Source organism: Embleya scabrispora, from assembly GCF_002024165.1.
GTDB lineage: Bacteria > Actinomycetota > Actinomycetes > Streptomycetales > Streptomycetaceae > Embleya > Embleya scabrispora_A.
Genome location: NZ_MWQN01000001.1, coordinates 5558358 through 5616028 on the forward strand (window position 1 = coordinate 5558358; position 57671 = coordinate 5616028).

At 71.8% G+C, this 57671-nt stretch carries 51 protein-coding genes and 1 tRNA gene (1 of these 52 only partly in view); 26 read left to right on the top strand and 26 right to left on the bottom strand.

Annotated features, from left to right (window positions below):
- The first annotated feature begins 108 nt into the window (after positions 1–108).
- The 8 genes from B4N89_RS24530 to B4N89_RS24560 all read left to right on the top strand — a co-directional run bounded on the left by B4N89_RS24530 (position 109) and on the right by B4N89_RS24560 (position 7998).
- Complete coding sequence (locus tag B4N89_RS24530; protein ID WP_235618762.1) at positions 109–1098, top strand: helix-turn-helix domain-containing protein; 990 nt, start codon at positions 109–111, stop codon at positions 1096–1098.
- 11 nt (positions 1099–1109) lie between these two features.
- Positions 1110–1298, top strand: a complete 189-nt coding sequence (locus B4N89_RS24535; protein WP_235618763.1) for a DUF397 domain-containing protein — start codon at positions 1110–1112, stop codon at positions 1296–1298.
- A gap of 200 nt (positions 1299–1498) precedes the next feature.
- Entirely contained in the window at positions 1499–4033 is a 2535-nt protein-coding gene (valS, locus tag B4N89_RS24540; RefSeq protein ID WP_201260891.1) for a valine--tRNA ligase, read from the top strand.
- Between the two features lie 82 nt (positions 4034–4115).
- Positions 4116–4649, top strand: a complete 534-nt coding sequence (locus B4N89_RS24545; RefSeq protein WP_201260892.1) for a DUF7065 domain-containing protein — start codon at positions 4116–4118, stop codon at positions 4647–4649.
- Positions 4607–4855, top strand: coding sequence for a hypothetical protein (locus B4N89_RS50790; protein WP_201260893.1), 249 nt, complete (start codon positions 4607–4609; stop codon positions 4853–4855). The genes B4N89_RS24545 and B4N89_RS50790 overlap by 43 nt, the downstream gene beginning before the upstream one ends.
- A gap of 102 nt (positions 4856–4957) precedes the next feature.
- Positions 4958–5917 (top strand): heme/hemin ABC transporter substrate-binding protein, encoded by a 960-nt coding sequence (locus tag B4N89_RS24550; RefSeq protein WP_201260894.1) that lies wholly within the window; start codon positions 4958–4960, stop codon positions 5915–5917.
- Positions 5918–6055: 138 nt separating this feature from the next.
- Positions 6056–7174 carry a FecCD family ABC transporter permease gene (locus B4N89_RS24555; protein ID WP_414646387.1) on the top strand — a complete coding sequence of 373 codons (1119 nt, stop codon included), beginning with the start codon at positions 6056–6058 and terminating at the stop codon, positions 7172–7174.
- Positions 7174–7998, top strand: a complete 825-nt coding sequence (locus B4N89_RS24560) for a heme ABC transporter ATP-binding protein (RefSeq protein WP_201260895.1) — start codon at positions 7174–7176, stop codon at positions 7996–7998. The genes B4N89_RS24555 and B4N89_RS24560 overlap by 1 nt, the downstream gene beginning before the upstream one ends.
- Before the next feature lie 19 nt (positions 7999–8017).
- Here B4N89_RS24560 and B4N89_RS24565 read toward each other — a convergent pair whose 3' ends face one another.
- Together B4N89_RS24565 and B4N89_RS24570 are read right to left on the bottom strand one after the other, a co-directional pair.
- On the bottom strand, positions 8018–8938 hold the full coding sequence (locus B4N89_RS24565) for an alpha/beta hydrolase (protein ID WP_161500807.1): 921 nt from the start codon (positions 8936–8938) through the stop codon (positions 8018–8020).
- A gap of 122 nt (positions 8939–9060) precedes the next feature.
- A complete protein-coding gene (locus B4N89_RS24570; RefSeq protein WP_078977978.1) occupies positions 9061–10266 on the bottom strand; it encodes an FAD-dependent monooxygenase in 1206 nt (401 codons plus the stop codon).
- Positions 10267–10401: 135 nt separating this feature from the next.
- On the opposite strand from B4N89_RS24570, the gene B4N89_RS24575 reads away from it, so the two are divergent.
- A complete protein-coding gene (locus tag B4N89_RS24575) occupies positions 10402–11052 on the top strand; it encodes a TetR/AcrR family transcriptional regulator (protein WP_078977979.1) in 651 nt (216 codons plus the stop codon).
- A gap of 89 nt (positions 11053–11141) precedes the next feature.
- A complete protein-coding gene (locus tag B4N89_RS24580; RefSeq protein WP_078979599.1) occupies positions 11142–12707 on the top strand; it encodes an APC family permease in 1566 nt (521 codons plus the stop codon).
- 80 nt (positions 12708–12787) lie between these two features.
- Here B4N89_RS24580 and B4N89_RS24585 read toward each other — a convergent pair whose 3' ends face one another.
- The 8 genes from B4N89_RS24585 to B4N89_RS24620 form a co-directional block, all read right to left on the bottom strand.
- Positions 12788–13387, bottom strand: coding sequence for a hypothetical protein (locus B4N89_RS24585; RefSeq protein ID WP_078977981.1), 600 nt, complete (start codon positions 13385–13387; stop codon positions 12788–12790).
- A 79-nt stretch (positions 13388–13466) separates the two neighbouring features.
- Positions 13467–15014 (bottom strand): AMP-binding protein, encoded by a 1548-nt coding sequence (locus tag B4N89_RS24590; RefSeq protein WP_078977983.1) that lies wholly within the window; start codon positions 15012–15014, stop codon positions 13467–13469.
- Between the two features lie 219 nt (positions 15015–15233).
- Positions 15234–16505 carry an alpha/beta hydrolase gene (locus tag B4N89_RS24595; protein ID WP_143658075.1) on the bottom strand — a complete coding sequence of 424 codons (1272 nt, stop codon included), beginning with the start codon at positions 16503–16505 and terminating at the stop codon, positions 15234–15236.
- 198 nt (positions 16506–16703) lie between these two features.
- Complete coding sequence (locus B4N89_RS24600) at positions 16704–17906, bottom strand: acyl-CoA dehydrogenase family protein (protein ID WP_078977985.1); 1203 nt, start codon at positions 17904–17906, stop codon at positions 16704–16706.
- A gap of 3 nt (positions 17907–17909) precedes the next feature.
- A complete protein-coding gene (locus B4N89_RS24605) occupies positions 17910–19688 on the bottom strand; it encodes an acyclic terpene utilization AtuA family protein (protein WP_078977987.1) in 1779 nt (592 codons plus the stop codon).
- Complete coding sequence (locus B4N89_RS24610) at positions 19685–21721, bottom strand: biotin carboxylase N-terminal domain-containing protein (protein ID WP_078977988.1); 2037 nt, start codon at positions 21719–21721, stop codon at positions 19685–19687. Before B4N89_RS24610 ends, B4N89_RS24605 begins: the two co-directional genes overlap by 4 nt.
- A gap of 82 nt (positions 21722–21803) precedes the next feature.
- Entirely contained in the window at positions 21804–23402 is a 1599-nt protein-coding gene (locus B4N89_RS24615; protein WP_078977989.1) for an acyl-CoA carboxylase subunit beta, read from the bottom strand.
- Between the two features lie 177 nt (positions 23403–23579).
- The gene (locus tag B4N89_RS24620) at positions 23580–24386 is read right to left on the bottom strand and encodes a hypothetical protein (RefSeq protein ID WP_078977990.1); all 807 of its coding nucleotides are present in this window, start codon (positions 24384–24386) and stop codon (positions 23580–23582) included.
- A 258-nt stretch (positions 24387–24644) separates the two neighbouring features.
- Between B4N89_RS24620 and B4N89_RS24625 the strand changes: the two genes are divergently transcribed.
- Both B4N89_RS24625 and B4N89_RS24630 read left to right on the top strand, forming a co-directional pair.
- The gene (locus B4N89_RS24625; RefSeq protein ID WP_078977992.1) at positions 24645–25337 is read left to right on the top strand and encodes a nucleotidyltransferase domain-containing protein; all 693 of its coding nucleotides are present in this window, start codon (positions 24645–24647) and stop codon (positions 25335–25337) included.
- Positions 25338–25714: 377 nt separating this feature from the next.
- Positions 25715–26674, top strand: a complete 960-nt coding sequence (locus tag B4N89_RS24630) for a DUF1152 domain-containing protein (protein ID WP_078977994.1) — start codon at positions 25715–25717, stop codon at positions 26672–26674.
- Between the two features lie 13 nt (positions 26675–26687).
- Here the strand turns inward: B4N89_RS24630 and B4N89_RS24635 are convergent, their stop codons facing one another.
- From B4N89_RS24635 to B4N89_RS24650, 4 genes are all read right to left on the bottom strand, one after another.
- On the bottom strand, positions 26688–27731 hold the full coding sequence (locus B4N89_RS24635; protein ID WP_414646428.1) for a DUF6745 domain-containing protein: 1044 nt from the start codon (positions 27729–27731) through the stop codon (positions 26688–26690).
- Between the two features lie 793 nt (positions 27732–28524).
- Entirely contained in the window at positions 28525–29193 is a 669-nt protein-coding gene (locus tag B4N89_RS24640; RefSeq protein ID WP_078979601.1) for a response regulator, read from the bottom strand.
- Between the two features lie 13 nt (positions 29194–29206).
- Entirely contained in the window at positions 29207–30490 is a 1284-nt protein-coding gene (locus B4N89_RS24645; RefSeq protein ID WP_235618765.1) for a sensor histidine kinase, read from the bottom strand.
- Positions 30491–30665: 175 nt separating this feature from the next.
- Entirely contained in the window at positions 30666–32834 is a 2169-nt protein-coding gene (locus B4N89_RS24650; RefSeq protein WP_201260896.1) for a putative bifunctional diguanylate cyclase/phosphodiesterase, read from the bottom strand.
- Between the two features lie 539 nt (positions 32835–33373).
- Between B4N89_RS24650 and B4N89_RS24655 the strand changes: the two genes are divergently transcribed.
- Positions 33374–34228 (top strand): ADP-ribosylglycohydrolase family protein, encoded by an 855-nt coding sequence (locus B4N89_RS24655; RefSeq protein ID WP_078979603.1) that lies wholly within the window; start codon positions 33374–33376, stop codon positions 34226–34228.
- Between the two features lie 108 nt (positions 34229–34336).
- On the opposite strand, the gene B4N89_RS24660 is transcribed toward B4N89_RS24655, so the two are convergent.
- Positions 34337–34412: transfer RNA gene (locus B4N89_RS24660), tRNA-Thr, on the bottom strand.
- A 118-nt stretch (positions 34413–34530) separates the two neighbouring features.
- Complete coding sequence (locus B4N89_RS24665; protein ID WP_201261002.1) at positions 34531–35328, bottom strand: STM4013/SEN3800 family hydrolase; 798 nt, start codon at positions 35326–35328, stop codon at positions 34531–34533.
- Between the two features lie 288 nt (positions 35329–35616).
- Here B4N89_RS24665 and B4N89_RS24670 point away from each other — a divergent pair, with 288 nt between their 5' ends.
- The 6 genes from B4N89_RS24670 to B4N89_RS24695 all read left to right on the top strand — a co-directional run bounded on the left by B4N89_RS24670 (position 35617) and on the right by B4N89_RS24695 (position 42205).
- Positions 35617–36543 (top strand): NUDIX hydrolase, encoded by a 927-nt coding sequence (locus tag B4N89_RS24670; RefSeq protein WP_078977997.1) that lies wholly within the window; start codon positions 35617–35619, stop codon positions 36541–36543.
- Entirely contained in the window at positions 36540–37694 is a 1155-nt protein-coding gene (locus B4N89_RS24675; protein WP_078977998.1) for a lipopolysaccharide kinase InaA family protein, read from the top strand. The genes B4N89_RS24670 and B4N89_RS24675 overlap by 4 nt, the downstream gene beginning before the upstream one ends.
- Positions 37695–37814: 120 nt before the next feature.
- Positions 37815–38810: a hypothetical protein gene (locus B4N89_RS24680; protein WP_078977999.1), complete on the top strand. Its 996-nt coding sequence runs from the start codon at positions 37815–37817 to the stop codon at positions 38808–38810.
- Positions 38807–40093, top strand: coding sequence for an adenylosuccinate synthetase (locus B4N89_RS24685; protein ID WP_078978000.1), 1287 nt, complete (start codon positions 38807–38809; stop codon positions 40091–40093). The genes B4N89_RS24680 and B4N89_RS24685 overlap by 4 nt, the downstream gene beginning before the upstream one ends.
- Positions 40094–40334: 241 nt before the next feature.
- Positions 40335–41129 carry an electron transfer flavoprotein subunit beta/FixA family protein gene (locus tag B4N89_RS24690; RefSeq protein ID WP_078978001.1) on the top strand — a complete coding sequence of 265 codons (795 nt, stop codon included), beginning with the start codon at positions 40335–40337 and terminating at the stop codon, positions 41127–41129.
- A 116-nt stretch (positions 41130–41245) separates the two neighbouring features.
- The gene (locus tag B4N89_RS24695; protein WP_078978002.1) at positions 41246–42205 is read left to right on the top strand and encodes an electron transfer flavoprotein subunit alpha/FixB family protein; all 960 of its coding nucleotides are present in this window, start codon (positions 41246–41248) and stop codon (positions 42203–42205) included.
- A gap of 115 nt (positions 42206–42320) precedes the next feature.
- Here the strand turns inward: B4N89_RS24695 and B4N89_RS24700 are convergent, their stop codons facing one another.
- From B4N89_RS24700 to B4N89_RS24710, 3 genes are all read right to left on the bottom strand, one after another.
- On the bottom strand, positions 42321–42743 hold the full coding sequence (locus B4N89_RS24700; protein ID WP_078978003.1) for a PIN domain nuclease: 423 nt from the start codon (positions 42741–42743) through the stop codon (positions 42321–42323).
- The gene (locus B4N89_RS24705) at positions 42740–42955 is read right to left on the bottom strand and encodes a type II toxin-antitoxin system VapB family antitoxin (RefSeq protein ID WP_078978004.1); all 216 of its coding nucleotides are present in this window, start codon (positions 42953–42955) and stop codon (positions 42740–42742) included. The genes B4N89_RS24700 and B4N89_RS24705 overlap by 4 nt, the downstream gene beginning before the upstream one ends.
- Before the next feature lie 183 nt (positions 42956–43138).
- Positions 43139–44062, bottom strand: a complete 924-nt coding sequence (locus tag B4N89_RS24710) for an EamA family transporter (RefSeq protein WP_078978005.1) — start codon at positions 44060–44062, stop codon at positions 43139–43141.
- A 74-nt stretch (positions 44063–44136) separates the two neighbouring features.
- Here B4N89_RS24710 and B4N89_RS24715 point away from each other — a divergent pair, with 74 nt between their 5' ends.
- Positions 44137–45048, top strand: coding sequence for a LysR family transcriptional regulator (locus B4N89_RS24715; RefSeq protein ID WP_078978006.1), 912 nt, complete (start codon positions 44137–44139; stop codon positions 45046–45048).
- Between the two features lie 49 nt (positions 45049–45097).
- Here B4N89_RS24715 and B4N89_RS24720 read toward each other — a convergent pair whose 3' ends face one another.
- Positions 45098–46039, bottom strand: coding sequence for a hypothetical protein (locus B4N89_RS24720; RefSeq protein WP_078978007.1), 942 nt, complete (start codon positions 46037–46039; stop codon positions 45098–45100).
- A 322-nt stretch (positions 46040–46361) separates the two neighbouring features.
- Here B4N89_RS24720 and B4N89_RS24725 point away from each other — a divergent pair, with 322 nt between their 5' ends.
- Positions 46362–48143, top strand: a complete 1782-nt coding sequence (locus B4N89_RS24725; protein ID WP_078978008.1) for a choice-of-anchor A family protein — start codon at positions 46362–46364, stop codon at positions 48141–48143.
- A gap of 73 nt (positions 48144–48216) precedes the next feature.
- On the opposite strand, the gene B4N89_RS24730 is transcribed toward B4N89_RS24725, so the two are convergent.
- Positions 48217–49431: an amidohydrolase family protein gene (locus B4N89_RS24730; protein ID WP_078978009.1), complete on the bottom strand. Its 1215-nt coding sequence runs from the start codon at positions 49429–49431 to the stop codon at positions 48217–48219.
- 179 nt (positions 49432–49610) lie between these two features.
- On the opposite strand from B4N89_RS24730, the gene B4N89_RS24735 reads away from it, so the two are divergent.
- Complete coding sequence (locus B4N89_RS24735) at positions 49611–50519, top strand: LysR family transcriptional regulator (protein WP_161500808.1); 909 nt, start codon at positions 49611–49613, stop codon at positions 50517–50519.
- Positions 50520–50617: 98 nt separating this feature from the next.
- Here B4N89_RS24735 and B4N89_RS24740 read toward each other — a convergent pair whose 3' ends face one another.
- From B4N89_RS24740 to B4N89_RS24755, 4 genes are read right to left on the bottom strand one after another with little or no spacing between them, the layout of a single operon-like run.
- The gene (locus B4N89_RS24740; protein ID WP_078978011.1) at positions 50618–51379 is read right to left on the bottom strand and encodes an AIM24 family protein; all 762 of its coding nucleotides are present in this window, start codon (positions 51377–51379) and stop codon (positions 50618–50620) included.
- Positions 51376–52023: an AIM24 family protein gene (locus B4N89_RS24745; RefSeq protein ID WP_078978012.1), complete on the bottom strand. Its 648-nt coding sequence runs from the start codon at positions 52021–52023 to the stop codon at positions 51376–51378. The genes B4N89_RS24740 and B4N89_RS24745 overlap by 4 nt, the downstream gene beginning before the upstream one ends.
- The gene (locus tag B4N89_RS24750; protein WP_078978013.1) at positions 52020–52643 is read right to left on the bottom strand and encodes an AIM24 family protein; all 624 of its coding nucleotides are present in this window, start codon (positions 52641–52643) and stop codon (positions 52020–52022) included. Before B4N89_RS24750 ends, B4N89_RS24745 begins: the two co-directional genes overlap by 4 nt.
- A gap of 36 nt (positions 52644–52679) precedes the next feature.
- A complete protein-coding gene (locus B4N89_RS24755; protein ID WP_078978014.1) occupies positions 52680–53774 on the bottom strand; it encodes a slipin family protein in 1095 nt (364 codons plus the stop codon).
- 237 nt (positions 53775–54011) lie between these two features.
- Here B4N89_RS24755 and B4N89_RS24760 point away from each other — a divergent pair, with 237 nt between their 5' ends.
- From B4N89_RS24760 to B4N89_RS24770, 3 genes are read left to right on the top strand one after another with little or no spacing between them, the layout of a single operon-like run.
- Positions 54012–54872, top strand: a complete 861-nt coding sequence (locus B4N89_RS24760; protein ID WP_201261004.1) for an AAA family ATPase — start codon at positions 54012–54014, stop codon at positions 54870–54872.
- A gap of 6 nt (positions 54873–54878) precedes the next feature.
- Positions 54879–56267 (top strand): vWA domain-containing protein, encoded by a 1389-nt coding sequence (locus tag B4N89_RS24765; RefSeq protein WP_078978015.1) that lies wholly within the window; start codon positions 54879–54881, stop codon positions 56265–56267.
- Between the two features lie 4 nt (positions 56268–56271).
- Complete coding sequence (locus B4N89_RS24770) at positions 56272–56934, top strand: class I SAM-dependent methyltransferase (RefSeq protein ID WP_078978016.1); 663 nt, start codon at positions 56272–56274, stop codon at positions 56932–56934.
- On the opposite strand, the gene B4N89_RS24775 is transcribed toward B4N89_RS24770, so the two are convergent.
- Positions 56935–57402: a YbaK/EbsC family protein gene (locus B4N89_RS24775; RefSeq protein WP_078978017.1), complete on the bottom strand. Its 468-nt coding sequence runs from the start codon at positions 57400–57402 to the stop codon at positions 56935–56937.
- A 98-nt stretch (positions 57403–57500) separates the two neighbouring features.
- Here B4N89_RS24775 and B4N89_RS24780 point away from each other — a divergent pair, with 98 nt between their 5' ends.
- A protein-coding gene (locus B4N89_RS24780; protein ID WP_235618766.1) for an NADPH-dependent FMN reductase crosses the window boundary here: on the top strand, positions 57501–57671 show its 5' portion. 384 nt of this gene lie beyond the right edge of the window; 171 of the gene's 555 nt are visible here — the first part of the coding sequence; its start codon is at positions 57501–57503; the stop codon falls past the right edge of the window.

The following is a 57671-nucleotide window of genomic DNA, read 5'->3' on the forward strand; positions in this document are numbered from 1 at the left end:
TTGCATCGTGTCGGATATGAGTACCATGACGCCCACTTCTCGGGGTGAACTCCCGAAATCTGGCGGAAAAGCCATGAGTATTGCGAAAAGCCGCGACGGGAGGAAGCAATGGGCGCCGAGCAGTACCCGACCGTGCGCAGGCGCGTCCTGGGCTCCAACCTGCGTCGGCTGCGCGAGGATCGCGCGTTGCTCCTGGAGGACGTGGCCGACGCGCTCTCCTGCCATCCCGCCAAGGTGAGCCGGATCGAGTCCGGCCGCAGCGGCATCCGGGCGCTCGACCTCAAGGCGCTGCTCGACCTGTACGACGTGACCGATCCGGCCACGCGCGAGGGCTGGTTGGCGCTGGCGCGCGAGGGCCGGCGACAGCGCTGGTGGCGCGACCTCGCCGACCGACTCCCGCAGGACTTCCTCGACCTGATCGGTCTGGAAGCCGAGGTCGCCTCCTGCCTGGGCTTCCAACCCAGCATCATTCCGGGGCTGTTCCAGACCGAGGAGTACGCGACCGCCGTCATCCGCGGTGGCACTGTGGGACCGCTCGACGAACAGTGCCGGACCAGGGTCCGGGTGCGACTGGATCGGCAGCGGGTGCTGACCCGCGAGGAGCCCGCCCCGATGCGGGTGTTGATGGTCATCGGCGAAGCCGCGCTGCGCCAGGAGATAGGCGGCCGGCGGGTGTTGCGCGAGCAGCTCGTGCGCTTGATCGAAATTGCCCAACTTTCGAACGTGACCGTGCAGGTACTACCCTTTTCGGCAGGCGCCTATCCGGGCGGCCCCACGCCGTTCTCGATCTACGGGTTCCCTCCCCCCTCGGGGATGGAAGTGGTTTCGCTGGAGAGCTTCACCAGCCACGCCTACCTGGAAAGAGCCCAGGACACCGCTCACTACGGCAAGGTTTTCGCGGACTTGCGGGGAATCGCGCTGAGTCCCATCGAGTCCGAGGCCTTCATCGCGTCCAGTGCCAAGGAACTCGCAGGCCGATCGTCCTGCGCACCGACCACCTCGCAGCCCCCTCGCGGCCTCACCGACTCGCGGACCGAAGAGCCGAGTGGCCCGGTAACCGCGCAGCCGAGTAAACGAGCAGCCGAGCAGCCGAGTTAGGAAGAATGCCGATGCCTGAGAACTCACCCCTTTGGGTCAAGAGCAGCTACAGCATGCAGAACGGCGACTGCACCGAGATCCGCCCCCACCCCGACGGCCGCACCGACGTACGCGACAGCAAGGACCCCGCGATCGGGCAGTTGACCGTCGCCCGGGCGCCCTGGGCCGCGTTCGTCGCCACGCTGCGCGCCGACGCCTGACCGGATCCGCCCGCCCGACCGGCCCCGGCGAACACCCGACCCCCCGACGGGCGTTCGCCGGGCCCCGCCCCAGCGGCGAACCGCGGCGGCCCGCCGTGAACCGCCGCGACCCACCCCCATGAACCGAACAATGGGTTAGAGCCCCGCCCCCTCGCCCGGTACGCTCCGGGTGCATGGTTCCCGCCTCTGGTTCCCCCCGCATGCCCGACAAGCCCACCCTCGACGGGCTGGAAGCGAAATGGTCGCGCGTCTGGGACGAGACGGGCGTATACCGCTTCGATCGCACCCGCACCCGCGACGAGGTCTACTCGATCGACACCCCGCCCCCGACGGTCAGCGGATCGCTGCACGTGGGCCACGTCTTCTCGTACACGCACACCGACGCCGTCGCGCGCTACCGGCGCATGTGCGGGCGCGAGGTCTTCTACCCCATGGGCTGGGACGACAACGGCCTGCCCACCGAGCGGCGGGTGCAGAACCACTTCGGCGTGCGCTGCGATCCGGCGCTGCCGTACGACCCGGACTTCGTGCCGCCCGCGCAGCCGGCGAAGCGCCAGATCCCGGTCTCCCGACGCAACTTCATCGAACTGTGCGAGGAACTCACCCGGCAGGACGAGCGCGCGTTCGAGGAGTTGTGGCGACTGCTCGGGCTGTCCGTCGACTGGTCGATGACGTACCAGACCATCGACGCCGTCTCGCGCACCGCGTCACAGCGGGCCTTCCTGCGCAACCTGGCGCGCGGCGAGGCGTACCCGGCCGAGGCGCCCACCCTGTGGGACGTCACCTTCCGCACCGCCGTGGCGCAGGCCGAGCTGGAGGACCGGGAGCGTCCCGGCGCCTACCACCGGCTGACCTTCCGCGCCCCGACCGGCGACGCGCTGGAGATCGCCACCACCCGGCCGGAGTTGCTGCCCGCGTGCGTGGCCCTGGTCGCGCACCCCGACGACACCCGCTACACCCACCTGTTCGGCTCGTGCGCCCGCACCCCGCTGTTCGGCGTCGCCGTGCCGGTGTACGCCCACCCGCTGGCCGATCCGGAGAAGGGCTCCGGGCTGGCCATGGTGTGCACGTTCGGCGACACCACCGACGTCACCTGGTGGCGCGAACTGCGCCTGGAGACCCGGCCCGTCCTCGACTGGGACGGCAGGTTCCGGAGCGAGCCGCCGGCCGGGATCGAGCGGCCCGAGGGGATCGAGGCGTACGCGCGCCTCGCCGGCGCCACCGTGTTCACCGCACGCGAGCGGATCGTGGCGATGTTGCGCGAGAGCGGCGACCTGGTCGGCGAGCCCGAGCCGATCACGCACGCGGTCAAGTTCTACGAGAAGGGCGACAAGCCGCTCGAGATCGTCACCACCCGGCAGTGGTACCTGCGCAACGGCGGACGCGACGCGGACCTGCGCGGCCGACTGCTGGCCCGGGGCGCCGAGTTGGCCTGGCATCCCGCGCACATGAAGGTCCGCTACGACAACTGGGTCGACGGCCTCAACGGCGACTGGCTGATCAGCCGGCAGCGCTTCTTCGGCGTGCCGGTGCCGCTGTGGTACCCGCTGGACGAGGCCGGCCTGCCGCTCCACGACAAGCCGCTGTCGCCCGCCGAGGCCGACCTGCCGATCGACCCGTACACCGACGTGCCGCCCGGATACACCGAGCAACAGCGGGGCGAGCCGGGCGGGTTCGTCGGCGACCCGGACGTGATGGACACCTGGGCGACGTCCTCGCTGACCCCGCAGATCGCGGGCGGCTGGTGTCGGGACGAGGACCTGTTCGCCCGGGTGTTCCCGATGGACCTGCGGCCGCAGGCGCACGAGATCATCCGTACCTGGCTGTTCTCCTCCGTGGTGCGCGCCGACGCGGAGCACGACAGCCTGCCGTTCGCGCACGCGGCGATCTCCGGCTGGATCCTGGACCCGGACCGCAAGAAGATGTCCAAGTCCAAGGGCAACGTGGTCACCCCGGTCGACCTGCTCGCGCAGCACGGCTCCGACGCGGTGCGCTACTGGGCGGCGAACGGCCGGCCCGGCGTGGACACCGCGTTCGACGTCGGGCAGATGAAGGTCGGCCGGCGGCTGGCGATCAAGCTGCTCAACGTGAGCCGCTTCGTGTTGTCGATCGGCGCGGCGTCGACCGGTGCCGCCGAGGCGCCCGAGGCGGTGACCGAACCGCTCGACCTGGCCCTGCTCGCCGAGTTGGCGGAGGTGGCCCGGGCGGCGGGGGAGGCGTTCGAGGACTACGACTACGCGCGGGCCCTGGAGCGGACCGAGCGCTTCTTCTGGTACTTCTGCGACGACTACGTCGAGTTGGTCAAGGCGCGCGCGTACGGCGAGGCCGGCGACGAGGCGGGCGCCGCCTCGGCCCGGGCCGCACTGGCGGGCGCGCTGTCGGTACTGACGCGGCTGCTCGCGCCGGTGTTGCCGTTCGCCACCGAGGAGGTGTGGTCCTGGTGGCAGGAGGGCTCGGTGCACCGGGCGGCCTGGCCCGCCCCGGCCGCACCGCCGGCGGCCGACCGGGCCCTGCTCGGCGTCGCGTCCGGCCTGATCGCCGAGGTGCGCCGGGCCAAGTCCGCCGCGCAGGTGTCGATGCGCGCCGAGGTGGCCGCGCTCACCGTCACCGGCGACGCCGACGCGCTGGCCCGCCTCACGCCGATCGAGACCGACCTGCGCGCGGCCGGCCACATCGCCCGGATCGACCGGGTGCCGGGGAGCGGGCCGCTGACGGCGGAGGTCGTGCTCGAGTAGCACCCGACCCCAAACAGCACCCAACCCCAAGCGGCACCCAACATTCATTGACTCGGCCAAGTACTCGTAGTGCCCGTTGGCCATGACCACTTCCCACCCCGACGACAGGTTCCACCCGCCGGCCGACGACGACCCGTACTGGTCGGAGACCTCCTGGTTCACCTTCACCGTGCCGCACAAGCGGTTGTCCGGGCAGCTGTACCCGTTCTTCCGGGCGAACCAGGGGGTCGCGGCGGGCGGCGCCTACTTCTGGGACGACAGCGGACAACACCCGCACGACGCGGTCTACGCCAAGAACTTCTGGCATCTGCCGATCCCCGACCAGGACCTGACCGACCTGCGCCTGCCGAACGGCTTCCGGGTGCGCTGCGTGGAGCCGCAGCGGGTGTACGAGGTCGGCTACGACGACCCCGACGGCGGCGACGAGATCCACGTCGACCTCACCTTCACCGGCCTGCTGCCGCCGCACTACCTGGGCGAGAAGCACCTCGACCAGCCCGGCCGCTACACCGGCACGGTGGTGCTGCGCGGCGAGGAGATCCCGATCGACTCCTACGGCTTCCGGGACCGTTCGTGGGGTCCGCGCTCCCAGTCAACCGCCTCGGCTTCTTCCTGAACCCGAATCTGTTCACCGTCAACGGCCTCACCGAGTGGACCTTCGACGGCGTCACCGCGTGGGGCGAGGACCACGAGAACTTCTCCGCGGCCGAGATCCGCCGACACAGCCGGGACTGGCGCCCGCCGCTCCGCCGGGTGACCGGCGGGCGAATCGTGGGCGGGTCGGCGGGTTCGTGTGATGTTGTCCACCCGACACGGGCTTGAGTTAGGCAAGCCTTACCTTTAAATTGCCGGGTGAAGGAAGGCAAGGCTTGCCTGAATTCGCCGGCTCCGGGTCGGCCCACCCCGTGCACGAAAGGCCGCCGGATGCGTCTGCGCCGAACCAGCTTGAAGGTGGCCGCGGCCGTCCTCGCCCTCACCGCGTTCGCCACGGCGTGCGGCGACGACGACAAGAAGTCCGACGCCAAGACCGCCAAGCCCGACCAGGCCGCCGCCGCGCTGCCCGCCACCGTGGACACCACGATGGGCAAGGTCACCGTCAAGGACGCGAGCCGCATCGTGCCGCTCGGCGGCGACATCGCGCAGACCGTCTACGCCCTCGGCCTGGCCTCGAACGTGGTCGGCGTGGACACCTCCGGCGCGGTCCTGCCGGAGAGCAAGGGCAAGCCCACCTTCGGCAACTCGCGCAGCCTCAACTCCGAGGGCATCCTCGCCCAGCGGCCCACCGTCGCGATCGGCAGCGCCTCGGTCGGCCCGCGCAGCGCGGTCGACCAGCTCAAGGCGGCCGGCGTACCGATCGTGCTGGTCCCGGACAGCGCCAAGCCCGAGGACGCAATCACCCGGATCACCACCATCGCCACCGCGCTCGGCGTGCCGGACAAGGGCAAGACGCTGGCCGACCGCACCGCCGGCGAGATCGCCACCGCCAAGGCCAAGGGCGCACAGGCCACCACCAAGCCGCGCGTGGCGTTCCTCTACATTCGCGGACAGGCCAACCTGTACCAGATCGGTGGCAAGGGCCTGGGCCCCGACAGCATGATCACCGCCGCCGGCGGCATCGACACCGGCACCGAACTGGGCGTACAGATGTCCGCCGCGCTCACCCCGGAGGCGATGGTCGCGGCCAAGCCCGACGTGATCCTCGTCTTCCAAAAGGGCCTCGAGTCGGTCGGCGGCGTCGACGGCGTGCTCAAGCTGCCCGGCGTGGCGCAGACCCCGGCAGGCCAGAACCGCAAGGTCGTCGCGATGGACGACCTGGAACTGGGCGGCGGCGGCCCGACCGCGGGCGTCGCGCTGAACAAGCTCGTCGACCTCCTGCATGGCTAGGCCCGGCCCGATCCGCCGCAGCGGCCGCGAAGCACGCCGGCCCGAGGTGCACACCGCCCGGGCGTCGGACGGGCCCGTCCCGCCCGTCCGACGCCCGAGGACCGACAACGGGAAGACCCAGGGGAGCCCGTGGCCACGGTGACGGAACGTCAAGAACCGGCGGGCGAGCCGGACTTCTCCTCGCCCGGAGTCGAACTCGGCACGCCCACCGCCGCGGTGCCCGCCGCGCCGCGCCGACACGGGCGTTGGCTGATGCCCGCCCTCGTACTGCTGCTCCTGGCCACGAGCATCGTCTCGGCCGGCATGGGCGCCTTCGAGATCCCCTCCGACCAGGTGCTCTACTCCGCACTGCACCACCTGGGCCTGGACGTCGGCCACGTATCCGAGGCCAACGAAGCCGTGTTGTGGAACATCCGCTTCCCGCGCATCGTGCTCGGGATCATGGTCGGCGCCTGCCTGGGCTGCGCCGGAGCCGCGATGCAGGGCGTGTTCGGCAACCCGCTGGCCGAACCCGGCGTGATCGGGGTGTCCTCGGGCGCGGCGCTCGGCGCGGTCGGCGCGATCGTGCTGGGCGTGTCCACCTTCGGATCCTGGACGGTGACCGCGTTCGCCTTCATCGGCGGCCTGCTCACCACCCTCTTCGTCTATCTGCTCTCCCGCTCCGACGGCCGCACCGAAGTGGTCACCCTGGTGCTCACCGGCATCGCGATCAACGCCCTCGCGGGCGCCGCGATCGGCCTGTTCACCTTCGTCGCCGACGACGCCGAACTGCGCAGCATCACCTTCTGGAACCTGGGCAGCGTCGGCGGCGCGAGCTGGAAGATCATCGGCGCGCTGGCCCCGTTCGCGGTGATCGGCCTGCTGATCCTGCCCCGGTACGCCCGCGCGCTCGACATCATGGCCCTGGGCGAACGCGGCGCCCGGCACCTGGGCGTGGACACCGAACGGGTACGCGTCGTGGTGGTCGTGCTGAGCGCGACCCTGGTCGGCGCGGCCGTTGCCGCGGCCGGCGTGATCACCTTCGTCGGCCTGGTCGTACCGCACATCATCCGGCTGATCGCCGGCCCCCGGCACCGGCTGCTGCTGCCCGCGAGCGCGGTCCTGGGCGCGCTGGTCACCGTCGCCGCCGACCTGGCGGCGCGCACCGTCGCGATGCCCAAGGAGGTTCCGCTCGGCGTGCTCACCGCGCTGATCGGCGCCCCGTTCTTCCTGTGGCTGTTGCGCCGGACCCGTTCCCGGCAAGGAGGTTGGGCCTGATGAGGCTGCTCGCCCGGAGCCGGTCGGCGATCGACCGGAGCACCCCCGAGATCGGCGCGGTCGGCGTCGAGGCCGAGGACGTCACCTTCACCATCGGCGGCCGCAACCTGGTCGACGGCGTCTCGCTCACCGTGCGCCACGGCGAGATCGTCGCGGTCCTGGGGCCCAACGGCGCCGGCAAATCCACCCTGCTCGGCCTGCTCACCGGCGACCTGACCCCGCACCACGGCACGGTGCGGATCGCCGGGCGTCCGGTGCCCGACTACGCGCAGCGGGAACTGGCGCTGCGCCGAGGGGTGTTGCCGCAGAGCGTGACGCTGTCCTTCCCGTTCACGGTGGATGAGGTGGTCCGGATGGGCCGCGCGCCGCACGCGGGGCTGCCGAGCGAGGAGTCCGAGGACACGATCGTGGCCCGCTGCCTGGCGGAGACCGACGTGGCGCACCTGGCCGACCGGACCTACCCGTCGTTGTCCGGCGGCGAGCGGGCCCGGGTCTCGCTCGCCCGGGTGCTGGCGCAGGGCGCGCCCGTGCTGTTCCTCGACGAACCCACCGCCGCGCTCGACCTCAAGCACACCGAGGACGTGCTGCGCCTGGCCCGTGCCCGGGCCCGGCTGGGCGACGCGGTGGTGATCGTGCTGCACGACCTCAACCTCGCCGCCGCCTACGCGGACCGGATCGCGCTGCTTGCGGGCGGACGGCTGGTCGCGTGCGGCGTACCGGACGAGGTGTGCACCGCACCGGTGCTCTCCGACCTGTACGGCCATCCGGTCGAGGTGCTGCGCCGGCCCGGCACGGACGAGCTGCTGATCCTGCCGTCCCGCTGAGCGCGAGCCGGGTCCCGTCTCATGGGTGCAACGCCCGGTGCAGCGCGGCGAACGAGCCCGTCGCGCACTCCTCACAGCGCGGGACCAGGTCCACGAAGCTCATGAACCCGTGCACCATGTCGTCGAACGACTCGCACTCGACGGTGTTGCCGGCCGCGCGCAACCGCTCGGCGTAGTCGGCGCCTTCGTCGCGCAGCGGATCGTGGCCCGCGATCACCACGTGCGCCGGAGCCAGGCCGGACAGGTCCTCGATGGTGCCGATCCGAGCGTACGGACCGAGGTCGTCGAGCCCTCGGCCGCCGAAATAGTGGTCGAGGAACCACGCGATCGAGGCCGCGGTGAGCAGCGGCGCGTCGGCGTTCTCGACCTGCGACGCGGTGCCCTCGACGCCGGTCGTCGGATACCAGAGCATCTGCAACGCCGGTTGCGGGAGCCCGTGTTCGCGAGCGAGGAGGCAGACGGTCGCGGACAGCGTGGCGCCCGCGCTGTCCCCGGCGAGGGCGATCCGGGCGGGATCGGCGCCCAGTTCGCCCGCGTGGTCGAGGAGCCACCGGTAGGCGGCGAACGCGTCCTCGGTCGCGGCGGGGAAGGGGAATTCGGGGGCCAGTCGGTAATCCAACGACACCACCACGCAGTTCGCGTGCCGGGCGATCCGCCGGGCCAGCGCGTCGTGGCTGTCCAGGCCGCCGATCACGAAGCCGCCGCCGTGGAAGAACAGGGTCACCGGCAGCCCGGGTTCCTCCGACGGCCGGTACACCCGCGCCGGCCGCGCGTCGACGGCGCCGGGGACGGTGCGATCCTCGACCCGCGCCAGCTCGGTCAGTACCGGCAGCAGCGCGACCCCGGCGTCGATGGTGGCCCGCGCGGTCGCCGCGTCCCCCACGAACAGGTCGTCCGGCAGGACCCCCAACAACTCCACCAGCTGCGGATCGATGGTCATCGTGCCCCCTCCGTCGCGCCTCCCATACCGGCCGGTACGGAATGTACGACGCATGCCCCGAAGGCGGAACCCACATCGGCGCCGCACTCGGGTCGCCCGGCCGGCTGAGACCTCGGCCCGGATCAGACCTCGGCCCGAGTCGAAACGGCAGCCCCCGTCGGCGGACGCCAGGCCAGCACCGGGTCCAGCGGACGCAACGCCGCGTCCGGCGCGACCCGGCCGGCCACCCGCAGGAGCGTGTCGCGCACGGCGACCGCGCCCCGCCCGTGCCACTGCGCCATCGCCCCGATCCGACGCGACTTGCGGACCACCGCCGAGGTACGGGCCACCCGGCGCCGGCTGTATCCCGGCAGCGCGTCGACCACTGCGGACGCGGTCGCGCCGGAGAGGACGTCGGCCAACTCGATCGCGTCCTCCAACGCCTGGTTGCCGCCCTGGCCCAGGTTCGGCGTCATCGCGTGCGCGGCGTCGCCGATCAGCACGACCCGCCCCCGGTGGTGGGCCGGCAGCGGCGTGGCCATCTCGTGCACGTCCAGATGCAGGATGTGCTCGGCCGGCGCGGCGGCGATCAGGTCGCCGACGGGCTCGTGGAAGTCCCGGTACAGCCGCAGCAGTTCGGCCCGCTCGCCGGCGGCGTCGCCGTGCGTGGCGCCGGCCGGCCGGTTCGCCGTCGCGTACCAGTACACCCGCCCGTCGGCCAGCGGCATCGCCCCGAAGACCAGTCCGCGCCCCCAGGTCTCGCCCGGTGTGATGTCCATGGCGGGTACGATCGCCCGCCACGTGGTGAAGCCGGCGTAGCGCGGACCGGGGTGCTCGGGGAACACCGCCCGCCGAATCGGCGACCGGATCCCGTCGGCGGCGACCACCAGGTCGGCGGTCAGCGTCTCGTCCGCCGTGGATACCGTCGCGCGCCGATCCGCGTCCCCCGGGGTCACCGTGAGCACGGTCGTCCCGGTCCGCAGCGCGTCGGCCGGCAGCCCCGCGAGCAGCACCCGCATCAACTCGGCCCGCGCCGCGAGCACCATCGGCTCGCCGAACCGCGCGGTGAACGCCTCCCCGCTGGTCGGCGCGAGCACCCGCCCGTCCGGCCGGCGCAGCGTCGCGGCGCCCCGGATCGCGGCACACGCGCGCAGCGGCACACCCGCGTCGATGGTGTCCAGGGCGCGCAGCCCGTTCGGCGCGATCGCGATCGCGGCGCCGATCGGCTCCAGCGTGGCGGAGCGCTCCAGGACCACCACGGACCACCCCTTGCGGTGCAGCGCGGTGGCGGCGGCGAGCCCGCCGGGGCCGGCGCCGACGACGATCGCCTCGGGCTTGGGAACGGACATGGTTTCCCCCGATGTCGGTGGGTCGACGGTGTCGACTGCCTGATGTCCACTACAGGTGTAGAGGGCATGACCATGACTCTACACCTGTAGTGGGCTAGATCTCTACCGCTGTAGCGAGATCGCTAGGCTGCCCCCGTGACCACCGCCAAGCGCAGCCCCGACCGTCCGGATCGCCTCGTGCTGATCGGCGACACCGCGATCCGCCTGCTCGTCGAGCGCGGCATGCGCGGCCTGACCCATCGCGCCGTCGACGAGGCCGCCGGGCTGCCGGCCGGGTCCACCTCCTACTACGCGCGCACGCGCGTCGCGCTCCTGGAGGTGGCATTGGCCCGGATGACCGTCCTGGAGGCGGGGGAGTTCGCCCCCGCGCCGGCCGACGGCGACCTGCCGCCCGCGCTGCCCGGCGACGTGGACGGTGTCGCCGACATGGCCGCCACGATCGTGAGCGAGGCGATCCGCGAGGGGCGCGCGCAGAAGATCGCCCGCTACGAACTGGCCCTGGAGGCGACCCGGCGGCCCGAGTTGCGCGGGGTGTACGACAGCGCCGGGGTCGCGTTCCGGGAGGCGGCCGTCGCGATGGTGGCCGCCCTCGGCTCGCCCGAACCCGCGCGGCACGGCCGATTCCTGGTCGCGTGGTGCGAGGGGGTGATGTTCGACGCGATCGCCGGCGCGGGCTGGGCCACGCCCCCCTCCCGCGCCGACATCCGCACCGGAATCGCCGAACTGCTGGCCGGGATGCTCGGCGATACCGCCCGACGGCCCCGCCCGAAAAGCCCCAACGAGTGACATGAACGACGCGTGCGATCGTTCCCGACCCCTTTGGTCAAAAGTCGTTTCATCCTGACTTAGTCTGTTCACTTGTGAGTCATGAGCACGTGCGCCAAAGGGGCGATAGGCACCGGCACCATCCGGCGGGGGAGTCGCACTACCTGCCGGAGTCCGATCTCCAGGACAAGGGGCTGAGCAGAAATTCCATCGGCCTGCTGGGAAGCGTGGTCGTCGCCATCTCCACGGTGGCGCCGGTGTACACGCTCACCGGCGCGCTCGGGCCCACGGTCAACCAGGTCGGCACCCACATGCCGGCGATCTTCCTGGTCGGCTTCGTCCCGATGTTGCTCGTCGCCTTCGCGTACCGCGAACTCAGCAAGGCCGTTCCGGACGCCGGCACGTCCTTCACCTGGACGGTCAAGGCGTTCGGCCCGCGCGTGGGCTGGATGTGCGGCTGGGGCCTGGTGATGGCCACCATCATCGTGCTGTCCAACCTCGCCGGAATCGGCACGTCGTTCTTCTACCTCGCGCTCGGCGAGGCCTTCGACAGCGACCGGATCCGCGACCTGGACGACAACAAGCTCGTCCACGTGCCCACCTGTCTGGCCTTCATCGCCATCGCCACCGCGATCAGCTACCGCGGCATGACGGTGACCAAGCGGGTGCAATACGTGCTCGTCGCGCTCCAACTCGCGGTGCTCGCCCTGTTCGTCGCAATGGCCATCGGCAAGGCCGGCGCGGGCGACGTGCCCACCTCGATCCCGTTCTCGTTCGACTGGTTCAACCCGTTCGGCATCGACGGCTTCGGCGCGCTGACCGCCGGCCTGTCGTTGTCGATCTTCATGTACTGGGGCTGGGACACCGCGCTGAGCATCAACGAGGAGACCGCCGGCGGGCCCAGGGTTCCGGGCCGGGCCGCGATCATCTCGGTGTTGTGCATCGTGGTGGCCTACCTGATGACCGGCGTCGCCACGCTGATGTACGCGGGCACCGGGAGCACGGGCCTGGGCCTGAACAACGACGAGGACGACAACATCTTCGCGAAACTGGCCGATCCGGTGATGGGTTCGGGACTCGGCGTGCTGATGTTCGTCGCGGTGCTGGCCAGTTCGGTGGCCAGCCTCCAGACCACCTTCATCCCGGTCGCCCGCACACTGCTGTCGATGAGCACCTACCAGGCGGTGCCCAAGGTGTTCTCGCGGGTGCACCCCCGGTACAAGACGCCGGGGTTCGCCACCATCACCGCCGGCGTCGCGACCGGCGCGTTCTACACGGTCATGACGATCCTGTCGGAGAACGTGCTGACCGACACGATCTACGCGCTCGGCCTGATGATCTGCTTCTACTACTCGCTGACCGCGTTCTCCTGCGTGTGGTACTTCCGCAAGGACCTCTCGCGCGGCGTCCGCGAGGCGATGGTCAAGGGCGTCATGCCGGCCCTGGGCGGGCTGATGCTGGGCGCGATCTTCGTCAAGACGCTGGTCGACGTGGCCGACCCGGGCTACGGCGACGGCAACCGGGTCCTGGGGGTGGGCAGCGTGTTCATCATCGGCGTGGGCCTGCTGGTGCTGGGCGTGGTGCTGATGGAGATCCGCCGGATCGGGAGCCCGGCGTTCTTCCGGGGCGAGGTGCTCAAGCGGGACACGCCCGTTTTGGTACCGGACGAGGACTGAGCACACGCGGCGCACCGAGCACGATAGGCCCGCCCGCCGCCGGCCGGGTCGCTGGGGGACCCGGCCGGCAACGGAACGGTTCAGCGGTTCTGGATGGCGTCCATGGCCACCGCGACGCAGATCGCCAGTCGGCGGTCCATCGTCGGGTCGGGGAGCGACACCAGGTACTGGTCGCGCAGCTTCATCTGCCGCTCGACGGTCAGCACCGGCCGCCCGCCCTCGTCGACGAAGTCGAAGTGGTAGGTCGGAGCCGGCAACCAGGCCCCGACCACCGGTATGAAGCCCCACACACGGCGCAGGATCGCCCCGAAGAGGCTGCGCTCCTGCCCCGTCGCCCGGGGAGCGTCCGGGCGCTCCAGGTGCCACGTGGAACGCAGCAGCGACTTCTTGAAGTCCTTCGCGAACATGCCGAGGTTGCTGCCCTCGACACCGGTCACGTCGTGCTGGGCCCGGATGTCGAGCATCTGGCGCGCCTTGAACCGGGCGAGTTCGGTGGTCTTGGTGTCGTCGGTGTAGAGGATCACCTCTTCCTTGAGCTTGCCGCGCTTTTGCTGCGCGAAGGCGATCACCGGTCCGTGCTTGCCGTCCGGGCCGACCAGGTGCACCACGTATTGGTTCACGATCGGGCGGAAGTTCTGCCGGATGATCAGTTGCGTTTCGTTCTGGAACGGCATGGTCATGACGTGCGTGATCCCCCCAGGGATTCTTTTGGATTCGCAGGCACGGGGGCCTCGAGCGGCACAACCTACCGGTGTTCCGTCACGAACGCTCGTACTCCTCGACCAGCAGGCGTTTGTACAGCTTCCCCGTCGGCCGGCGCGGAAGGCTGGGACGGAAGTCGACGGAGCGCGGGCATTTGTAGTGGGCCAACCGGGCGCGGCAGTACGCGATCAGTTCCTCGGCCAACTCCGGTCCGGGCACGGCTCCTTCGGCCGGCTGGACGACCGCCTTGACCTGCTCGCCGAGGTCCGCGTCGGGCACGCCGAGCACCGCGACGTCGGCGATCGCGGGATGCAGGGCGAGCAGGTTCTCCACCTCCTGCGGGTAGATGTTCACCCCGCCGCTGATGATCAGGTGCGATTGACGATCCGTCAGGTACAGGAAGCCGTCCGCGTCCAGGTGTCCGATGTCGCCGAGGGTGGTCCAGCCCCGCCCACCGGGATCGCGGCCGGCCTCGGTCTTGGCCGGATCCTCGTGGTAGGTGAACTGCGGCCCGTCGGCGAAGTAGACCACGCCGTCCTCGCCCACCGGCAGTTCGCGGCCCTGCTCGTCGCACACGTGCAGGGTGCCCAGGATCGCCCGCCCCACCGTGCCGCGATGGGTCAGCCACTCCTCGGGCGTGCAGGCGACGTAGCCGTTGGCCTCGGTGCCCGCGTAGTACTCGTACAACACCGGCCCCCACCATTCCAGCATGCGTTCCTTGACCTCGGGCGGACACGGCGCCGACGCGTGCACCGCGTAGCGCAGCGACGACAGGTCGTGCCGATTGCGCACCTCGGCGGGCAGTTTGAGCATGCGCACGAACATGGTCGGCACCCACTGACTGTGCGTCACCCGGTATCGCTCGATCGCCGCGAGCGCGGCCTCGGCGTCGAAGCGCTCCAGCACCACCACGGTGTGCCCGCCCCGCAGGAACTGCATGCAATAGCGCAGCGGGGCCGCGTGGTACAGCGGCGCCGGGCACAGATACACGTCGCCGCCGGCGCCCGAGGTGTCCATCCCGTACAGCGCGCCGAGCATCCGATAGAGCGTCACGGCCGGTCCGCTGCCCAGCGGATGGTCCTCGCGGCGGGGCAGCACGCCCTTGGGCCGGCCGGTGGTGCCGGAGGAGTAGAGCATGTCGACGCCTTCGAGTTCGACGGCGATCGGCGTGCTCGGGTACGGCCGCACCGCCTCCTCGTACGCCTCGAACCCGGCTCTCGCGCCGTCGAGCATCAGCCGGCGCTCCACCCGGGGCGCCCGTTCCAGGACGGCGTCCGCGAGTTCGCCGACGGCGGCCGAGGAGACGAATACGCGGGCGCCGCAATTGTCGACCACGTACGCGAGTTCGTCCGGGTGCAGGCGCACGCTCACCGGCGTGTAGATCAATCCGGAGCGCTGTGCGGCCCAGGTGATCGCGAGACAGAGGGGATGGTTCTCCAGGGCGATGGCCAGATGGTCCCCGGGACGCAGCCCGGCGTCGTACAGCAGGTGGGCGAAACGATTGCTTTCCGCGTCCAACTCGGCGTAGGTGACGACCCGGCCGGAGCCGGCCAGGATCACGGCGGGGCGGTCGGGGTGCGCGGCGGCGATGACACCGGGATGCATGGGCGATCCTCGTCTCGGTGCGGCGGTCCACCGCCCGGGCGGGCGACGGGCTGCTGAGCTTCCGTTCGGATGGCGCCGCAGAAGTCTCGCACCGTACGCAGCCGCGTTGAAGGACCGACGGCCACCGCGTGCTCACGCGGCGCGGTCACCGCGAAGACGCGTGCCGGGTTTGCCGGCGCGGCCGGCTCCGGCCGCGGTGTGACGGTCGCCCGCCCGCGCTCAGTGCAGCGGGCGTCCGCCCGTGAAGGCCGGTCCGCGTACCTCGCCCTGCTGCGCGGTGGCCGCCGCGAGTTCGCGCCCCAGCCACTCGAACGCCGCCGGCAGCCCCCTGGCCCAGGTGCCGAAGTTGTGCCCGCCGGACGATTCGATCTGTACCTTCACCGTGTCCGTGGGTCGGAACCTGCGGGCGAACTCCCGTGCCTCGCGCACCGTCTTGCCCTCGCCCTTGGCCGCGAACAGATACATCCGCACCGGCGCCCGCCGCGGGTTCTCGATGGTGTAGTGCGGGCTGTTGGCTCGGCGCAGTCCGTCGTCGCCCTTGTACAGATCGCCCGTGGTGATGTCGGTGATCGCCTTGAAGTAGCCGGACAGACTGGCGGCCGCGGCGTAGCGGTCGGGGTGGCGCAGGGCCAGGTTCGCCGAGCAGAAGCCGCCGGTCGAGTAGCCGAGCAGCCCCCAGCCGGCCGGCGCGGGCGCGGTGCGGAAGTTGGCCGCTATCGCGTCGGGCACGTCCTGGCCGAGGTAGGTGTCGGCGCGGGCGCCGCCGGGGGCGTCCACGCACTCGCTGTCCCGGCCCTCGATCGGGTTCTGCGCCGCGATCACCACGATCGCCGGCGGCATCCGCCCCGACTCCATCAGGCCGGCCAGCATCTGGTGCACCTTCATCCGGCGCAGCCAGGTGTCCGGGGTGCCGGGGAAGCCCGAGGTCAGCTGGATCACCGGGAAGCGGGTCCGGGCGTTGTCCGGGGTGAAGTAGGCGGCCGGCAGATAGACGAAGGTGTCCAGTTTGTAGCCGGTGCGCGGGCCCTGGATGCTGGTGTTGACCAGCACGCCGTGCCTGGGGTCGGCGCCGCGCCTCGGGGGGTGCGGGGTGCGCGGCCGGTCGGTCAGCGGGGGTTTGGTGACCATGAACGGCAGGCCCTTGCCGTCGTCGTCGGAGAACGGCACGGCCGGCTTGGGATCGAGGTGCTTGACCTTCACCGTGGACACCGACACGTCCGGTACGGACGGTCCGTCGGCGATGTGCATCAGGTCCGACAGGGTCGAGTAGAAGTACATCTGCGCGTTGACCGCGGCCAGGATGGTGAAGGTCACCATGAGCTGGGTGAACAACAGCGTGCAGATCCGGCGGGTGCGCTGCAGCGTCGGACGGTTCCAGAACCAGACGGTGGCGAAGGCGGTGCCGGCGGTGGCCACCGCCATGCCTATGACGAACCACATGCTCGTGATGTCCACGTCCCAGAAGGGCCGTCCCGCCAGCTCTTGATCCAACGCTCCCACTGCCTTCTTCGCCGAGCCCGACCGATGGCGCCGGTCCCGGACGACGCCCCGCACGGTCGCGCCGGGAGCGGTGCAGCCTCTGTCTATTTTGTGCCCGACGGATTGCCGGCGCGTCGATCCGGAGTCCCGTACCCAGTCATTCACAAGTCGCACGCAAGTGCGCCGGCTCCTCCGGCCGCCGATCGGCGATCAGTACGAACGTGGCAATCCCAGTGTGTGCCGCGCCACATGGTTGAGGATCATCTCCCGGCTCACCGGCGCGATCCGCAACGTACGGGCCATCGCCCACAGGGGGATCAGCCCGTAGTCGCGGCTCATCCCGTTGCCGCCGTGGGTCTGGATCGCCGCGTCGACGGCGTGTACGGCCGCCTCGGCGGCGGCGTACTTGGCCATGTTGGCGGCCTCCCCGGCGGCCTTGACCCGCGCCTCGCCCGCGTCGTGCAGCCGGGCCGCGCGGTAGGTCATCAGCGCGGCCAGTTCGACCTCGATGGCGGCTTGGGCGAGCGGGTGGGCGATCGCCTGGTGGGTGCCGATCGGGCGATCCCATACCTGGCGGGTCCGGGCGTAGTCGGCCGCGCGGGCGAGGGCGTACCGCGCGATGCCCACGCCCAGTGCCGCCCCGGTCACCCGCTCGGGGTTGAGGCCGTGGAAGACCTGGCGCAGGCCGTCGCCCTCGGTGCCGATCAGCCGGTCGGCGGACAGCGGTACGTCATCGAAGAAGACGGTGAACTGGCGTTCCGGAGCCGCGCCTTCGATGGCCAGCGGGGTCGCGGTCAGCCTCGGGTGTGCGGTGTCGACCAGGAACAGCGAGAGCCGGCCGTGCCCGGAGTCGGGGTCGGTGCCGGTCCGGGCCACCACGAGCACCGCGTCGGCCTCGTCGACTCCGGAGATGAACTGCTTGGTGCCGTTCAGCAACCAACCGTCGCCGTCCCGGCGGGCCGTGGTGGCCAGCCGATGGGTGTTGGAACCGGCCTCCGGCTCGGTGATCGCGAACACGATCTTGCGGGTGCCGGCTGCCAGGCCCGGCAACCACGCGGCCCGTTGCCCGGCGGTGCCGAAGCGGGTCAGCACCTCGCCGGCGATCGCCCCGGACACCAGGAGCAGCAGCAGCGGGCAGCCGTGCGCGGCGACCTCCTCGCAGACGATGGTCAGCTCGACCAGGCCGCCACCGCCGCCGCCGTACTCCTCGGGCAGGTTGACGCCGATGTAGCCGTGCCGGCCCAGTTCCCGCCACAGCTCGGTGGTGGGGCGGCGCTCGCGGCTGTGTTCGGCGAAGTAGCCGGGGCCGAATCCGTCGGTGATCGCACCCACGGCGGCGCGCAGGGCCCGGTGCTCGTCGCTTTCGTCGATGCTCGGGTCGAAGCCCGGGTCGCGGGTTTCGTGGAAGCGCATGGGTCACCCGTCCAGCAGCGTCGTGGGGATGTCGGTGTGCCGGGACCGCACGTATTCGCCCAGGCCCTTGGCCTGCGGATCGGGGCGGGTCGAGGAGCCGACGCCCTCGCCGAGCAGGCCGGTGATCACGAAGTTCACCGCGCGCAGGTTGTCGAACACGTGGCGTTCGATCGGCAGGTCGGCCGCCTCCGGCAGCAGCTCGCGCAGCCGATCGACGGTCAGGTGTACGCGCAGCCAGCGATACGAGGCGTCGTCGCGGGTCCACAGGCCGAGGTTGGCGTCGCCGCCCTTGTCGCCGGAGCGGGCGCCGCAGACCAGGCCGAGCGGGACTCGGCGAGTGGGGGCCGGCGGGTGGGTGGGCCGGCCGGGCGGGTCGGGGCGTGGGGAAGGGAGGGGGTCGCGGACAGCCTTCGGCAGCGCGGCGGTGATCTCCGGCGGCGGGATCGGGCGGGTGGTGCCGTCGGGGAGCACCACGGTGTGCGCGACCTCGCCCGCCGGGATCGACGCGGCGCGGAAGACGGCGTAGGCGGTCTCGGCCGTGGGCGGGGTGGTGGTGTGGAAGCCGGGGTAGCCGGCCAGGGCGAGTTCGACGACCGCGCCGGAGAAGGCCCGGCCGACCCTGGCCGGGTCCGGGTCTTTGACGGTGATCCGCAGGTGCGCGCCGGCCTGCTCGCTGGTCGGCGCGTCGGGGCGGTCGTAGCGGATCAGCCGCACGTCCACCTCGGCGAAGCGGTCCCGGCCGCCGAGCGCGTCGAACAGCATGTGCTCGGCGTGCGCGGCCTTCGCCTCGATGTCCAGGCCGGTGAGCACCATCGTCATGGTGTTGCGGTAGCCGCCGAGTTCGTTGACCCCGACCTTGAGCGTGGGCGGCGGCGGCAGGCCGCGCACGCCCCGGATCCGGACCCGGTCGGGGCCGGCCGGACCGATCCGGATGGTGTCGAAGCAGGCCACCGCGTCCGGGTTGGCGTAGGCGGGTCCGCCGATCTCGTACAGCAGTTGGGCGGTGACCGTGCCGATCGAGACGGTGCCGCCGGTGCCGCGGTGTTTGGTGATCACCGACGAGCCGTCGGCGGCCACCTCGGCGATCGGGAAGCCGGGGCGGCGGGGGTCGAGGGCGAAGTCGGCCGTGCGGCCCACGCGTTGCCGTCGCGGTGGTTCGCCGAGGAAGGGGTAGTTGCCGCCGGTGGCCTGCGGGCCGCACTCGATCACGTGGCCCGCGACGATCGCGCCGGCGATGCGGTCGTGGTCGGTGCGCCGCCAGCCGTGCCACCACGCGGCGGGGCCGACCACCAAGGACGCGTCGGTCACGCGCGGACAGACCACGATGTCGGCGCCCTCGGCCAGCGCCTCGGCGATGCCCCAGCCGCCGAGGTAGGCGTTGGCCGTCACGGTGCGCGGGCCGGCGCCGATCCGGTCGAGTACGTCGTCGCCGGTGATGTACGCGATCCTCGGCGCCAGGCCCAGGCGTTGCGCGCTCGCGTGCAGCCGCTCGGCCAGGCCGGCGGGATTGAGGCCGCCCGCGTTGGAGACCACCCGGATGCCCCGGTCCAGGCACGTGCCCATGACCTGTTCCAGTTGGGTCACGAAGGTGCGCGCGTAGCCGGCGCTCGGGTCCTTGGCCCGGGCCTTCCACAGGATGGACATGGTCAGTTCGGCCAGGTAGTCGCCGGTGAGCACGTCGATCGGGCCGCCCTCGACCATCTCGTGGGCGGCGGCGAGCCGATCGCCGTAGAAGCCGGAGCAGTTGGCGATCCGGATCGGGCGGCTGTCGGTCCGGCTCATCCGACCGCCTCCTCCGGGGTCCCGGCGGGTGGGTCGGCCGGCTTCGGAGCGGGCCGCGCCTGCTCCTCGGGATCCGCGGCGCGTACGACCGCCAACACCGCGCCCGCGTCCACCGCTTGGCCCGTGCCGACCGGCAGATGGGACACCACGCCCGGGTACGGGGCGGTCACCTCGTGCTCCATCTTCATCGCCTCCACGGCCAGCACGAGTTGCCCGGCCGCCACCGGTTGGCCCACGGCGACCGCGACCCGCACCACCGTGCCGGGCATCGGCGCGAGTAGCGACCCGGCCGGTTCGGTCTCGGCCGGCGCGGGCTCGGGCAGGCGCGGGAGTTCGGTCAGGACACTCGCCCCGAGCGGGCTGTCCGCGTACACCGTGTCGCCGACCCGGTGCACGTGGACGGTTCGGCGGACGTTGTCGACGGTCAGGTCGACCCGATCGGCGTGCGCGGCGTGGATTCGCAGATCCGGCAGGGGTTTTCCGTCGATCGCCACGTGGTCCGGGAGGCGGTAGGACACGGTGGTACGGGTGTCCGGGTCGGATGTGTAGGTCACCTGCTGGTCGGCGTCGCGGACATTGCGCCAGCCGCTGGGGATGCTCGTCAACACGCGGGCGCCGGAGCGGCGTTCGGCCTGCCCGGCGAGCGCCGCGGCGGCGGCGTGCACGGGCGTCGCCGAGGGGTCGGCGGCGCACAGGTCGGCGGCGGCGTGCCGATCGAGGAAGCCGGTGTCCACGGCGCCGGCGGTGAACTCGGCCGAGCGCAGCACGCCGACGAGCAGATCGCGGTTGGTGCGCACGCCGTGCACCCGGGCCCGGGCCAGCGCGCGGGCGAGCCTGCGGCACGCCTCCTCACGGGTCGGCGCGTACGCGATCACCTTGGCCAGGAGCGCGTCGTAGTGCGCGCCGACCCGACTGCCCGTCACCACCCCGGCGTCCACCCTGATTCCGTCCCGCTCGGACTCGGCGAGTTCGAAGCGGTGCAGGGTGCCGACCGAGGGGGCGTAGTCCCGGACCGGGTCCTCCGCGTACAGCCGGGCCTCGATCGCGTGCCCGGCGGAGTGTGCCTGCGCGGGCAGCGCATGGCCCTGGGCCACCTGGAGTTGCAGGCGGACCAGGTCCAGGCCCGTGGTCAGTTCGGTGACCGGGTGCTCGACCTGGAGGCGGGTGTTCACCTCCAGGAGGTGGAAGGCGCCGGCGCGGTCGAGGACGAACTCGACGGTGCCCGCGCCGACATAGCCGATCGCGCGCCCGGCGGTCACCGCCGCCGCGCACAACTGGGCGCGCAAGCCGGGGTCGATGCCCGGCGCGGGGCTCTCCTCGATCAGCTTCTGGTGTCGGCGCTGGATCGAGCAGTCCCGCTCGAACAGGGCGATCACCCGGCCGTGCGTGTCGCCGAAGATCTGGACCTCGATGTGCCGGGGATTCTCGACCAGTTGCTCCAGGAAGACGGTGTCGTCACCGAACGCGGCGGCGGCCTCGCGACGGGCGGCGGCGACGGCGGCGGGCAGTTCGCCCGGGTCGCGGACCACGCGCATGCCCCGGCCGCCGCCGCCGAACGCGGCCTTGACGAGGAGGGGGAAGCCGATGCGGGCGGCCGGTTCGTCCACGGACCCGGGGGTCACGACGCCGCCCGGCAGGACCGGGACGCCGGCGCGCCCGAGGAGGTCCTTCGCGGCGAGTTTGTCGCCCATCGCGGCGATGGTTTCCGGGGTCGGGCCGACGAAGAGCAGCCCCGCCTCGGCCGTGCGGCGGGCGAAGTCGGCATTCTCGGACAGGAAGCCGTAGCCGGGGTGGATCGTGTCGGCGCCGGTGGTCCGGGCCGCGTCGATCAGCAGGTCGCCGCGCAGGTAGGTGTCCGCGGCCGCCGCGCCCGGCAGCCGGACCGCCTCGTCCGCCGCCGCGACGTGCGGGGAGTCGGCGTCCGGATCGGCGTACACGGCCACGGTGTCGATCCCCATGGCGTGGGCGGTGCGGGCGATCCGGACCGCGATCTCGCCGCGGTTGGCGATCAACAGCCTGCGGATGAGCGGCATACGATCCCCTCGGTGTGCGGGTGGCCGGCGGGGGTGGTTGCGGGAGTGGCCGCGCGGGCGCGGACCCCGGCGGAGGTCGGGCCTACATGCGGAAGACCCCGTAGCCGGTGGTACCCGCGACCGGGGCCGAATGTGCGGCGGACAGGGCGATTCCGAGTACCGTGCGGGTGTCGCGGGGGTCGATCACCCCGTCGTCGTAGAGCCGCGCGGTGACGAAGAAGGCGTGCGACTCGCGTTCGATCTGCGCCTCGATCGCGCCGCGCCGCAGTTCGTCCACGTCCTCGTCGAAGGCGATCCCCCGAGCGGTGGCGGCCTGGCGGCCGACGATGGACAGCACGCCCGCCAGTTGCGCCGCGCCCATCACCGCGAGTTTGGCGGTCGGCCACGCGAACAGCAGGCGGGGATCGAAGGCACGCCCGGACATCCCGTAGTTGCCCGCGCCGAAGGACGCGCCGATGTTGAGGGTGAGGTGCGGGACGGTGGAGTTGGTCACCGCGTTGATCATCTTGGCGCCGTCCTTGACGATGCCGCCCTGTTCGTACGCGGTGCCGACCATGTAGCCCGTGGTGTTCTGGAGGAACAGCAGCGGGGTGTGCGAGCGGTTGGCGAGTTGGATGAACTCGGCGGCCTTCCGGGACTCCTCGCCGAACAGCACCCCGCGCGCGTTGGCCAGCACCCCGACCGGGAAGCCGTGCACCGACGCCCAGCCGGTGACCAGGGCGGCGCCGTACTCGGACTTGTACTCGTCGAACCGCGACCCGTCCACCACCCGGGCCAGCACCTCGCGCGGATCGAAGGGGACGCGCAGGTCCGTGGGGACCAGGCCGAGCACCTCGTCGACGTCGTACAGCGGCTCGTCGGGCGGTCGGCTCGGCCCGGGGCCGTGCTTGCGCCAGTTCAGGTCGGCCACGATGCGCCGCCCGATCCGCAGGCAGTCGTACTCGTCGGCGGCGTAGTGGTCGGCGAGCCCGGATACCCGCGCGTGCATCGCGGCGCCGCCCAACTCCTCGTCGTCCGCCTCCTCGCCGGTGGCCATCCGGACCAGCGGCGGGCCGCCGAGGAAGACCTTGGCCCGGCCGGCCACCAGCACCGCGTGGTCGCACAGGCCCGGGATGTACGCGCCGCCGGCGGTCGAATTGCCGAACACGAGGGCGACGGTGGGGATTCCGAGCGCGGACAGCTCGGTCAGGTCGTGGAAGACCCGGCCACCGGGCACGAACAGTTCGGCCTGGGTGGGCAGGTCGGCACCCCCCGACTCGACCAGGTTGACCACCGGGAGTCGGTTGCGGCGGGCGATCTCCAGGGCGCGGAGGTTCTTGCGCAGGGAGTACGGATTGACCGAACCACCGCGCACGGTCGGGTCGTTGGCGATCAGCACACACTCCACGCCGGAGACCGGACCGATACCGGTGACCATGCCGGCGCCCACGGTGAACTCGGTGCCCCACGCGGCCAGGGAGGACAACTCCAGGAAGGGCGCGTCCCGGTCCAGCAGCAGTTCGATGCGCTGACGGGCGGTCAGGCGTCCGCGGGCCCGGTGTCGTTCGACGTAACGTTCGCCGCCGCCGGCCCGGGCGAGGTCCAACTGCTCGTGCAGCGCCGCGAGGGCGGCCAGTTGTGCGGTGCGGTTGGCCCGGTAGGTGTCGGACCGGGGATCGAGACGGGAACGCAGAACGGGCACGACCTCGACTCCTCGCCTGTCGACGCGAAGGCAGCTTCCGGATGTTAACGGCCGGTCACTTGGCTATGGAAGGCCCGAGCGGGGCGGGGGAGTCGCGGGCGCCGGCGCTGCCCCCGGGTCGGTCGGCGCACACCGGCGCCGACGCGACCCCGGGCGGGGCCGCGTCGGCGGCTGGGATCAGCCGTGGTGCCCGTGGTGCCTCGCGTGCGGGTCGGCGGCCTGCTCCGGCGCGTGGGCGTGCGGCGCGGGCTTGCCCGCCTCGACGGTGAGCTCCGCGGTGCGGACCACGCCGCCGTGTCGGAAGTCGAGGAAGAACCGGTACGCGCCGACGCTGGGCAGTTCGGTGTGGAACGCGATCTCCGGACCGGCCGGGGTGACCCCGTCGCCGGGCGCGCCGCCGGGGTGCACGTGCAGGTAGGCGAGGTCGCCGTCGCGCAGCACGACCAGGTGGCCGAACGCGGCCAGGTAGGGCTCCAGGTCGGTGACGGGCACACCGTCCCGGGCCACCGAGAGGGTGAGGTGCGCGCCCTGTCCGGCCGCGGGCTCGCCGGCGAGGGTGACCGTGTAGCCGTCGACCTCGGCGGTCGCTGCCGGGGCGGGCAGCGGCACGGGCCGGAAGTCGCCCGCGACGTGGATGTCGACGCCGAGGGTGAGCGGGCTGCCGGTGGCGGCCGGGGCGAAGTCGGTGAAGATTCGGTAGGTGCCGGCCTCGTCGAGGGTCAGCTCCTGGGTCCAGACGCCGTCCTCGCCGAGGACTGGGTGTACGTGCCGGAAGCCGCTCAGATCGCGGCGCACCACGATCAGGTGCAGGTCCTTGTCGTGCTGCGGGACGTACTCGCGCACCGGGGTGCCGTCGGGGCCGTCGATCCGGAACGCGAAGGTGCCGGCGGGCGCGGCGACGGGGACCAGGGTGTAGCCGTCGCGGGAGACCTGAAGACCCTCGGGGGTGGCGGGGGCGGCTGCGTGGTGGGCGTGGACGGTCATGACGGGCTCCCTGGCGATGTGCGTGGTGTTCGAGGTATTCGGCCTCTTCGTCGGCGGCCGGCGGTACCGGCCACGCAGACGAAGTTATACCCCCAGGGGGTATCAGGCAAGATCGTTCGCGGGGTTTCTCGGAACTTCTTCGCAGCGCGACGGCCGAGGCCGGCGAGTCGCCGGGACGGAAAACGGGATTCGCATCGGGTGTGCGGTGTCGGATACTGCGGGCTCGGGGGACGGTCACGGGGAAGCGAGGTCGGCGGGATGCGTACGTTGTTGATGGGGGTGGTCGGGTCGACCGCCTACGGGTTGGCCACCGAGACCTCGGACGAGGATCTGCTCGGCGTCTTCCTCGCGGATTCGCGGGAGGTGCTGGGCCTGGACGGCGCGGCGGCGGCCGGCCGCTCGCGGGTGACCACGAAGCCCGACGTGACGATGCACGAACTGGGCAAGTACTGCTCGCTCGCGCTCAAGTGCAATCCGACGGTGACCGAGTTGTTGTGGCTTCCGGAGTATCGGGTCGAGACCGAGGCCGGTCGCCGACTCCGGGCCCTGCGTGGGAAGTTCCTGTCCACGGAGTACGTCCGGTCGGCCTACGGGGGATATGCGCTTCAGCAGGCCAAACGCCTGCTCGGTCGGCACGAGGCGGGCAAGGACGGCTTCTCGGCGGACACCGCCCGACGTACCGCCAAACACGGCCGACACTGTCTGCGCCTGCTGCTCCAGGCCCAACGCCTGCTCGCCACCGGCGAGTTGATCCTGGACGTGAGCGCGCAGCGCGAGGACCTGTTCGCCGCGGGCCGGCTGGCCGCGGAGGACCCGCCCGCGTTCGCCGCGCGCTTCGAGCACGAGAAGGCCCGCCTCGACGCCGTGACCTCGGTGCTCCCCGACCGCCCGGACCGCGCGGCGATCAACACGCTGGTCGTGGAATTGCGGATGGCCGCACTCACTCCCTGACCGAGGTCGAATACGCTCCGTGTGGGTAGGTATCGACACGGACCGGAACCTTCGAAGGGGGCGCGATCATGGCGCTGGCGCAGGAAAACGATCCTCCGCGAAGGAGCAGGCCGCCCCGGAAGGATTGGAAGAACTCCTTCGAACACTGGGACGCCACGCCGCACGACTGGCACGTGGAGGGCCCGGACCTGTTCCAGTGCGGGGAGTGCGGCTTTCGCTCCTCCGCCGTCCCGGTGCGACCTGCGCGATAGCGGTCGGCGCGGCGGCGGCGAGCGTCGGCCCCGAGCGCATCCGCGTCCGGTCGGGGACGCCCGGGGCCTTGCGGTACGGCTCAAATGTGTTGACCTTCGCGGTGATCACCTTGGTACGGTCCGGCCGTGTTCACACTCGCCGAACCTCCGCTCTTCGCCCGCCTCCGGGATGCCCGCTCGGTGCTGATCGCCGGGGCGGGCGGTGGATTCGACGTGTTCGCCGGGCTGCCGCTCGGCATCGCGTTGACGGACGCGGGCAAGCGGGCGCACTTCGCCAATCTGTCGTTCGTGACGGTGGATCACCTGCCGTCCTCGGTACGCGTGGCGCCGGGGCTGGCCGCGGTGCGGTCGGACACGCCGGGGAACGACGACTACTTCCCCGAGCGGGCGCTGGCGATGTGGCTGTCGCGCAACGGCTTCCCGGACACGGTGTACGCGTTCGCGAAGACCGGGGTGAAGCCGCTGCGGGCGCTGTACCGGCGCCTGGTGCGGGACCTGGACATCGACGCCATCGTGCTGGTCGACGGCGGGACCGACATTCTGATGCGCGGCGACGAGGCGTCCCTCGGCACACCGGAGGAGGACATGGCCAGTCTGGCCGCGGTCGCCGGGGTGGACGTACCGGTCCGGTTGGTGGCCTCGCTCGGGTTCGGGATCGACGCCTACCACGGGATCTGCCACGCGCAGGTGTTGGAGAACCTGGCCGCGCTCAGCCGGTCCGGGCACTATCTGGGCGCGCTGTCCATCCCGCGCGAATCGCGGGAGGGCACGCTGTTCCTGGACGCGGTGGCATACGCGAATCGGGTCACCCCGCGCCGCCCGAGCATCGTGCAGGGTTCGGTGGGCGCGGCGCTGACCGGCCGGTTCGGCGACGCGCACTTCACCGAACGCACCGGGAACAGCGAACTGTTCATCAATCCGCTGATGAGCGTGTACTTCACCGTCGACCTGGCCGGCCTGGCCGAACGCTCGCTCTACCTCGACCGACTGGAGGGCACCCGCAACATCTGGGAAGTCTCGTCGCGCATAGCGGAGTTCCGCGACGAGTTGCCGTCGACCCGGCCCAGGCGGGCGATCCCGCACTGAGGCCGATCGGCCGTCAGGTCTCGCGCAGCGGGTGGTAGTCGTCCGGGCTCAGGCCGAACGTCCAGGCCACGCCCTCGCGGGCGGTCTCGGTGTCCGGCGGGACCCGCAACCAATAGGTGCGGACGCTGCCGTCGGGCTCCGGGGTGGAGTTGAGCACCTCGACCATCACGATCGGCTCGTCGTCGTCGAGGTCGATCTCCCACAACACGCCGGTCTCGTCCCGGTCGAGCGGCCGGCCGCCCATCTCGCGCAGATAGCGGTCGTAGCCGTAGATCTCCAGCATGACCCGGCGCAGTTCGGCGTTGCGCTCGTTCCGGATGGCCCGTGCGGTCAGCCGGCTGCCGCCGGGACCGAGGCCGCCGACGAAGGCGGCCGGTACGGGCATCCCGCGCCACGCGTGCAGCGCGAAGCCGTCGGCGTACACGAGCGCGGGGCCGTCGCCGTCGTGCAGTCGGGAGTGGTCGTCGCGGCGCAGGACGGTGGGCCGTTCGCTGACGAGGGCGACCCGCTCGTGGGGCCACCACCAGCCGACGTGGCGGGCCACCTCGCCCAGTTCGGCCACGATGGGGAACTCGAACTCCGGGAAACACCTGCGCAGTCCGTCGAACACCGCCAGCCACGCCCCGTCGAACTGGCCGCCGAGGGCGCTGTACGTGGTCGCGCGGACCTTGTCGGCGACGTCCCATCGGCCCGGGACGGAAGCCGCGCGTCTGGTGGGGGTGCGTACGGAGGGGTCCGTCGCGCCGACGCCGGCGTGTACGGCCTCGCGGATCCGCTCGGTCAACTCGCGGGTGGGCTCCCACAGCCTCGACGTGGCCTCGTTCCAGGCGAGTTGCCAACCGGCCGCGCCGAGTGCCGCGCCGGCCTCGGCCTTGGCGGCCTGCCACGGCCCGCTCCACAGCCGCTCCTGTACGGGCCGACCGGGACGGCCGGGCACCTTCACCGACAACCGCGTGGCGGCCAGGTCGGCCGGCCGACACGTACCGGAGGCCACCGTCGCCGCGACCGCCGCCGCGAGTGGCGAGTCGTACCAGACCACCCGCTCGGGCTCCGCCATCCCGGCGGCGCGGTACACCGCCCGGATCGCCCGCTCGGCCGCCTCCCGATCGGCCCCGCCGGTGGCGGAGACCACCTCGGCCCAGTGGTCGGCGGCCTCCTGCAACACCACCCGATCCGCGTCCCGGAGCACTCGGACCGGCCCGTTGCCGGGACGCGAGCGAATCACGCCCGTCGCGCGGCGGGGCCCGGGGTGCGCGGGAGCGGGCACCGGGGGTGGGACGAGATGAGCGGGGACGCCCTTGTGGGCCGTTGACGCGTCGCGCGGGGCCTCCGTCTCGCGCGCCATGCTCGCCACGTTCGCCCGGAGCGCGGACCAGGCCGCGGCGGCCGGATTGGCGGGCGGCGCCGGGCGGGGCGCCGGGTGCGCGGCCGGCGCCTTACGGGGCAGCGCGATGCCGGGCAGTCGGCGGGGCGGCGGGGCCATCGTGTCTCCCAAGACTCGCAGTTCGCGCCGACACGCTAACCACCCCCACCGACACCACCTCCCCCCAACCGACCCCCAGCCGACCCCCAACCGACCCCCAACCGGCCCCCAGCCGCACGCACCCGGCCCCGCCCACCACGCCTGCGCCGCACCCGACCGCGCCGACCGCACCCGCGCCGCGCTTGTATCGCGCCCGACCGCGCCCACTACGCCGGTACCGCGCCCGGCCGACACCCCACCGCGCTTGGTCCGGCCCCGAGATTGCGCCCACCGCGCCTGCGCCGCACCCGACTACGGCTGACCAGGTCTGCGCCGCGCCCGACCGGTCCGCGCCGCGCCCGACCGCGCCCGGCCGCGGGCGTGCGGGTCAGTAGCCCGTTGGGCGGATCAGGCCGGATTCGTAGGCGTATACCGCTGCCTGGGTGCGGTCGCGTAGGGACAGCTTGACGAGGATTCGGCCCACGTGGGTCTTCACCGTCTGTTCCGCCACCACCAAGCCGGCGGCGATCTCGGCGTTGGACAGGCCCTGGGCGATCAGGGACAGGACCTCGGTTTCGCGTTCGGTCAGGTCGCCGATCCGGCCCTTGGCGGGAATCTTCGGGGCGCCGGCCAGGCGGGCGTACTCGGCGATCAGGCGTTTGGTGAGGTTGGGCGCGAGCAGGGCGTCGCCGGCGGCCACCACCCTTACCGCGTGGGCCAGTTCCTCGGCCGAGGCGTCCTTGAGCAAAAAGCCCGACGCGCCGGCGCGCAGCGCCTCGTACACGTACTCGTCCAGGTCGAAGGTGGTCAGTACGAGAACCTTGGCCGCGGCGTCGGCGGGACCGGTGATGCGGCGGGTGGCCTCGATGCCGCCCAGGCGCGGCATCCGGATGTCCATCAGCACCACGTCGGGGGCCAGTTCGGCGACCATCGCGACCGCGTCGAGGCCGTCCACCGCCTGGCCGACCACCTCGATGTCGGGCTCGGCGTTCAGCAGCACGGTGAACCCCTGCCGGACCATCACCTGGTCGTCGGCGATCAACACCCGCACGGTCACGAACCGTTCCCCCTCACGTACCACTCCCCAGCGGCAACCGCGCCACCACCTCGTAACCGCCGCCGGGAATCGGCCCGTCGGCGAACTCGCCCCCCAGCATGGCCACCCGCTCCCGCATGCCGAGCAACCCGTGCCCCCCGCCCTCCGCGCCCGCCCCGACCCCGGCCACGACCCCCGCCGCGGGCGGCGCCGTATTGGCCACCCGCAGGGCCAATCCCGTGGCCTGGTACCCCACCTCCACCCGGATCGTCGCCCCGGGCGCGTGCCGCAGCACGTTGCTGAGCGCCTCCTGCACGATGCGAAACGCGGACAACTCGACCCCCGGCGACAACGCCCGGCGCTCGCCGGTGATCCGGGTCTCGACGTCGAGGCCGGCGCCGCGTACGTTGTCGACCAACTCGTCCAGCCGGTCCAGGGTCGGCTGCGGGACGTGCCGCATGGCACTCGACAGGTCGTCCTCGGAGCGCAAGACGCCCAGTACCCGGCGCAGTTCGGCGAGCGCGTCCACCGCGTTCGCCCGGATGCCGATCAGGTTCTCCCGCAACGCCTCGGACGGCTCGGCCACCAGATGCGGCGCGACCTGCGCCTGGATCGAGATCACCGACATGTGATGGGCGACCACGTCGTGCAACTCCCGGGCGATCCGGGTGCGTTCCTCCAGCAGGGTGCGTCTGGCCCGTTCCTCGGCGGTGAGTTCGGTCTGCGCCTCCAACTGCGTCCGGGCCTCCCTGCGGCCGCGCAGCGCCGCACCGACCAGCACCGTGACGCAGAAGATCACGGCGGCCCGGTACAGATCGGGGTTGTGCACGGGCGACGCGGCCAGGGTGCACACCGCCCCCGCCAGCACGCTGATCCCCAGCGCCTCGGCCGCGATCCGCGGGCGCATCCGCAGCGCCAGTACGAACAACACGGCGGCGTGCAGCGCGATGCCGCTCCCGGTCCACGGGTACATCTGCGACCCCTGTGGCCTCGCGAGCACCGCGACCAGGACCATCGTCACGGTCACCGCCCACCAGGCCCGCACCGGCCGCTGTACCGAGCACACGACCGCCAGCGGCGGGATCGCGCCCAGCACCACGCCGAGTCCCTGGCCCAGGCCGTACTGCCAAATGGCCTCGTTGACGCCGATGATCCCGATCGGGAAAACGACGAACGCGACCAGGAGCAGCAGCACCGGCTGCCAGTCGCGCCAACTCCGCGGCAGCGGATCGGGCCGCGCCGTCCACAGGTCGTCACGGAGTGTACGGGTCAGGGTGCCCAGTGCCGATCCGAATCGGCCCCCGCTGCCCTCCCGCACAAGACCAACCCTAGGCACGCCCTACCTCCGCCGTCCGGGCGGGTCGATGCCCGACCCGGCCCCGGCACCGAAGCTACGCACCGCCCCCACCGGCGCGCATCCCGCCGCGGAGCCGCCTTGCCGACTGGCTCGGAGGTATGACGGGTATGACGGCCCGGACGCGACCGCCCACCCCTCAACCGGGCTCCTTGACCCCCGCCAGCATCCCCTCGATGCGGTCCGGCGGCCCGGGGCGGGAGAAGTACCACCCCTGCCCCGCGTCGCATCCGATCGCCCGCAGCCGCTCGGCCTGGACCGCCGTCTCGATGCCCTCGGCCGTCACGGTGAGCCCGATGGCGTGCGCCAACTCGACCAGCGAGGCCACGATCCGCCCGTCCACCGGGTCCGAGTCGCCGGGCTGGCGCAGGCCCTCGACGAACGAACCCGCGATCTTGAGTTCGCACACCGGCAGTCGGCGCAGATAGGCCAGGTTCGAGTAGCCGGTGCCGAAGTCGTCGATCGCGATCCGGATGCCCATCGCGGCCAGTTCGCGCAGCCGTTCCAGCGGACCACCGTCGGTGGACATGATCTGACTCTCGGTCAGCTCGAATTGCAGCCGGCCCGGATCCAGGCCGGTCTCGGCCAGCACCCGCTCCACCTGCCGGACCAGGCCCGGTTCGCGGCACTGGCGTTCGGCCAGGTTGACGCTGATGAACGGCGCGCTGTCCGGCTCCAGGTCCTGCCAGCGGCGGGCCTCGCGGCAGGCCTGTTCCAGCACGTGCATGCCCAGCGGCACGATCAGGCCGGTCTCCTCGGCCAGGCCGATGAAGCGGTCCGGTCCCACCAGGCCGTTGCGCGGATGGCGCCAGCGCACCAGCGCCTCGACGCCGAGCACGCCGCCGTCGGCGAGGGAGACCAGCGGCTGGTAGTCGACGTAGAACTCGCCGTGATGCAGCGCGGCGGGCATCTCCGCGGACAGCGTGTAGCGGGCCACCTCGCGGTCGTTGCGGTCGGTGTCGAACACCGTCCACCGGCCGCGGCCGTCGGACTTGGCCCAGTACAGCGTTATGTCGGCCGCCCGCAGCGTGTCCGCCGGGCTGGTGCCGGCCACCGGCCGTTCGACGATGCCGATGCTCGCGGTGACCGTCAGATCGTGGCCGCGGATCCGGAACGGCTCGCGCAGCGCGGCGAATACGCCGTCGGCGAGCGCCACCACCTGGCCGGTCCCGGTGGAGTGCTCGACCAGGATGACGAACTCGTCGCCGCCCATCCGCGCCATCAGATGCCCGGCCTGGCCCGCGTACCGGCTCAGCCGCCGGGCGACCGCGACCAGCAACTGGTCGCCCACGTCGTGCCCGAGGCTGTCGTTGACCACCTTGAACCCGTCCAGGTCCAGATAGCACAGGCCGACCCGATCGCCGGGGCCCGGGTGTTCGAAGGCCGCGGTCAGTCGTTCGACGAACAGCGCGCGGTTGGGCAGCCCGGTGAGTTGGTCGTGCATCGCCTGGTGGCGCAGCCGGGTGTGCAGGCGGTGGCGGTCGGTGACGTCCTCCAGCATGCAGACCTGGTACTCGGGGTTGCCCTTGGAGTCGCGGACCAGGGAGAGCGACAGGTGTGTCCACAACGTCTCGCCGTCGGCGTTCTCGAACTGCTTCTCCAGCGCGAAGTGATCCCGCTCGCCGGTGACCAACTCGTCGTAGAGCTTCCACATGTGGTCGGTGTCGCCGGCGTGCATGAAGTCGCGGACCTGCCGCTTGCACATCTCCTCGACACTGGCCGCGAACATGGTCGTCATCGCCTGGTTGACGTCGATCACGTTGCCGTCGACGTCGCCGATCCCGATGCCGATCGCGGCCTGGTCGAAGACCGCCCGAAAGCGCGCCTCGCTCGTGTGCAGCGCGTGTTCGGCGTTGTCCCGCGCGACCAGGACGGCGGCGTGGATGGCCTCCTGCTCGTCCAGTGTGCGCCGCCGCAGGGCCTCCGCGTAGCCCGCCGCGAGCGCCCCGGTGAGCGCGGAGACCCGCTCCAGCCAGACGTCGGGATCGTGGCCCTGGGCGGCGGCCTTGGCGCGCAGCACGGGCCACCAGGGGCCGACCAGGCCCAGCGTGCGCTCCAGCGTCCCGCTGCCGGTGAAGTGTTGCCCGACCAGCGACGCGCCGACCTCGCGGGCGATCGCGGGGTCGAACGGATCGGAACGCAGCGCGTGGGCGAGGCGCTCGGCCTGCCCGCGCAGGTACTCCTCGATCTCGGCTCCGCTCAGCGGGACGAAGCTGGTGCCCTCGATGGTGCGGGCCCAGTCGCGGGCGAAGCGGCTCAGCGACCCCTCGGCCCCGTCGAAGCGCGCGTCGTCCGTTCCGCCGCTCACCCTGTGCTCCCCACGGTGGTCCAGCGCCGGTCGGCTCCCCGGCACGCCTGGAGCCACGTGCCCGGCGCCCACGATGGTCGATCCACCGCCCCACCTTTCCTCCTCGGGGGCGATCCGCCACCGCGCAATGTCGGTGCGGTCGCCTCTCGGACGAGCCGGCCACAATCCCCAGCGGCCGTGTGAACGAGCCACATCACCCGTTATCACCCGTTCGGACGAGCCGGATGATACGTCCGACACGTCCCGACGATCGCGTGATCATCGTTGACGGTATCCGCCGCGGCGCGGAAACGTCTTGCAGTTGGACACGGCGCGAGGAGCATCACTCCGGAGAGGGACAGGTGGTGCGCGCGGGTCCGTACCGAATTGTGGCGTACGCCCGCGTGCTCCGGCGCACGCAGGGCGCCCGACGCGATGACTGACGGACCATCAGGTTGTTGCCCCCGGGTAACGGTACGCTCTACCGGCTCGCGTCGGCGAGTCGGGGCGCCGCCGCGACCGGCGTTCGGCGACCCGTCCGGAGAGAGGATGTGGTCCCGATGATGGTCGAGTTGGCGGTGGGCGACGCGTACGGCGCCGGGTTCGAGTACGCGGAGCGCTCGTTCGTCACGCGAGGCAACACACTCGCCGGTTATGTGCAGCATCCCCGTCATCGTGACGTGCTGCCGGGTCGATATACGGACGACACGCAGATGAGTATCGCGGTCGCCGAGTGGTTGCTCGGTGACGATCGCGGAATTCCGGCGCTGGCGGATCTGTTCGTGCGGGCGTACAAGCGGGATCCGCGCGCCGGATACGCGCGGGGGTTCCGGGGCGTACTCGAGGAAGTCGCCGACGGCACACGGCTTCTGGAGGTGCTGCGACCGGAGAGCGACAAGAGCGGCGCGGCGATGCGGGCGGGCGTGATCGGGCTGCTGCCGGATCGGGACGAGGTGCGGCGCACGGCGGCGCTCCAGGCCCGGATCACCCACCGCACGCCGGGCGGGATGACCTCGGCCGCGGCGGCGGCGCTGGCGGTGCACTACTGCCGGTACGGGCTCGGCCCGGTCGCCGAGCTGCCGGGTTGGCTGGCGGCGAACCTGCCCGCGTCCACCGGCCCGACGGTGTGGACCGAGCCGTGGCGAGGCAAGGTCGGCTCCGCCGGGATGGACAGCACCCGCGCGGCGGTCACCGCGCTCGCCGCGCGCACCGGCACGGCCGCGCTCCTGCGCGCGTGCGTCGCGTACACCGGCGACGTGGACACGGTGGCCACCATCGCGCTGGCGGCGGCGAGTTGTTCGGCGGAGTACGCCCAGGACCTGCCGAGCGCGCTGCTGACGGGCCTGGAGGACGGCCCGTACGGCCGGGGCCATCTCGCGGGCCTGGACGCGCGGTTGACGGCGCGGTTCGGCTGAGCCGCGCGCCGGGTGAAAGGCGGGCGAAAGATCGCCTCGGCCGCGTCCCGAGGGGTGGGCGGCCGAAAGACGAGAGGCCCCCGGCGAACCGGGGGCCTCTCGTCTGCCTGGAGCCCCAATACGGAATCGAACCGTAGACCTTCTCCTTACCATGGAGACGCTCTACCGACTGAGCTATTGGGGCCTGCGCGGCGAAAACTTACCGGATCCGCGTTCGGTCTGCCAACTTGATCCGTTCGGGTCGCCGGCCCGGCCCGGGAGCGGTTGCGCACCCGGGCTCGCGCCCGCCCCCGGAGCGGCGCTCACCACTCGCCGGGGCTCATCGTGAAGTGCGCGTAGGGCACCGTCCAGACCACCTCGCCGGCGGTGTGCGCGGGCTCGCCGTAGGCGGTGCCGTGGTCGCTGGTGACGATCGCGAAGCACGGCCGGCGGTAGCTCATCGCGCGAAACAGCCGGCCGATGTGCCGGTCCACGTATTCCAGCGCCGCCGCGTGGGTGTCGCGGGTGTCGCCGTCGGCGGCGGTGGCACCGGGGGTGTGGAACCAGTTCGGGTGGTGCACGGCGGCGACGTCGACGAGCAGGAACAACCGGCGCTCCGGGTCCAGGCCGCCGACCACCAGCTCGGCCCGGGCGACCTGGGCCTCGAAGGAGATCGGTGAGGTGACGCCGAGTTCGGGGTCCCAGTGGCTCTCGGCGAACATCCCGGGCAGCACCGAGTCGAGCGCGCCCTGCTTGTCGAAGCAGCCGACCCCGCCGATGCACGCGGTGTGGTAGCCGGCCTTGGTCAGCGCGCTGGGCAGGTCCGGGGTGTCGAACAGCCAGGTGTGCGCGCCGGTCGTCTCGGTGTCGCCGAGGCGGGAGGCGAACAGGCGCGGGTGCGGGCCGGGTCCCTCCGGGGTGGGCAGGTAGCCCGCGAGGAACGCGGTGTGCGCGGCGAAGGCGAGCCGCGCCGGGGTCTGCCGGCGCTGCCAGCCGCCCTCGGGCAGGACCCGCGCGAGATTGGGCAGTCGGCCGGCCGCCGCGAGCTCGACGGCCACGTCGTACCGCAGCGCGTCGAGCGTGACGAGCAGCAGGTCCTGCTCACCCACGACGGCGTTCATGTCGGGATCGGTCATATCGGACATGCCACCTGCTCCGCTTCTGCTCGGGTGTTCGGGGCCGCCGCCGGTGGCCCGCACGCGGGCGGCGAGTGGATCGCCCATGCCTACCAGAGGGAGGGGACTCTTCGAGGGATAACCCCCTCGCCGGTTCGGATCCGCCCGTGTATGTTGTTCTCAGATTAAGAAGATCTCAACCGGAGAACAACCGTCGAGTCGGTGTCGGGAACGTGAACCGACAGGGCCGCGTCGGACGTGCATCGCCATGAGCACACGGGAGGGAATCGCGATATGGCCGAGACCGCCACCACCGAACGCGACTGGCTCGCGTCCTACGACCCCAGGGCCTTCGAGCCGATCGCGGTGACCGTCGACATCGTCGCGCTGACGATTCGTCAACTCGGCCCGCCGGCCGGGGCGTCGGTCGATCCGGAGGGCGGAGCGGGGGGCGGGGCCGGGGGCGACTCGGAGGCGGGGACGGAGCCGGAGGCCGGCCGGGAAGCCGGCGAGGGAGCCGAGAGCGCCGCCAAGGCGCTGCACGTGCTCCTGGTCCGGCGCGGCGAGATGCCGTTCGCGGGCCGGCTCGCGCTGCCCGGCGGCTTCGTCCGCCCGGTGATCGATCCGGACGGCACCCGGCACGAGGAGGACCTCGCCGAGGCCGCCGAGCGCGAACTCGCCGAGGAGACCGGGCTCGCCGCCGGCACCCGGCTCGACCGGCTCCACCTCGAACAGCTGGGCACCTACGGCGCGCCCGGCCGCGACCCGAGGATGCGGATCGTCTCGGTCGCCCACCTCGCCTTCGCCCCGGACCTGCCCGACCCGACCGCCGGCGGCGACGCCGCCCACGCGCAGTGGGTCCCAGTCGCCGACGTCGACCCGGCCGATCTGGCCTTCGACCACGCGCGCATCCTCGCCGACGGCCTGGAGCGCGCCCGCGCCAAGCTCGAATACTCGCCGCTGGCCACCGCGTTCGCGGGCGAGGAGTTCACCGTCACCGAACTGCGCGAGGTCTACCAGGCGGTGTGGGGCCGGCCGATGCACGCCGGCAACTTCCACCGCAAGGTGCTCTCGGTACCCGGCTTCGTCCGGGACACCGGCGCCACCACCGCCCGCGGCGGCGCGCGCGGCGGGCGCCGCGCCCGGCTGTACCGCGCGGGCCCCGCACGTCTGCTGCACCCGGCGCTGCTGCGCCCGTCCCCGGAGGAGGACTCCCGATGACCAGGACGCCCGGCACCACCTCGACCGGCCCCACCACCTTCGACGACGCGCTCGACCTGCTGGCCGGCGCACCGGACCCGCAGGGCGTCTTCGGGCCCTACGACGGCACACCGGAGGCCTGTCTGCGGGCGGGCAACCGCACCTATCGGCTGCTCGCGCGCCTGCTCCACCCGGACGCCGCGCCGGCCGACCGCCGCGCCGAGGCCGCCGCCGCGTTCACCCGGCTCGGCGAGTCGTGGAACCGCTATCAGCAGGACATCACCGGGGTGACCGGCCGTCAGGTGGTGATCACCACCAAGCGCCGGGTCTACTCGGTCGGCGGCGAGCGGGCGAGCGGCGACATCGCCACGCTCTACAAGGTCAACTACCGGGCCGAGGACGACGGCGAGGCGCGGGCGCTGCTCAAGCTGCCGCGCTCGGTCACCGACAACGACCTGATGGAGCGCGAGGCCACCGCCCTGGAGCGGATCGCGCGCGAGGGCGATCCGGAATACGCGAACTACGTACCCCGGCTGATCGAGACGTTCCGCCATCGCGACGCCGCGTCCGGTACCGAGCGGCGTGCCAACGTGATCGAACGGGTGCGCGGCTTCCGGTCGTTGGCCGAGGTGCGCGAGGCGTACCCGGACGGTCTGGACGCGCGCGACGTGGCCTGGATGTGGCGCCGACTGCTGGTCGCGATCGGATACGCGCACCGCGCGGGTGTGGTCCACGGCGCGATCACCCCCGACCACGTGCTGATCCACCCGCGCGAGCACGGCCTGGTCCTGGTCGACTGGTGCTACTCGGTGCTGCTCGACGGCCCGGCCGGCGCGGCCCCACCGGAGGCGATCCTGCGGGCGAAGGCGGTCGAGCACGTACCCGCGATGATCGACCGGCACGCCGACCTGTACCCGCCGGAGATCCCGGCCAAGCAGCCGCCGGAGACCGCCGCGGACGTCTACATGGCGACCCGCTGTGTCACCGGCCTGCTCGCGCCGGACGCGCCCAAGCCGCTGTTGCGCTTCGCCCGGGGCTGCTCGCTGCCCGCCCCGGCACGCCGTCCGCACGACGCGTGGAAGCTGCTCGGCGAGTTGGACGAACTGCTCGGCAAGCTCTACGGCCCGCGCCGCTTCCGGCCGTTCGCGATGCCCACGCGTCGCGAGTCGTAGGTCCCATCCGACGGAAGCGGCGGCGGTCTCCGCCCGCTTCCGTCGCACCTTCGGCCGGCCCGCTGGGCCGGCCGGACATCCACGCACGGATCCCTCCGTCCCGATCGGGGAGTGAGCACCATGGGTAGTGGCAATTGGTCCACCAACGTCTACGACGCGGCCCAGAGTTACAACCGGGCCAGCGGTCGCAGCGCGTTCCACTACGACCACGTCACCAAGAACAGCACGCCGCACAGCGCCTGGAAGGCGCACGTCGACCTGGATCCGGCGCTCGCGGGGATCCGGGAGAGCCGGGACAGCGACGAACACCCCATGTCGCTGGCCGTCTCGGTGCTGTTCGACGTGACCGGCTCGATGCTTCGCGTCCCGCAGACCCTGCAGACCAAGCTGCCCGAGCTGTTCGGACTGCTGCTGCGCAAGGGCTATGTGCAGGACCCGCAGATCATGTTCGGCGCGATCGGCGACGCGACCAGCGACCGAGTCCCCTTGCAGGTCGGCCAGTTCGAGTCGGACAACCGGATGGACGACCAGCTCGGCAACATCCTGCTCGAAGGCGGCGGCGGCGGGCAAAAGCGCGAATCCTACGAGCTGGCCCTGTACTTCATGGCCCGGCACACCTCGATCGACTGTCACGAGAAGCGCGGCAAGCGCGGCTACCTGTTCGTGATCGGCGACGAGATGCCCTACCGCAAGGTGCGCCGGTCGGAGGTGCTGGAGTTCATCGGCGACGACATCGGCGAGGACATCCCGATCGAGCGGATCCTGGCCGAACTGCGGCGCAAGTTCGAGGTGTACTACATCCTTCCGGCCGGGTCCTCCTATGTCGGCGACAAGGAGGTCCTGGGCGAGTGGAAGGGCCTGCTCGGGCAGCACGTGATCGAACTCGACGACCCCGACGGGGTCTGCGAGACGATCGCGCTGACCATCGGGCTCGCGGAGGACGCGATCGACCTGGACGAGGGCCTGGAGCACCTGCGCGACGTGGGCGCCGACGCGCAGGTGGCCAACGTGTCCAAGGCATTGGCCTCGTACGCCCGTTCCGGCGGCGCGGTGGCCGTCTCCGGCGCGCTGCCGGGCCTGGGCGAGGGCGACGGCGCGGGTACCACGCGCCTGTGACACCTCGTCATGTCGCGGTCGTCGACCTGGGGTTCGGCGACGCGGGCAAGGGCACCACGGTGGACCGGCTGTGCGCGCGAGGGCGTGCGGAGGGGCGGCCGGTCCACGCGGTGATCCGGTTCAACGGGGGTGCGCAGGCCGCGCACAACGTGGTAACCGACGACGGGCGGCACCACACGTTCGCCCAGTTCGGCTCGGGCACGTTCACCCCGGGCACGCGCACCCACCTGTCCCGGTTCGTGCTGGTGGATCCGCTCGCGCTGGCCGCGGAGGCCGAACACCTGCGCGCGCTCGGGGTGGCGGATCCGCTCGCGCTGCTCACGGTGGACCGGGACGCGCTGTTGACCACGCCGTACCACGCGGCGGCCAATCGGGCCCGGGAGTCGGCGCGCGGGGCGGGGCGGCACGGGTCGTGCGGGATGGGGGTGGGCGAGACCGCGGCCTTCGCGCTCGCCCACCCGGAACTGGTGCCGCGGGTGGGGGACTGCGGTGCGCCCCGACTGCTGCGTCGGCGGTTGAGCGCGGTGCGGGAGGTGTTGAGCGCCGAATTCGGGACACCGCTCGGACCCGACGTCGAGGCGTGCGTGGCCGCGTTCACCGGCTTCGGGCGGGCGGTGCGCGCGGTGGACGGGGGGTATACGGGCGAGCTGCTGCGGGCCGGGCGGGTGGTGTTCGAGGGGGCGCAGGGCGTACTGCTGGACGAGTGGCACGGGTTCCACCCGTACACGACGTGGTCGACCACGACGTTCGCGGGCGCGGAGGCGTTGGCCGCCGAAGCGGGGGAGGGGGTGTACCGGCTCGGCGTGCTGCGCACCTACACCACCCGGCACGGGCCCGGGCCGCTGCCGAGCGAGGACGCGGGGCTGACGGCCGCGCTGCCGGATCCGCACAACGGGACCGGGCGGTGGCAGGGCGCGTTCCGGGTGGGCCACTTCGACGCGGTCGCGCATCGGTACGCGGTCGCGGTGTGCGGGGGTGTGGACGGGCTCGCGCTCACCCACGCGGACGTGCCCGGACGGGTGCCGGGCCTGGGTGTGGTGCGCGCGTACGCCGGGCCCGAACCCGAGGCGAGTCCGGTCCCGGACCTGGCCCACGCGGAGCGGCTGACCGCGCTGATGGCGGCCGCGCGACCGGTGGTGGAGCCGGCGCCGTCGGCCGCCGAGTGGCCGGATTTCGCCGCTGCCCGGCTGGGTGCCCCGGTGACCTTGCTCTCGTTCGGTCCGCGCACCGGTGACAAGCGCGAGCGGGGGGTATTAGGCTCCTATTACTCTCCGGTAACATAGTGGTTCCGGGTCGATGGTCGGAGTCTTTTCCAGGACCGCGTACTCTCGGAACCAGAAGTTGACGGACCGTCAGAATTGAATGTGCCCTGTGTCACGCGTGTGCCTGTGCGCGGGCGTGGCATCGTGGCGCGAGATCGATGGATCTTGGGGCCGGAACCGTGGGCCCGTCGTGGACCCCGACGGCGGGCATGACACCCTCGGACCGGCACCTGGGTGACCGGACGACCACAGGAGAACTGTTGTGAAAATCGTTGTCTGCGTGAAGTACGTACCCGACGCGACCGGGGACCGGGGCTTCAACGACGATGGCACCACCGATCGCGAGTCGGTCGACTCCCTGCTGTCGGAGCTGGACGAATACGCGATCGAGCAGGCTCTCAAGATCGTGGAGTCCGGCGTCGAGGCCGAGATCACGTACCTGACGGTCGGTCCGGACGATGCCAAGGACGCGCTGCGCAAGGCGCTGGCGATGGGCGGCGACAACGCCATCCACGTCAACGACGACGACATCGCGGGCACCGACGCGCTGGGCACCTCGCTGATCCTGGCCAAGGCCATCGAGGACGCGGGCTTCGACCTCGTCGTGTGCGGCATGGCCTCCACCGACGCGTCGATGGGCGTCGTGCCGGCCATGCTCGCCGAGCGCCTGGGTGTTCCGCAGGTCACCTACCTGGACGAGATCACCGTCGAGGGCGCGGGCAAGGGCGGCGGCGTGGTCAAGGGCCGCCGCGAGGGCGACGTCGCCACCGAGCTGATCGAGGCCTCGCTGCCCGCCGTCGTGTCGGTCACCGACCGCACCGGCGAGGCGCGTTACCCCTCGTTCAAGGGCATCATGGCGGCCAAGAAGAAGACCGTCGTCTCGAAGGACCTGGACGACCTGGGCATCGAGTCGGACGAGGTCGGCCTGTCCGCCGCCTGGTCGGTCGTGGACACCGCGACCAAGCGCCCGCCGCGCGCCAAGGGCGAGGTCGTCGAGGACGAGGGCGAGGGCGGCGTGCAGCTGGCCGCGTTCCTCGCCGCCAAGAAGTTCATCTGAGTCGGTCGGCAGAACCGGACTGTTTCGACACCTTTGACCGGCCGCCCCCCGGGGCGACCGAGCATCGCAACCCGGCCGGAGAGATCCGGGCTGTACCGGAGTAGGAGAGAACAACCATGGCCGAGATCCTCGTTCTCGTCGACCACGCCGACGGCGCGGTCCGCAAGCCGACCCTGGAGCTGCTGACCCTGGCCCGCCGCCTCGGCGAGCCGGCCGCGGTCTTCCTGGGCAAGGGCGCCGAGGGCGCCACCGAGACGCTGGGCAGGTACGGCGCGCAGAAGGTCTACGTCGTGGACGCGCCCGAGGTGGACGAGTACCTCGTCGCCCCGGCCGTCGACGCGCTCGCGCAGATCGCCGGGGGCGGCGCGCCGGGCGCGATCCTGGTCGCGTCCTCGAACGACGGCCGCGAGATCGCGGCGCGCGTCGCGGTGCGCCTGGAGTCGGGCCTGATCACCGACGCCGTCGACGTCGAGGCGGGCCCCGAAGGCCCGGTTACCGAGCAGTCGGTGTTCGCCGCGACCTACCAGGTCAAGGCGCACGTCACCAAGGGCACCCCGATCATCACGGTCAAGCCGAACGCGGCCACCCCCGAGGAGGCCCCGGCCACCCCGACGGTGGAGGCCGTGACGGTGGACTTCACCGCCTCGGCGACCGGCACCAAGGTCGTCTCGCGCGCCCCGCGCGAGAAGTCCGACCGCCCCGAGCTGACCGAGGCCGACATCGTCGTCTCGGGTGGCCGCGGCGTGAACGGCGCGGAGAACTTCCACGTGATCGAGTCGGTCGCGGACGCGCTCGGCGCGGCCGTGGGCGCCTCCCGCGCGGCGGTCGACGCCGGCTGGTACCCGCACAGCCACCAGGTCGGCCAGACCGGCACCCAGGTCTCGCCGCAGCTCTACGTCGCGGTCGGCATCTCCGGCGCGATCCAGCACCGCGCGGGCATGCAGACCTCCAAGACGATCGTCGCGATCAACAAGGACGAGGACGCCCCGATCTTCGACCTGGTCGACTACGGCGTGGTCGGCGACCTGTTCAAGGTGATGCCGCAACTCGAAGCCGAGATCAACAAGCGCAAGTAGCCGCAGCCGCCACCGGCGAACCGCCCACACGACGACCCCGCACCGAAAGCCCGGCCGCGGGGTCGTTCGGCGTTTCGCCCGGCAATCGCACGGCCGAACACTCGTATCGATGGGGCTACTTGCCGGTCGGGGGGCCGTACCACTGGAGTGCCTGTCCGGTAACGGCCGCGATGCACTCGAAGTCCCGGTCGCGATGCAGCAGCGTCAAGCCCTGGAGCTCTGCCGTGGCGGCGACAATCAGGTCCACGGCCCCGGCGCTGCGATGTTGCCCCCGATCGGTGAGCTGGTCCTGAACCTGCCAGGCACGGTCGTAGGCACGATCGTCCACCGGGACCCAGTTGAACAACAGCCGTAGATCCTCGATGCTTCGTGCGCGGTGCGCGGCCGAGCGGGCACTGTAGAAGAATTCGAGTTCGGTGATGGGGCAGGTCGCGATGAGCCCGGCCGAAGCGGCCTGATCCCAACCGTATTGTTCGCTTTCCGCGCGCATGAAGCGGGCGAGTGCGCTGGTGTCGATCAGGAATTGCGCCGCACTCACCGGCGGTAGTTCCGCTTGTCCTCGAAGATCTCCAGATCGAAGGCGCCATCCTCGGCCGCCGCCCGCAGTCGGGTGAGTGCCAGTGCTCGCCGCCGGTTGTCCAGGACTTCGCGGAGCGCGGTATTGACCGTCTCCTTTTTGGTGCCGGTTCCCAACGCCTGGGCCACGGCGGCGACCAGGTCGTCATCGAGGTCGATCACGGTCCGGGCCATCGGATGCACCTCCGTTGATATCAGCCTGCGTTTCGAGTATATCCGGCATGGTATCAATGTCGGCCGGCTCGGCGTCGACGACGTCCACCGTGTCGCTCCCGGTCTCACCGTGACGCTACCGACCGCGGGCCGGGCGCGGGGGCTGACGGCCGCCCGGCGTTGGGGGCTTCGAGGTCGGGTGGTTCAGGGGCGGGTGGCCGGGAGTGGGTCGGGGTGGGTGGGGGGTGCCTCGCGGGTTGGGGGCGGTGAGCCGGCGCCGCGGGGGAGGCTTGCCAAGGTGATGCCGGTCAGGACGATCGCGGCGCCCGCGGCCTCGATCCACGTCGGGCGTTCGTCGAGGACGGCCCAGGCGGTGAGGATGCCGACGATCGGGACGAGGAGGCCGTACGGGGCGACCGCCGAGGCCGAACGGCGGCCGAGGAGGGCGAACCACAGGCCGTAGCCGAGCCAGGACGACAGCACGACGGTGAACGCCAGGCCGCCGACGCCGGTCCAGGAGGCCGAGGTCAGCGCGTCCACGTCCCGGCTCGGGCCCTCGACGGTCAGGGACAGTGCGAGCAGCGGCAGCGGGGCGGCCAGTGCCGACCACACGACCAGGCCGAGCCCGCCGGGGATGCCCGCCTTGCGGGTCAGCACATTGCCGAAGCCCCACGACGCCGCGGCGCCGACCACCAGCAGGAACGGCCACAACGACGCGCCCTGGCCCCGACCGAACGCGATCACGCCCATGCCGATCGCGGCCACGCCCAGTGCGAGCAGCCGGGTGCGCCCGGGGATCTCCCGCAACATCACCACCGCGCACAGCACGGTGAACATCGCCTGGCACTGGATCACCACCGAGGACAACCCGGCCGGCATGCCCGCGTGCATCGCGCTGAACAGGAACGCGAACTGGCCCACGTTGACCGTGAGTCCGACCCCGATGATCAGCTTCCAACTCGTCCGCGGCCGCTTGACGAACAGCACCGCGGGAAACGCGACGAGCGCGAAGCGCAGCGCGGCCAGCAGGAATGGGGGGAAGTCGTCGAGGCTCGCGTCGATGGCGACGAAGTTCACCCCCCAGATCACCGTGACGAGCACGGCCCACAGGGAATCGGTACGGGTCATGCCGAAAAGTGTGTGCTCGGGCCATCCATGGAGTCCAGCTACATTTTCCGGATCTCAATCGGTAGTTTCGCTACATGGAGATCAAGCGGCTGAACATCCTGCGCGCGCTCGACCAGCACGGCACCGTGATCGCCGCCGCCCAGGCACTGCACCTGACCCCGTCCGCGGTGTCCCAACAACTGGCGGTACTGGCCCGGGAGGCCGACGCCGTGCTCCTGGAGAAGCACGGGCGCGGTGTCCGGCTCACCCCGGCCGCACATGTCCTGCTCGGCCACGCCGACGCCATCGCGACCCGGCTGGAACAGGCCCGCGCCGACCTCGCGGCGCAGCGCGACGGCCGCATCGGGCGGGCCCGGATCTCCGGCTTCCCGTCCGGCATCGCGGGCCTGATCGCGCCGGCGCTGGCCCGGCTCAAGCGGACCCACCCGGGGTGGCGGTTCGAGGTGGTCCAGTACGAGACCGAGCAGGCGCTGCCGCTGCTGCCCGCGCGCGAGCTGGATCTGGCGGTGGTGATGACGCATCCGGACCTGCCCGCGCCGGACCACCCGCGGATCGAGCTGCACCCGCTGCTCGACGAACCGTTCGAGCTCGCGCTGCCGGCCGATCACCCGCTGGCGGAGCGCGCCGAGGTGACTTTGGCCGCCGACCTCGTGGACGCCGACTGGATCATCACCGCGCCCGGGACGGCCTGCCACGGCCTGCTCCTGACCGCCTGCCACCAGGCGGGCTTCCAGCCGCGCCTGGTGCACACCTCGACCGACTTCGGCGCGCAGCTGGCCCTGGTGGCCGCCGGCCTGGGCGTGACGATCATTCCGCGCCTGGCCCAGCCCGAACTCCCCCGGGGCGTGGTGCTCCGCCCCATCACCGCCCCGGCCCCCCGCCGCCGGCTGATGGCGGCCGTCCGCCGGGGCCAGGGCCCGACCCCGCTCCTCGACACCCTGCGCACGGTGGGCGCGGAACTCGCCGAGCGGGGCGCCCCCGGCTGACCCGCAAAAGCGGGGGCGTCGTGTGCTCCGCAGGGCGTCGCGCGTGCGGTCAGGTGCGTGATGGGGTGCCTTCCGGGCTCTTGTCCGGTGTGGCGGAAGGTTCCTGCGCATCGTGCTTGCCGAAGTAGGCGACGGCCACCGCGCCGGACACGGCGAGGATGAAGCCGAGGACGGCCAGCCAGGCGAGGCCGGCGCGGGAGGTGTCCCCGAGCCACAACACGCCGACCGCGCCCGGGACCACCGTCTCGCCGACCACCAGGGCCGCGGTGGCGCCGTTCACCGAGCCGATCTGCAACGCGATCGTGTGCAGGTACATCCCGCCGATACCGCCGATCAGGACCGCGTACAGGGCCGGATCGGCGATCAGCTTGCCCAGGTCGAACGGGTCGACGCCGTCCAGGATGCGCACCCCGATACCCAGGCCGCCGAAGCCGAGACCGGAGAGCAGGCCCGCGACGATCGCGCCGTTGGCGCCGAGGAAGCGGACCAGCACGGTCCCGCCGACGATCACCACGAAGGTGACGATCAGCACCCACCAGTGCGTGGCGCGCGGACTGTGCCCGTCGCCCTCGGGCCCGGCCGCGATGCCGAGCAGGACCAGCGCGCCGCACACCACCCCGATCGAGGTCCAGTCGGCCCGATGCAGCTTGATGCCGAGCAGCTTGATCCCCAGTACGGCGGTGATCACCAGGTTCGCGCTGATGATCGTCTGGGACAGGAACAGCGGCAGCAGCCGCGCCGCCAGCGCGCCGAGCGCGAAGCCGACGAAGTCGAGCAGGGTGCCGACGATGAACTCCCACGTGACCGCGGCCTTGGCGGTCGAGGACAGGCTCGGGCCGCCGTACCCGGTCACCTGGGCGGTACCGCCGCTCCGCGCGGCCTGCTTGGCCGCCTCCTCGCGCGCGGATCGCCGCGACCCGACCGCTTGCAGCACCGACCCCACTCCGTAACACGCGGAGGCCGCGACAGCGGTGCCCAGTCCGACGATCACAGAAGACTCCCTCTCACCAGAACTCGTGCCTCATCCGAGGACGACCGACGGCGCACGGCCGCGAACACCCCGCCGGTTCACGCGTGCCCGCCCGGGCCCGACCGTACCGGCACGGCTTCCCGCCCCGCCCCGCCCCGGCAACGATCACGTCGTGCGGGCGGTTTCCGATTCGGCGGCGCCGTTCGGATCCCATACCTGCGACGTATGCGGGCCGTACGCATCTCGGCTGACGGCGGGGTGTGCGAATCCCCGGCAGTGGCATTCGGGGGAACCTTCCGCGCGCCTTGTCCGTATTTGTCGTTTTATATCCCATGTTTCAGAAATGCACAGGAAACCGAACGCCCGGATCCGCGCGACGGGCCTCGCGCTATCCGGAGTCGTCACCCTCGGCGGTGTGATTCTCGTCTGCGTATTCGCCGTGATGGGCTTCGCCAAGCCGCTGCCCGGCGGCCTCGGCCCCTGCGTCCCGGGCAGCTGTCCGGCTACGGACCTGGAGCCCAACAACGGTCCGATCCGGGGCCGGGACAACGGCATCAACATGTTCGTCGGCGGCAACTGGACCGTGAGCGGGTCCGCCGCCGAGGCCGAGGGCAAGCTGGTCGCCCTGGGCAACTTCGACATGAACAAGACCTCCGGCTCCAGCATCTACAACGTGGGCATCGTCGGCGTCGGCTCCCGCGTGCCCCCCGACAACGGCACGGATTTCCTGACCGTCGGTGGCAATCTGACCGTGGCGACGGGGCAGACCCTGATCGCCGAGGAGGGTACGGTCAGCGGCGTCGTCCGCTACGCCGGCACGCTCAGCGGCACGGTGACACCGACCGCGGTCAAGGACGGATCCGCCGCGGCGCCCTACACGGCGCTGCGCCCGCAGTTGACCGACTCGTCGAGCTGTTACGCCTTCCCGGACGGCCGGCCTCGGCAGGCCACCGGCACGGCGGTCAACGTCGGCTTCGAGACGCTGTTCACCGGCGACGGCACGTCCGCGCTCCAGGTGTTCAACGTCGGCTTCGACCTGGTGAGCGGGAACGGCGGGGACCAGGGCATGACCTTCCTCAACATCCCGAGCGGCGCCACGGTCCTGGTCAACCTCACCGGGGCGAACCGGACGATCAGCAGCTTCATCGGCGCCGACGCCATCCCCACCGGGCTGCGCGAGCGGCTGCTGTGGAACTTCCCGGAAGCCACGACGGTGACCATCAAGGGCAGCGCCCAGTTCCAGGGCAGCATGCTGATCGGCAACCAGGCGAGCACCACGACGGTGTCCGTGCCGGGGATGAACGGCCGGTTCTTCACGGCCGGGTCGCTGATCCACCAGTCGACGTCCGGGTCGGAGTTCCACCGGTACCCGTTCAACGGTGACCTGCCGGACTGCGGCGACACGTCGCCGTCGCCGTCGCCGTCGCCGTCGCCGTCGGCTTCGGCCTCGCCGTCCACCTCGCCCTCGGCGTCCCCGTCGGCGTCGCCTTCGGCCTCGCCGTCGATGTCCCCGTCGGCTTCGCCTTCGGCCTCCCCGTCGACGTCCCCGTCGGCGTCCCCGTCGGCTTCGCCTTCGGCCTCCCCGTCGATGTCGCCGTCCGCGTCGCCTTCGGCCTCGCCATCGATGTCCCCGTCGGCGTCGCCGTCGATGTCGCCGTCGGCCTCCCCGTCCGCCTCGCCTTCGGCGTCGCCCTCCGCCTCGCCGTCCGCGTCCCCCTCGGCGTCGCCCTCGATGAGCCCGTCGGCCTCGCCGTCCGCGTCGCCTTCGGCCTCGCCCTGCCCGTCGGCCTCGCCTTCCGCGTCCCCGTCCGTGTCGCCCTCGGCGTCTCCGTCCGGTTCGTCCTCGGCCTCGCCGTCCGCGAGCCACTCGGCCGTGCCCTCCGGTACGCACACCAAGCCGCACGGCGGTGGTCACGGTGACCACGGCGGCCACGGCGACGGCGGTCACGGAGGCAACGGCGGCGGTCACGGCGGTGGGATCGGTGGATCCAACGGATCCGACCACCTCGCCCACAGCGGTATGCCGGGCAACGTGGCCATCCTCCTCGCCGGCAGCGCGTGCGCCATCGGCCTCGGACTGGCCCTGATGTTCCTCTACCGCGCCCGCGGACGTAACCGCACGTAGTCCCCATCCACCCCGAATGGCCCACGAACTCCCCAGAGTCCGTGGGCCATTCCCACGTCCGCCGAGGGTGGGGCTACTTGGTGATGCCGAAGCGGTCGAGACCGAAGGCCTTGATCGCGTTGGTGCGGAAGAGTTTGTCGCATTCGGCCTGGGTGAGGCCCGCCTTCGTGGCGATGTCGAGGGCGACCTTGTGGGTGTTGGGGAAGGTCGAGTCGGCGTGCGGGTAGTCGACCTCGAAGCAGATCTGGTCGATGCCGATCACGTCGCGGTTTCGCAGGCCGATCTCGTCGTCGAAGATGCAGCCGTAGATCCGGTCCTTGATGTACGAGCTGGGCTTTTGGGTGAGCGAGGAGCCGAACGCGTTGTCGTCGCGCTCCTCCCACAGCTTGTCCGCGCGCTCCATGACGTAGGGCATCCAGCCGACCTGGCCCTCGGCGTAGGCGATCTTCAGCTTCGGGAAGCGGTCGAAGACGCCGGAGAAGATGTAGTCGACCATCGAGCCCATGGCGTTTTGGAACGTCAGCACGGAGGAGACGATGAACGGCGCGTCGGGGGAGGTGGAGGGCATCTTCGAGGACGAGCCGATGTGCATGCACACGATCGTGTTCGTCTCCTCGCAGGCCCGGAAGAACGGGTCCCAGAACCGGTCCTTGGAGTGCACCGACGGCAGGCCGAGCGGGACCGGGTTCTCCGAGAAGGCGACCGCGAAGGAGCCCTTGGCGGCGCAGCGGCGCACCTCGGCGGCGGCCAGGTCCGCGTCCCACAGCGGGATGATCGTCATCGGCAGCAGGCGGCCCTTGCCGTCACCCGCGCACCACTCGTCGATCATCCAGTCGTTGTACGCCTGCACGCACAGCAGCGCGAGTTCCTTGTCCTCGCGCTCGTAGAACGCCTGGCCGCAGAAGCGCGGCAGGATGTTCGGGAAGCACAGCGAGGCGTCGACGTGGTTGGCGTCCATGTCCTTGAGGCGCTCGGACTGGATCCACGCGCCCGGCCGGATGTCGTCGAAGGTGACCGGCGTCACGTCGAGCGTGTCGAAGCCGACCGCGGCGGAGAGCTTGGGGAACGGGTAGACCAGGTCGTCGTACAGCCACCAGTCGCACCACTCGCCGTCCTCGACGCCGCGCTCGTACGAGAAGACGCCGCCGATGAAGTTGAACTTCGCCTTGTCGCGCACCACGCGCGGGCCGCGGTCCTTGTACTTGGCGGGCAGCCGCGAGGTCCACAGGTCCGGCGGCTCCACCACGTGGTCGTCCACGGAGATGATGCGCGGGATTTCGAGCGTCATGACCTGCTCCTTAGTGCGACTTCGGTGCGACTTCGGTGCGGTTGCGGCGGGGCTTGCCGGCGTGCCGGGAGCGCCCGTGCCCCCGCGGGACCCGTGCTCCCAAGGAAACCTGCTGACGGGGCGTCAGCCAAGCCCCTGTTGTTGCTAACGTTATGCCGACACGGCATAGGTGGGTATCCATGGAACTGCGCGACCTGAGATGTTTCCTGGCGGTCGCCGAGGAGCGGCACTTCGGCCGGGCCGCCGCCCGGCTGTACCTGTCCCAACCGATGGTGAGCAAGGCCGTTCGCCGGCTGGAGCAGCAGCTCGGCACCCGGCTCGTGGACCGCTCGTCGCTGCCGGTGGCGCTCACCCCGCTCGGCGAGGTGTTCCGCGGTCGGCTCGACGAGTCGTTGCGGGTGCTCGACGACGCCTGCGCGGAGGTACGGCGGCGGGCCACCTGGGACGCCGGGCAGGTGCGTGTGGGGTATACCTCCGGCCTGGGCCCCTCGCTCGTGTCCGCCGCGATCTCCGCGCTGCACATCCGGCACCCGGCGCTGCGCGTGCAGTGGACCAGCGAGCCGACCGCGCGCCAGGTGGCCGACGTGCGCGAGGGTGTGCTCGACGCGGGCCTGGGCTGGCTGCCGGACCTGGGCTCCGGCTTCGAGTCGGCCAGGGTCGGTACGTTCGCCTTCGTCGCGCTGTTCCCGCAGGAGCACCCCTTCGCCGAACGGCGCTCGGTGGACCTGACCGAACTGGTCGGCTGCGGCGAGCCGATCGTGGTGTGGCCGCGCCAACCGCACCCCCGGCTGTACACGCGCGTCACGGAGGCGCTGCGGCGCTCGGGCGCGACCGACATCGTCGAGGCGTACGGCAGCGTGGACGACGTGATCGCGCGCGTCGTGGACCGCCAGGGGGTCGGCCTGTCGCCGCGCGGCTGGGCCCGGCAGCGGCCGGTGCGCGGAGTCGTCCAGGTCCCGCTGACGGGGGCGCCCGACGTCGCGGTGACCGCCTTCTGGCGCGCCGACACCGACCACGAGGGCGTCGACGTCCTGGTGGAACTGCTGCGCGAGGTCGCGGCGGACAGCGACCTGGCCGACCAGCTGTAGGGCGGGGCACAGGCCGGCCGAGGCATTGGCGAGGCCCTCCACCGTCCCCAGTGAAGGGCCTCGCCGGGTCAACGGCCCGGACCGGCCGCAGGTTCCCGCTACTGCAACAACCGGCCCAACCGCCCCGGCAGGTTAGGCAGCCCCGGGATGTTCTGTGCCCCCGGCGGCTGGTTCTGCTGCGCGGTCTGCGCCGGGATCAGGTTCGGGTCGATGGAGATCTCCGAGGACTGCATCAGCACCGTGCCGGTCCCGACGAAGTCGTACTGGTGCTCCTCGCCCGACGCGCCGCCGATCCCGGTCAGCCGCCGGGCCATGCCGAGCGCGCCGCGCATGTACTTGGTGTCGAAGTGGTGGCACGGCGTCGGACAGTCGGCCCAGCCGAGCAGCGCCTCCGGGTCCACCCGGATCGGCGGTTCGACGAAGTGCACCGCGCCGTTGGACGCGGCGACGAACTTGCCGGTCCCGATCAGCGTGACGAACCCGGGCACGATCGACTGCTTGAGGTCCAGACCGGGCTGGAACGCGAGCAGGTTGGCCGCCCGGATGGTCAGGTTGCCCACTTCCAGGTCGTACGAGTTGACGTCGAACCCGCGGTCGGCGAGCAGCAGTTGCCCCTTGCCCTGGGCGACGATCCAGTCCTGGATGTACAGCGGCGAGTTGAAGTTGGCGGTGACCAGCCGGTCCAGCGCGCCCACGCCCAGCGCCTCGAACTTGATCCGCCCGTAGTAGGCGATCATCTTGCCCTTCTGCACGAACCACTCGCCGTCGAGCGCCACGCAGAAGGAGTAGGGGTTGACGTTGTCGTCCTGCGGCAGCGAGCGCGCGTCGTACACGGTCGTGCCGGAACCCGGGCCGCTCACAGCTTCTCCTCGCTCGCCTGGACGTAGACCGTGCCGGTGCCGGACAGTTCCAACTGGAACGCCTCGCCCGAACCGCGCCCGATCACGTCGCGCCAGCCGACGTTGGCGCCGATCCGGTTGTCGAGTTGCCCCCGGTGCGCGATGTACGCCTGCGGGTCGACGTGGATCGACCGGCCCGGTCGGACGGGAAGTTCGATCACCCCGCCGTGCGCGAGCACCGCGCACCAGCCGCGCCCGGTCAGCGTGGTGGTGAACAGGCCCTGGCCGGTCACCTGGCCGCGGATCATGCCGCGCACGCCGCCCTGCGAGCCCATGAACATCGTGCCCTGCTGGAGGCTGTCCTCGAACACCATCAGCCGGTCGGCCTCGATGTGCAGGGTGTCGCCGGTGATCTCGATCAGGTGCACGTGTCGGCCCGCGTAGCCGAACATCACCCGGCCGTCGCCCTCGGCCTTCATCAGCGGTACCGACTCGCCGGCCAGACGCCGACCGATCATCCCGCCGACGCCCTGCGCTCCGGTGCTGGTCGGGGTGAAGGAGACCTCGCCCCGGTAGGCCAGCATCGCGCCGCGCAGGCAGTACAGCGTCTGCCCGGGCCGCACGGTGGCCTCGATCATCTTGGAGTTGAGCTGGTCGAACGTCACGTCTGCCCCCCGATGGTCTGCCGCTCGGTGGGCTGTACGTACACCAACCCGTCGCCCTCGAAGCGCAACTGCACGCTCTCGCCGGATCCCTCGCCGATGAACGTGCGCCAGTTCACGTCCTTGACGAACTCCTTGCGGAGCTGCCCGGTGTGCGCGACGTACGCCCCCGGGTCGACGGACAGCGGTTCGCCCTGCGACACCCGCAGTACGATCGCCGGCCCGTCGGAGGTCACCGCGACCGTGCCCTGACCCGAGACGGTCGTGGTGAACAGGCCCTGCCCGCTGCTCGCGCCGTGCAGCCCGGTGAACTCGGTACCGGTACGCAGGCTCTGCTCGACCGCGAGCAGGTTGCTCGACTCCACGTGCAACGTCTCGCCGGTGAGGTGCACGAGGTTGATCTCGGTGGCCCGGTCCGCGAACCAGCACGTACCCTCGCCGCTCACCTCCATGAGGGTCATGCCCTCGCCGGTGAGCCGGCGGGTCACCATCCCGCGCAGCCCCTCACCCCCACCGGACAGTCGTTTGAAGGTCATTCGTCCGTCATAGGCGATCATCGTCCCGTTCCGGGCCTTGACCGCCTCTCCGCCCAAGCCCACCGCGAGAACTCGCGTGCCCTGCATCACAAAGGTCGCCACGGTCGGGAAGTTAGCAGTGCCTCAGCCCTGGTCGGGGGGTGGAAACCCCTCATCTTGCCGGGGTTTTACCGGCGGCGCGGCCGGCGGCACGATCGGCGGCGCGGTGGGCGGCGGCGGAACCCGGGGCGCGGGCGGCATCGGCGGTACGGCCGGCACCACCGCCGTCGCCGGTCGATCCTCGTCCCCCAGCGCCGAGGCCGAGGCCGCGACCGCCGCGGCCCGCTCGTCCGCGGACCCCTCCTCGACCCTGTTCCCGCCCCGGTCCTCGCCCCCGTCCGCGACCCGCGCCGCGGCCTGCGCGACCGCCTTCACCGCGGCCCGCGCCACCGCCGGATCACGCGGCTCCGGCCCGCCCCCGCCGTTCGGGAAGTTCTCGAAGAAGCGCAACATCTCCACCGGGAACGGCATCACCAGCGTCGAGTTCTTCTCCGCGGCCACCTCGACCACCGTCTGCAGCAGCCGCAGTTGCAACGCGGCCGGCGACTGGGACATCTCGTCGGCCGCCGCCGCGAGCTTCTTGGACGCCTGGAACTCGCCGTCGGCGGTGATGATCCGCGAGCGCCGCTCCCGCTCCGCCTCGGCCTGGCGCGACATCGACCGCTTCATCGACTCGGGCAGCTGTACGTCCTTGAGCTCGACCCGGTCGATCTCCACACCCCAGCCCACCGCCGGGCTGTCGATCATCAGGGCCAGGCCCCGGTGCAGTTCCTCGCGGTTGGAGAGCAGGTCGTCCAGGTCGCTCTTGCCGATGATCGAGCGCAGCGAGGTCTGCGCCACCTGCTCGATCGCGAACACGTGGTTCTGCACCTCGATGATGGCCCGCGCGGGGTCGTGCACCCGGAAGTAGACGACCGCGTCCACGCGCACCGTCACGTTGTCCCGGGTGATGCCCTCCTGCGCCGGGATGGGCATCGTGATGATCTGGATGTTGACCTTCCGCATCCGGTCGAAGAACGGCACGATCACGTGGAATCCGGGTTGGCGGATCCGCTGCCTGACCCGGCCGAGCCGGAACACCACCCCGCGTTCGTACTGCTGCACCACTCGCGCGCCCTTGGCCACCACGATGAGCGTGGCGACCACGATCCCGATGACGAAACCCACCGCGATGTCCATATCCCGATGCTAGGAACCCGAGGCCGGAAATGGACCGGGAACTCCCTACGCACGGTGCGATCGGCGTCAAGAGTCGGTCATGTGATGCCACGTCGGTCACGCCCGGCGGGCGCGCGGGAGTCCAGCCGGCCCCGCTCGTATCCCACCGACAGGCCCCTCTTGTAACTTGAGGAGGTGGCCGGCGCCGGACCCGGCACACCGGCCGCGATCGCCCGCGAGGAGTGCACCACGATGACGATGTTCGCCTCGCCCGAGGACGCCCGCACCCGGCTCGGCGCCGTCGACTACCTGACCGACCCCGGCATCGCCACCGCCGTCTTCCTGGCCGACGCGCTGGGCAAACCGCTGCTGATCGAGGGGCCGGCGGGGGTGGGCAAGACCGAGTTGGCCAAGGCGGTCGCTGCCGCCACGTCCTCGGCGCTGATCCGACTCCAGTGCTACGAGGGCCTGGACGAGTCCCGGGCGCTGTACGAGTGGGACTACCGCAAACAACTCCTGCGCATCCAGGCCGGGGTGGACGGCTGGGACGAGGCGCGCGCCGGCATCTTCGCCGAGGAGTTCCTGCTCGCCCGCCCGCTGCTCACCGCGATCCGCCGGGACGAGCCCACCGTGCTGCTGATCGACGAGACCGACAAGGCCGACGTCGAGGTCGAGGGGCTGCTCCTGGAGGTGCTGTCCGACTTCCAGGTCACCATCCCCGAACTGGGCACCATCACCGCCTCGCAGCGCCCGTTCGTGGTGCTCACCTCCAACGCCACCCGCGAGCTGAGCGAGGCGCTGAAGCGCCGCTGCCTCTACCTCTACATCGACTACCCGACGCCGGAGCGCGAGCGCGACATCGTGCTCACCCGGGTGCCCGGGATCCGCGCGCACCTGGCCGAACAGGTGGTCCGTACCGTCGCCTCGCTGCGCGCCCTCGAACTCAAGAAGGCGCCGTCCATCGCGGAGAGCCTGGACTGGGCGCACACGCTGCTCGCCCTGGAGGCCGACGACCTGGACGAGGAGACCATCGCGCGCACCCTCGGAGTCGTGCTCAAGCACGTCGCCGACCACACGCGGGCCGCGAAGGAACTCGGCCTGCCCGGCCTCGGCGGCTGACCGCCGATGTCGCTCCTGGATCGGCACACCGGGTTCGTCCGGGCGCTGCGGCACGGCGGATTGCCGGTGTCGCTCGCCGAAGGGCTCGACGCCGCACGCGCGTTGACCGTGCTCGACCTCGCCGACCGCGAGACGCTGCGGGCCGCCTACGCCGCGTCGCTGGTCAAACGACACACCCACCGGCCGGTCTTCGACACCCTCTTCGAGCTGTGGTTCCCGCTCGGGCAGAGCCCGGCGCAGGCGCCGGAACCACCGGAGGACGCGCCGGCCGAAAGCGCCTCCGCCCAGGACGCCGACGCCGCCGATGCCGAGGCCTTCCGCGACCGGCTGCGCGAACTCCTGCTCACCGACGACGAGATCGCGCTGCGCGCGCTGGCCCGCGAGGCGGTCGGCCGGTTCGCCGGCTTCGAGGGCGCGTCGGGATCCTCGTGGTCCGCACAGCTGGTCGGCCGGGCGCTCGACCCCAAGACGCTGATGGCCGGCCTGCTGCGTGCGGTACTGGGCGGGCAACTGCCCGGCGGGGTCGCCGAACGCAACGCCCGGCGGATGATCCAGGCCCGGGTGGACCGGCTGAACGCCCACATCCTGGCCGACGTACGCCGCCGGCTCGCCGAGGACCGCGGCATCGAACGGGTCGCCGAGACGGCGGTGCGGCCGGCCGTGGAGAACCTGGACATCCTGCGCGCGAGCCGGGCCGACCTGGTGGCGCTGCGCCGCGAGGTGCAGCCCCTCGCGCAGCGCCTGGCCACCCGGCTGACCGTCCGGCAACGTGCGGGCCGCAGCGGCCGATTGGACTTCCGCCGCACGGTGCGCGCGTCGTTGTCCACCGGCGGTGTGCCGCTGACCACCCGGCACCGGCCGCGCCGACCGCACAAGCCCGAGTTGGTGGTGCTGTGCGACGCCAGCGAATCGGTCGCCTCGTTCGCCCACTTCACCCTGCTGCTCGCCTACGCACTGCGCGAACAGTTCGCCCGGGTAAGGGTGTTCGCGTTCATCGACACGCTCGACGAGGTGACCCGGTTCTTCGAACGGCCCGGCGGCGACGTGGGCGAGGCGATGCGCCGGCTGACCGCCGAGGCGAACCTGGTGCGGCTGAGCGGACACAGCGACTACGGGCACGCCTTCAAGGTCTTCGTCGAGCACTACGGCGACGTGATCGGCCCCAAGACCTCTCTCCTGATCCTGGGCGACGCCCGCAACAACTACCAGGACCCGGCCCTGTCCGCACTGGAGGCGATGGTCGCCCCGGCCCGCCACGCCTGGTGGCTCAATCCGGAGCCGGAGCGCGACTGGGACACCGGAGACTCGATCGCCGGCGTGTACGGCCGGCACATCCCCCTGATCGAGTGCCGCAACCTCACCCAACTGGGTCGTTTCGTGGGGGAGTTGGCCTGACCACATGGACGCGCACCGGATCGCCGTCACGTTTTGGGACGACGCCTACGCCGAGGGGATGTACGCCGACGCCGAGCCCGACGCGTTCGTGGCGCGCATCCTGGAGGCGGCGCCGCCGGGCGCCTCCGGAGTGGAGATCGGGTGTGGCAACGGGCGAAACCTGATCCCGCTGCGGCGCGGTGGGCTGGATCTGCTCGGGGTCGACCCGTCCCGGATCGCGCTGGAGCAACTGGCGCTGCGGGCGCCGGGGGTGCCGTCGGTGCACGGCACCCAGGACGACCTGCCCGCCGGGCGGCGATACGAACTCGTGGTCGGCATCCAGGTGCACCAGCACGGCACCCGCGCCGCCGCCCGGGACATGCTGCGCGGTTCGCTGGAGCGGGTGGCGCCCGGTGGGCTGTTCGCGCTGCGCACCGCCTCCGCCGCGACGGAGGCGGTCGAGGCGCACGAGGTCTTGGACGAACACGCCGACGGGGGCCGGACCTTCCGCTACCTGGAGGGCTTCAAGGCGGGGCTCGTCGTGCACTACTACGGCCGGACCGAACTGGAGGCGATGCTGGCCGGCTTCGAGCCGGTTCTGCCGCTGCGCGCCGAATACAGCCCGCGCCTCGACCCGCCGGCGGGCCGCTGGGCCCACTGGGAGACGATCGTGCGCCGGCCCCGCTGATCACGCCTCGACGTCCGCCGCCTGCCCGCCCGTCATCCGCAGCAGTTCCGCGTACGTCGTCGGATACATGTGGTTGTGATCGCCCGCACCGGCCCAGACCACCTCGTGCTCGTCCAACCACGTGTCGATCAGCGTGCGGATCGGCCGCGGATGACCCACCGGGGCCACTCCGCCGACCTCCTGGCCGGTCGCGGCGAGAACGAACTCCGGATCGGCGCGCCGCACCTTGCCGACGCCCAGCAGTCGGGCCACCACACGGGTGTCGACCCGATGCGCCCCGCTGGTGACCACCAGGAGCGGTCGGCCGTCGGCGGAGAAGATCAGGCTGTTGGCGATCGCGCCCACCTCGCAGCCCAGTACCTCCGCGGCCGCCGCCGCGGTCGGCACCGTCTCGGCGAAGGTGTGGATCCCACCCGTGGCGCCGAGCGCGCGCAGCGCCTCGGCGACGTTGTCGACCGGCGTGTTCATGGGGCGAGGTTAGCGCCGGCGCACCGCGACCACGGCATCGATGCCGCCGACCTGCGGCGACGGGCGGCGAAGTGTGCGCGGTGCTACCTTGACCGGCCATGACAGCGAATCGTCGGGTGCTCGTGATCAGTGGCTCGCTTCGTGCGGAGTCGACCAACTCCGCGGTGGTGCGGACCGCTTCCGTGGTCGCGCCGGACGGGGTCGACGCCGTCGTCTTCGCCGGCCTCGCCGAGCTGCCGCACTTCAACCCCGACGACGACCACGAGCCG

Excerpts from the sequence above, each read along its gene's own strand:
- B4N89_RS24530 (WP_235618762.1), top strand. The coding sequence starts at position 109 with ATGGGCGCCGAGCAGTACCCGACCGTGCGCAGGCGCGTCCTGGGCTCC.
- B4N89_RS24535 (WP_235618763.1), top strand. The coding sequence starts at position 1,110 with ATGCCTGAGAACTCACCCCTTTGGGTCAAGAGCAGCTACAGCATGCAG.
- valS (WP_201260891.1), top strand. The coding sequence starts at position 1,499 with ATGCCCGACAAGCCCACCCTCGACGGGCTGGAAGCGAAATGGTCGCGC.
- B4N89_RS24545 (WP_201260892.1), top strand. The coding sequence starts at position 4,116 with ATGACCACTTCCCACCCCGACGACAGGTTCCACCCGCCGGCCGACGAC.
- B4N89_RS24550 (WP_201260894.1), top strand. The coding sequence starts at position 4,958 with ATGCGTCTGCGCCGAACCAGCTTGAAGGTGGCCGCGGCCGTCCTCGCC.
- B4N89_RS24560 (WP_201260895.1), top strand. The coding sequence starts at position 7,174 with ATGAGGCTGCTCGCCCGGAGCCGGTCGGCGATCGACCGGAGCACCCCC.
- B4N89_RS24565 (WP_161500807.1), bottom strand. The coding sequence starts at position 8,938 with ATGACCATCGATCCGCAGCTGGTGGAGTTGTTGGGGGTCCTGCCGGAC.
- B4N89_RS24570 (WP_078977978.1), bottom strand. The coding sequence starts at position 10,266 with ATGTCCGTTCCCAAGCCCGAGGCGATCGTCGTCGGCGCCGGCCCCGGC.
- B4N89_RS24585 (WP_078977981.1), bottom strand. The coding sequence starts at position 13,387 with ATGACCATGCCGTTCCAGAACGAAACGCAACTGATCATCCGGCAGAAC.
- B4N89_RS24590 (WP_078977983.1), bottom strand. The coding sequence starts at position 15,014 with ATGCATCCCGGTGTCATCGCCGCCGCGCACCCCGACCGCCCCGCCGTG.
- B4N89_RS24600 (WP_078977985.1), bottom strand. The coding sequence starts at position 17,906 with ATGCGCTTCCACGAAACCCGCGACCCGGGCTTCGACCCGAGCATCGAC.
- B4N89_RS24605 (WP_078977987.1), bottom strand. The coding sequence starts at position 19,688 with ATGAGCCGGACCGACAGCCGCCCGATCCGGATCGCCAACTGCTCCGGC.
- B4N89_RS24610 (WP_078977988.1), bottom strand. The coding sequence starts at position 21,721 with ATGCCGCTCATCCGCAGGCTGTTGATCGCCAACCGCGGCGAGATCGCG.
- B4N89_RS24620 (WP_078977990.1), bottom strand. The coding sequence starts at position 24,386 with ATGACCGTCCACGCCCACCACGCAGCCGCCCCCGCCACCCCCGAGGGT.
- B4N89_RS24625 (WP_078977992.1), top strand. The coding sequence starts at position 24,645 with ATGCGTACGTTGTTGATGGGGGTGGTCGGGTCGACCGCCTACGGGTTG.
- B4N89_RS24635 (WP_414646428.1), bottom strand. The coding sequence starts at position 27,731 with ATGGCGGAGCCCGAGCGGGTGGTCTGGTACGACTCGCCACTCGCGGCG.
- B4N89_RS24655 (WP_078979603.1), top strand. The coding sequence starts at position 33,374 with ATGATGGTCGAGTTGGCGGTGGGCGACGCGTACGGCGCCGGGTTCGAG.
- B4N89_RS24665 (WP_201261002.1), bottom strand. The coding sequence starts at position 35,328 with ATGAACGCCGTCGTGGGTGAGCAGGACCTGCTGCTCGTCACGCTCGAC.
- B4N89_RS24670 (WP_078977997.1), top strand. The coding sequence starts at position 35,617 with ATGGCCGAGACCGCCACCACCGAACGCGACTGGCTCGCGTCCTACGAC.
- B4N89_RS24675 (WP_078977998.1), top strand. The coding sequence starts at position 36,540 with ATGACCAGGACGCCCGGCACCACCTCGACCGGCCCCACCACCTTCGAC.
- B4N89_RS24680 (WP_078977999.1), top strand. The coding sequence starts at position 37,815 with ATGGGTAGTGGCAATTGGTCCACCAACGTCTACGACGCGGCCCAGAGT.
- B4N89_RS24695 (WP_078978002.1), top strand. The coding sequence starts at position 41,246 with ATGGCCGAGATCCTCGTTCTCGTCGACCACGCCGACGGCGCGGTCCGC.
- B4N89_RS24705 (WP_078978004.1), bottom strand. The coding sequence starts at position 42,955 with ATGGCCCGGACCGTGATCGACCTCGATGACGACCTGGTCGCCGCCGTG.
- B4N89_RS24710 (WP_078978005.1), bottom strand. The coding sequence starts at position 44,062 with ATGACCCGTACCGATTCCCTGTGGGCCGTGCTCGTCACGGTGATCTGG.
- B4N89_RS24715 (WP_078978006.1), top strand. The coding sequence starts at position 44,137 with ATGGAGATCAAGCGGCTGAACATCCTGCGCGCGCTCGACCAGCACGGC.
- B4N89_RS24725 (WP_078978008.1), top strand. The coding sequence starts at position 46,362 with ATGCACAGGAAACCGAACGCCCGGATCCGCGCGACGGGCCTCGCGCTA.
- B4N89_RS24730 (WP_078978009.1), bottom strand. The coding sequence starts at position 49,431 with ATGACGCTCGAAATCCCGCGCATCATCTCCGTGGACGACCACGTGGTG.
- B4N89_RS24735 (WP_161500808.1), top strand. The coding sequence starts at position 49,611 with ATGGAACTGCGCGACCTGAGATGTTTCCTGGCGGTCGCCGAGGAGCGG.
- B4N89_RS24750 (WP_078978013.1), bottom strand. The coding sequence starts at position 52,643 with ATGCAGGGCACGCGAGTTCTCGCGGTGGGCTTGGGCGGAGAGGCGGTC.
- B4N89_RS24755 (WP_078978014.1), bottom strand. The coding sequence starts at position 53,774 with ATGGACATCGCGGTGGGTTTCGTCATCGGGATCGTGGTCGCCACGCTC.
- B4N89_RS24760 (WP_201261004.1), top strand. The coding sequence starts at position 54,012 with ATGTTCGCCTCGCCCGAGGACGCCCGCACCCGGCTCGGCGCCGTCGAC.
- B4N89_RS24765 (WP_078978015.1), top strand. The coding sequence starts at position 54,879 with ATGTCGCTCCTGGATCGGCACACCGGGTTCGTCCGGGCGCTGCGGCAC.
- B4N89_RS24770 (WP_078978016.1), top strand. The coding sequence starts at position 56,272 with ATGGACGCGCACCGGATCGCCGTCACGTTTTGGGACGACGCCTACGCC.
- B4N89_RS24775 (WP_078978017.1), bottom strand. The coding sequence starts at position 57,402 with ATGAACACGCCGGTCGACAACGTCGCCGAGGCGCTGCGCGCGCTCGGC.